At 62.3% G+C, this 56672-nt stretch carries 50 protein-coding genes and 1 pseudogene (1 of these 51 running past the window's edge); 36 read left to right on the top strand and 15 right to left on the bottom strand.

Features of this window, described 5'->3' with window-relative positions; all coding sequences use genetic code 11:
- On the top strand, positions 1-1049 hold a 1049-nt coding region (gene shc / locus L0U81_RS32235; RefSeq protein ID WP_233810005.1), incomplete at its 5' end, for a squalene--hopene cyclase.
- A gap of 141 nt (positions 1050-1190) precedes the next feature.
- Here shc and L0U81_RS32230 read toward each other — a convergent pair.
- Together L0U81_RS32230 and L0U81_RS32225 are read right to left on the bottom strand one after the other, a co-directional pair.
- On the bottom strand, positions 1191-2168 hold the full coding sequence (locus tag L0U81_RS32230; RefSeq protein ID WP_233810003.1) for a sugar-binding protein: 978 nt from the start codon (positions 2166-2168) through the stop codon (positions 1191-1193).
- Positions 2169-2218: 50 nt separating this feature from the next.
- Positions 2219-3130, bottom strand: a complete 912-nt coding sequence (locus L0U81_RS32225; RefSeq protein ID WP_233810001.1) for an AraC family transcriptional regulator — start codon at positions 3128-3130, stop codon at positions 2219-2221.
- Between the two features lie 171 nt (positions 3131-3301).
- Here L0U81_RS32225 and L0U81_RS32220 point away from each other — a divergent pair, with 171 nt between their 5' ends.
- The 6 genes and pseudogenes from L0U81_RS32220 to L0U81_RS32195 all read left to right on the top strand — a co-directional run.
- Positions 3302-4798, top strand: a complete 1497-nt coding sequence (locus L0U81_RS32220) for an alpha-glucosidase/alpha-galactosidase (RefSeq protein ID WP_233809999.1) — start codon at positions 3302-3304, stop codon at positions 4796-4798.
- 107 nt (positions 4799-4905) lie between these two features.
- The gene (locus L0U81_RS32215) at positions 4906-6162 is read left to right on the top strand and encodes an ABC transporter substrate-binding protein (RefSeq protein WP_233809997.1); all 1257 of its coding nucleotides are present in this window, start codon (positions 4906-4908) and stop codon (positions 6160-6162) included.
- Positions 6163-6247: 85 nt separating this feature from the next.
- Entirely contained in the window at positions 6248-7174 is a 927-nt protein-coding gene (locus L0U81_RS32210; protein WP_233809995.1) for a carbohydrate ABC transporter permease, read from the top strand.
- Positions 7078-8016: a carbohydrate ABC transporter permease gene (locus L0U81_RS32205; RefSeq protein ID WP_233809993.1), complete on the top strand. Its 939-nt coding sequence runs from the start codon at positions 7078-7080 to the stop codon at positions 8014-8016. Before L0U81_RS32210 ends, L0U81_RS32205 begins: the two co-directional genes overlap by 97 nt.
- Positions 8017-8090: 74 nt before the next feature.
- Positions 8091-9200, top strand: a complete 1110-nt coding sequence (locus tag L0U81_RS32200) for an ABC transporter ATP-binding protein (protein WP_233809991.1) — start codon at positions 8091-8093, stop codon at positions 9198-9200.
- Positions 9201-9365: 165 nt separating this feature from the next.
- Positions 9366-9449 (top strand): annotated as a pseudogene (locus L0U81_RS32195) (IS6 family transposase); the annotation flags it as partial.
- A 179-nt stretch (positions 9450-9628) separates the two neighbouring features.
- Here L0U81_RS32195 and L0U81_RS32190 read toward each other — a convergent pair.
- The 4 genes from L0U81_RS32190 to L0U81_RS32175 form a co-directional block, all read right to left on the bottom strand.
- Entirely contained in the window at positions 9629-10621 is a 993-nt protein-coding gene (locus L0U81_RS32190; RefSeq protein WP_233809989.1) for a sugar-binding protein, read from the bottom strand.
- Positions 10622-10826: 205 nt separating this feature from the next.
- Positions 10827-11822: an ABC transporter permease gene (locus L0U81_RS32185; RefSeq protein WP_233809987.1), complete on the bottom strand. Its 996-nt coding sequence runs from the start codon at positions 11820-11822 to the stop codon at positions 10827-10829.
- Between the two features lie 56 nt (positions 11823-11878).
- Positions 11879-12619 (bottom strand): ATP-binding cassette domain-containing protein, encoded by a 741-nt coding sequence (locus L0U81_RS32180; protein WP_233809985.1) that lies wholly within the window; start codon positions 12617-12619, stop codon positions 11879-11881.
- Between the two features lie 190 nt (positions 12620-12809).
- Entirely contained in the window at positions 12810-13310 is a 501-nt protein-coding gene (locus L0U81_RS32175) for an enoyl-CoA hydratase/isomerase family protein (RefSeq protein WP_233809983.1), read from the bottom strand.
- Positions 13311-13794: 484 nt separating this feature from the next.
- Between L0U81_RS32175 and L0U81_RS32170 the strand changes: the two genes are divergently transcribed.
- The 16 genes from L0U81_RS32170 (at position 13795) to L0U81_RS32095 (ending at position 32809) form a co-directional block, all read left to right on the top strand.
- Positions 13795-14367, top strand: coding sequence for a helix-turn-helix domain-containing protein (locus L0U81_RS32170; RefSeq protein ID WP_233809981.1), 573 nt, complete (start codon positions 13795-13797; stop codon positions 14365-14367).
- 344 nt (positions 14368-14711) lie between these two features.
- Positions 14712-17468, top strand: a complete 2757-nt coding sequence (locus L0U81_RS32165) for a TonB-dependent receptor plug domain-containing protein (protein WP_233809979.1) — start codon at positions 14712-14714, stop codon at positions 17466-17468.
- 162 nt (positions 17469-17630) lie between these two features.
- The gene (locus L0U81_RS32160) at positions 17631-18350 is read left to right on the top strand and encodes an energy transducer TonB (protein WP_233809977.1); all 720 of its coding nucleotides are present in this window, start codon (positions 17631-17633) and stop codon (positions 18348-18350) included.
- Positions 18351-18459: 109 nt separating this feature from the next.
- Complete coding sequence (locus L0U81_RS32155) at positions 18460-19359, top strand: MotA/TolQ/ExbB proton channel family protein (protein WP_233809975.1); 900 nt, start codon at positions 18460-18462, stop codon at positions 19357-19359.
- 31 nt (positions 19360-19390) lie between these two features.
- Positions 19391-19816: an ExbD/TolR family protein gene (locus L0U81_RS32150; RefSeq protein ID WP_233809973.1), complete on the top strand. Its 426-nt coding sequence runs from the start codon at positions 19391-19393 to the stop codon at positions 19814-19816.
- 9 nt (positions 19817-19825) lie between these two features.
- Positions 19826-20257, top strand: a complete 432-nt coding sequence (locus L0U81_RS32145) for an ExbD/TolR family protein (protein WP_233809970.1) — start codon at positions 19826-19828, stop codon at positions 20255-20257.
- A 10-nt stretch (positions 20258-20267) separates the two neighbouring features.
- Positions 20268-21464: a tetratricopeptide repeat protein gene (locus tag L0U81_RS32140; protein WP_233809968.1), complete on the top strand. Its 1197-nt coding sequence runs from the start codon at positions 20268-20270 to the stop codon at positions 21462-21464.
- 91 nt (positions 21465-21555) lie between these two features.
- Complete coding sequence (locus L0U81_RS32135) at positions 21556-23445, top strand: extracellular solute-binding protein (protein WP_442793478.1); 1890 nt, start codon at positions 21556-21558, stop codon at positions 23443-23445.
- An 8-nt stretch (positions 23446-23453) separates the two neighbouring features.
- Entirely contained in the window at positions 23454-24506 is a 1053-nt protein-coding gene (locus L0U81_RS32130; RefSeq protein WP_233809966.1) for a microcin C ABC transporter permease YejB, read from the top strand.
- Positions 24460-25569, top strand: a complete 1110-nt coding sequence (locus L0U81_RS32125) for an ABC transporter permease (RefSeq protein ID WP_233809964.1) — start codon at positions 24460-24462, stop codon at positions 25567-25569. The genes L0U81_RS32130 and L0U81_RS32125 overlap by 47 nt, the downstream gene beginning before the upstream one ends.
- Positions 25566-27209 carry an ABC transporter ATP-binding protein gene (locus L0U81_RS32120; protein ID WP_233809962.1) on the top strand — a complete coding sequence of 548 codons (1644 nt, stop codon included), beginning with the start codon at positions 25566-25568 and terminating at the stop codon, positions 27207-27209. Before L0U81_RS32125 ends, L0U81_RS32120 begins: the two co-directional genes overlap by 4 nt.
- A 45-nt stretch (positions 27210-27254) precedes the next feature.
- Positions 27255-30416, top strand: coding sequence for a multidrug efflux RND transporter permease subunit (locus tag L0U81_RS32115; RefSeq protein ID WP_233809960.1), 3162 nt, complete (start codon positions 27255-27257; stop codon positions 30414-30416).
- A gap of 129 nt (positions 30417-30545) precedes the next feature.
- A complete protein-coding gene (locus tag L0U81_RS32110) occupies positions 30546-31022 on the top strand; it encodes a GNAT family N-acetyltransferase (RefSeq protein WP_233810111.1) in 477 nt (158 codons plus the stop codon).
- A gap of 86 nt (positions 31023-31108) precedes the next feature.
- The gene (locus tag L0U81_RS32105; protein ID WP_267957416.1) at positions 31109-31498 is read left to right on the top strand and encodes a VOC family protein; all 390 of its coding nucleotides are present in this window, start codon (positions 31109-31111) and stop codon (positions 31496-31498) included.
- 112 nt (positions 31499-31610) lie between these two features.
- Positions 31611-32135: a GNAT family N-acetyltransferase gene (locus tag L0U81_RS32100; protein ID WP_233809958.1), complete on the top strand. Its 525-nt coding sequence runs from the start codon at positions 31611-31613 to the stop codon at positions 32133-32135.
- Positions 32136-32188: 53 nt separating this feature from the next.
- The gene (locus L0U81_RS32095) at positions 32189-32809 is read left to right on the top strand and encodes a nucleotidyltransferase domain-containing protein (RefSeq protein ID WP_233809956.1); all 621 of its coding nucleotides are present in this window, start codon (positions 32189-32191) and stop codon (positions 32807-32809) included.
- An 81-nt stretch (positions 32810-32890) separates the two neighbouring features.
- Here the strand turns inward: L0U81_RS32095 and L0U81_RS32090 are convergent, their stop codons facing one another.
- Complete coding sequence (locus tag L0U81_RS32090) at positions 32891-33970, bottom strand: LacI family DNA-binding transcriptional regulator (protein WP_233809954.1); 1080 nt, start codon at positions 33968-33970, stop codon at positions 32891-32893.
- On the opposite strand from L0U81_RS32090, the gene L0U81_RS32085 reads away from it, so the two are divergent.
- The 5 genes from L0U81_RS32085 (at position 33969) to L0U81_RS32065 (ending at position 38156) form a co-directional block, all read left to right on the top strand.
- Positions 33969-34115, top strand: coding sequence for a hypothetical protein (locus L0U81_RS32085; protein ID WP_233809952.1), 147 nt, complete (start codon positions 33969-33971; stop codon positions 34113-34115). The two genes, L0U81_RS32090 and L0U81_RS32085, sit on opposite strands and share 2 nt — an antisense overlap.
- 168 nt (positions 34116-34283) lie before the next feature.
- On the top strand, positions 34284-35222 hold the full coding sequence (gene rbsK / locus L0U81_RS32080) for a ribokinase (RefSeq protein ID WP_267957359.1): 939 nt from the start codon (positions 34284-34286) through the stop codon (positions 35220-35222).
- 100 nt (positions 35223-35322) lie between these two features.
- Complete coding sequence (locus tag L0U81_RS32075; protein WP_233809948.1) at positions 35323-36645, top strand: MFS transporter; 1323 nt, start codon at positions 35323-35325, stop codon at positions 36643-36645.
- Between the two features lie 57 nt (positions 36646-36702).
- A complete protein-coding gene (locus tag L0U81_RS32070; RefSeq protein WP_233809946.1) occupies positions 36703-37650 on the top strand; it encodes a dihydrodipicolinate synthase family protein in 948 nt (315 codons plus the stop codon).
- Positions 37651-37868: 218 nt separating this feature from the next.
- Positions 37869-38156 carry a hypothetical protein gene (locus tag L0U81_RS32065; protein ID WP_233809944.1) on the top strand — a complete coding sequence of 96 codons (288 nt, stop codon included), beginning with the start codon at positions 37869-37871 and terminating at the stop codon, positions 38154-38156.
- Positions 38157-38200: 44 nt separating this feature from the next.
- Here the strand turns inward: L0U81_RS32065 and L0U81_RS32060 are convergent, their stop codons facing one another.
- The 8 genes from L0U81_RS32060 to L0U81_RS32025 form a co-directional block, all read right to left on the bottom strand.
- Positions 38201-38953, bottom strand: a complete 753-nt coding sequence (locus tag L0U81_RS32060; protein WP_233809942.1) for an SDR family NAD(P)-dependent oxidoreductase — start codon at positions 38951-38953, stop codon at positions 38201-38203.
- A gap of 60 nt (positions 38954-39013) precedes the next feature.
- Positions 39014-39946 (bottom strand): electron transfer flavoprotein subunit alpha/FixB family protein, encoded by a 933-nt coding sequence (locus tag L0U81_RS32055; RefSeq protein WP_233809940.1) that lies wholly within the window; start codon positions 39944-39946, stop codon positions 39014-39016.
- Complete coding sequence (locus tag L0U81_RS32050) at positions 39946-40695, bottom strand: electron transfer flavoprotein subunit beta/FixA family protein (protein ID WP_233809938.1); 750 nt, start codon at positions 40693-40695, stop codon at positions 39946-39948. Before L0U81_RS32050 ends, L0U81_RS32055 begins: the two co-directional genes overlap by 1 nt.
- 15 nt (positions 40696-40710) lie before the next feature.
- Entirely contained in the window at positions 40711-41070 is a 360-nt protein-coding gene (locus tag L0U81_RS32045; protein WP_233809936.1) for a nuclear transport factor 2 family protein, read from the bottom strand.
- Positions 41071-41100: 30 nt separating this feature from the next.
- The gene (locus L0U81_RS32040) at positions 41101-41871 is read right to left on the bottom strand and encodes an SDR family oxidoreductase (RefSeq protein WP_233809934.1); all 771 of its coding nucleotides are present in this window, start codon (positions 41869-41871) and stop codon (positions 41101-41103) included.
- Positions 41872-41997: 126 nt separating this feature from the next.
- The gene (locus L0U81_RS32035; RefSeq protein ID WP_233809932.1) at positions 41998-42789 is read right to left on the bottom strand and encodes a fumarylacetoacetate hydrolase family protein; all 792 of its coding nucleotides are present in this window, start codon (positions 42787-42789) and stop codon (positions 41998-42000) included.
- Positions 42790-42802: 13 nt separating this feature from the next.
- Positions 42803-43813, bottom strand: coding sequence for a flavin reductase (locus L0U81_RS32030; RefSeq protein ID WP_233809930.1), 1011 nt, complete (start codon positions 43811-43813; stop codon positions 42803-42805).
- 107 nt (positions 43814-43920) lie between these two features.
- Entirely contained in the window at positions 43921-45213 is a 1293-nt protein-coding gene (locus L0U81_RS32025; protein ID WP_233809928.1) for an MFS transporter, read from the bottom strand.
- Positions 45214-45534: 321 nt separating this feature from the next.
- Here L0U81_RS32025 and L0U81_RS32020 point away from each other — a divergent pair, with 321 nt between their 5' ends.
- The 8 genes from L0U81_RS32020 to L0U81_RS31985 form a co-directional block, all read left to right on the top strand.
- Positions 45535-47133, top strand: a complete 1599-nt coding sequence (locus L0U81_RS32020) for a DUF1302 domain-containing protein (RefSeq protein WP_233809926.1) — start codon at positions 45535-45537, stop codon at positions 47131-47133.
- 97 nt (positions 47134-47230) lie between these two features.
- The gene (locus L0U81_RS32015) at positions 47231-48514 is read left to right on the top strand and encodes a DUF1329 domain-containing protein (RefSeq protein WP_233809924.1); all 1284 of its coding nucleotides are present in this window, start codon (positions 47231-47233) and stop codon (positions 48512-48514) included.
- Positions 48515-48547: 33 nt separating this feature from the next.
- On the top strand, positions 48548-49651 hold the full coding sequence (locus L0U81_RS32010) for a WD40/YVTN/BNR-like repeat-containing protein (RefSeq protein ID WP_233809922.1): 1104 nt from the start codon (positions 48548-48550) through the stop codon (positions 49649-49651).
- A complete protein-coding gene (locus L0U81_RS32005; RefSeq protein WP_442793477.1) occupies positions 49648-52110 on the top strand; it encodes an efflux RND transporter permease subunit in 2463 nt (820 codons plus the stop codon). The genes L0U81_RS32010 and L0U81_RS32005 overlap by 4 nt, the downstream gene beginning before the upstream one ends.
- Positions 52111-52251: 141 nt before the next feature.
- A complete protein-coding gene (locus L0U81_RS32000; protein ID WP_233809918.1) occupies positions 52252-53472 on the top strand; it encodes a helix-turn-helix transcriptional regulator in 1221 nt (406 codons plus the stop codon).
- A 296-nt stretch (positions 53473-53768) separates the two neighbouring features.
- The gene (locus tag L0U81_RS31995) at positions 53769-55538 is read left to right on the top strand and encodes an FAD-dependent oxidoreductase (RefSeq protein ID WP_233809916.1); all 1770 of its coding nucleotides are present in this window, start codon (positions 53769-53771) and stop codon (positions 55536-55538) included.
- A 59-nt stretch (positions 55539-55597) separates the two neighbouring features.
- Entirely contained in the window at positions 55598-56611 is a 1014-nt protein-coding gene (locus tag L0U81_RS31990) for an acyl-CoA dehydrogenase family protein (RefSeq protein ID WP_233809914.1), read from the top strand.
- A 12-nt stretch (positions 56612-56623) separates the two neighbouring features.
- Positions 56624-56672, top strand: partial view of an acyl-CoA dehydrogenase family protein gene (locus tag L0U81_RS31985; protein ID WP_233809912.1) — the 5' end (the start) only. The gene runs 1082 nt beyond the window's last position; 49 of the gene's 1131 nt are visible here — the first part of the coding sequence; its start codon is at positions 56624-56626; its stop codon lies beyond the right edge, outside the window.

Here is a 56672-nt window from a genome sequence, read left to right as displayed (position 1 = left end):
TGGTCGTCCACGAGGACGAGGCCTACTGTCAGCCGTGTCTGTCTCCCGTGTGGGACACGTCGCTCGCATCGCACGCGCTGCTCGAGACGGGCGACCCGCTTGCGCAAGCAGCGGTGCAGCGCGCTTTGCAATGGCTGCGTCCGTTGCAGATCCTCGACGTTCGTGGCGACTGGATCTCACGCCGACCGCATGTGCGGCCGGGGGGCTGGGCGTTTCAGTACGCGAACCCGCATTATCCGGACGTCGACGATACCGCGGTTGTCGTGATGGCGATGGACAGACTGGCGAGCCTTCAAGGTGCCGACGTCTATCGCGAGTCAATCGCGCGAGCGCGCGAATGGGTCGTCGGAATGCAGAGCAGTGATGGCGGCTGGGGCGCATTCGAGCCGGAAAACACTCAGTACTATCTCAACAATATTCCCTTTTCCGATCACGGCGCACTACTTGATCCACCGACGGCCGACGTGTCCGCTCGCTGTCTGTCGATGCTCGCGCAGATCGGCGAAACACCGGTCACGAGCGACGCGGCGCGCCGTGCGTTCACCTATCTACTCAAGGAGCAGGAGAATGACGGAAGCTGGTACGGCCGCTGGGGTATGAATTACATCTATGGCACGTGGAGTGCATTGTGTGCTCTGAACGCGGCTGGCCTTTCTCACACTGACACCCGGATGAGGCGCGCCGTCCAATGGCTCGAGTCGATCCAGAATGAGGATGGCGGTTGGGGGGAAGACGGCACGAGCTACAAGCTCGACTATCGGGGCTATGAACGCGCACCGAGCGTTGCGTCACAGACTGCCTGGGCGTTGCTCGGGCTGATGGCGGCGGGAGAGGTGAACGGGGAAGCGGTCGCGCGCGGAATTGATTATCTTCTCGCACAGCAGCAAGAGGATGGCCTGTGGGACGAGGCACCTTTCACCGGAACCGGTTTTCCCCGCGTGTTTTATCTGCGCTACCACGGCTACCGCAAATTCTTTCCGCTGTGGGCTCTTGCACGATACCGCAATCTGAAGCGCGCGAGGGCAATACGGGTGACAGTTGGGATGTAACGGCGTGGATTCCGCCTCAACTGTTGAGGTGCCTTGTCTCGCTGCTCGGCATCCGCATGGTTGTCGTCGAGAGAGCCGGGTCAGTGCCGACCCGGCTCCCGCATCGCCCGCGTCATCGTCATAACGTGGGCCGCAGTGCCGTCAATGCTTCAGGCAAGTGTCGGCGTTCTTCCACGTGCAGACGTCGAGTCCGGTGTGGATGACCGGCGGCACCGTCTTCCCTTCCGCGAGATCACGCATGACCATTGCGGCACGGTAGCCCATTTCCTCGGGCCGCTGGCCGACGAGCACATTCACCTTGCGGTCCTTGAGCGCCTGCAGTTCGGGCCCGAGCGTATCCGCCGAGACGATCACGAACTTGCCGTTCTTGATCTTGTCCATGATCGGCGCGACGACCTGCGAAAAGGCCTGCGGCGCAAAGAGCGGCCAGCCGCCCGCCAGCAGAAAGGCGTCGAGACCGGTAGGGTTGGCGGTCAGCGTATCCTGCATCATCTGGTTCGCCTTGGCGGTGTCGTCGTTCGAGTAGAGCGGGCAGCCACTGATCTCATGCCAGCCGTTCTCGCCTGCGAGCTTCGTGACGCCTTTCTTCCCGGACAGCACGTCGCGCGCGCCCTGGGCCCGCTGGTTGATGTTCTCCGCCGCCGGATTGCCCATCACGAGGCAGACATTGCCGCCCTTCGGCATCAGCATCTTCAACTGCTCGCCGAGCTTGGCGCCCAGCTCGTAGTTGTCGGTGCCGACGTAGCTCTTGCGCAGCGAGGCATCCTTCGGCAGCAGATCGGCATCCGCGGTGATGATCGGGACCGATCCGCCGCGGCGGCGCAACACCTCGCCCACGGCCGGCGCGTTCGCGGGCGAGATCGCCATGCTTGCGACGCCTTTGGTAAACAGGTCGTCGATGATCTGCACTTGCGCGCTCTCGTCCGCGGCGGTCGCGGGGCCGGTGTAGTAGCAGTTGTAGCCCTGTTTGTTGAGTTCCTTGTTGGCCCGTTCGCATCCTTGATGCATGAGGTCGAAGTACGGGTTGTCGAGACCCTTCACCACCAGCGCGAGGGTCTTATCGGCCGCGAATCCCGGAGACGCCAGCAAGCGGTGATTGAGCAAGGACCACACCACCATAAAGTGTCGGCCTGCCGAACCGCAGGGCAACTACTGCCCGCCTTCCGGCGTCATCTCGGCACGACAATACGCGTCCCGCGAGGCGCGGAGTACATCCCCGTGCTTCTGAACTGCGATGGGCTGATGCCGTAGGTCCGGCGGAATACCTTGGCGAAGTAATTCGGATCTTCGAAGCCGCAACGGTTTGCAATGACCTTGACACTGAGCGTGCCGCTCGTCAGCAGCCGCGCCGCACGACGCATACGTTCGAGCAAAACAAACTCAGCAGGCGACGTGCCTTCGCTGGCCGCGAATACACGTGTGAAATGCGCCCGGCTCAGCCCGGCGAGATCCGCGAGGCCTTGCACGTCAAGATCGCTCTCCAGGTTTTGCCGGATATGTTCGACGACACGCTCGGTCAGCCGGTGATTGGCGTCATGTCGCGCAGCCTCATGTGGTCCGAGCAGGTCGTCGTAGAGCGCCATGGTTGCCGCATAAGCGCACGCAGATGCCATCCCGGGCGCTTCCAGCGAGCTGTCGCCGAGGTCAAGCGTGCATTGCGCCAGACGTTCAATCGTCTCGGGCTTCAGTGAGAAAACCGGCCCGACGGCGGCAATGATTGCATTGTGCAGGCGTAGCGCTTCCTGTCCGGTCATGGCGATCCAGAAAAACTCCCAGTAACCGCCGTCCGGCACCCAGTAGCGATGCTGATGCGGGATAACCACGAGCATGGTCTCGCCCGGGCCGATCCGGTAGTGATGCCGTTCGTAGCTCAACTGCCCTTCGCCTGCGAGACAGTGCTGCAGCACGGAAAACGGCATGGAGCCGCGCGCGCGACCATCCCAGTCGTAAGGGCGGCCGGTGGCGATTTCGTAGCCAGTGCTCGTGGGCATGACGTGAAGGCGATCGCGCCGCTGCGGCAGGGAAATCGGCCGGCTGAATGGGCCACGATCGAATAATCTCTGGAGCACAAAATTACCCATAACCGCACAGTTTCCCTCTGGTCAGGCCCTTGGCGCTCGCTCAGAATGTCGTCACGCAAGAGGCAAACAACCTTACCATCTGCAAATCGGTAAGTGAATACCAGCAAGCTGCCGACAGATCAAGACCGCCACTCGGGCGGACGCGTTTCGACATTAGCCGAGGAGAGCACATTGACGGCCCCCTTCAAGATTGCGATCATCGGTGCGGGAAGCGTCGGATTTACCCGTACCCTGGTTAGAGATTTGCTGAGCGTCCCGGCGCTGCGGGACATCGAAATCGCGTTGACTGATTTCAACGAGCACAATCTCTCGATGATCCGGCAGATTCTCGACCGTCTCGTCGAGGTCAACCGCTTCGCGACGCGCATTACCGCGACAACCGAGCGGCGCGAGGCGCTCGAGGGCGCGCGGTATGTGATCAACTGCGTGCGCCTCGGCGGACTCGAGGCATTCGCGGACGACATCCGCATTCCGCTGCGCTATGGAGTGGACCAGTGCGTGGGCGACACGATCTGCGCGGGTGGAATCATGTATGGACAGCGGTCGGTCAACGCCATCCTCGACTTTTGTGCCGACATCCGCGCCGTGGCCGAGCCGGGGGCAAAGCTGCTGAATTATGCGAACCCAATGGCGATGAACACCTGGGCGGCGATCGATCACGGCGGCGTGGACACGATCGGCCTGTGCCACGGCGTTCAGCATGGCTGGCGCCAGATCGCCGAGGTGCTTGGCGCGGAAAATCCCCACGACGTCGAATACGTGTGTTCAGGGATCAACCACCAGACCTGGTATGTCGATGTGCGCTACAAAGGCCGCCGCGTCACGAAGGAGGAATTGATCGAAGGTTTTGAGCGCCACCCGGCATACTCGCAACAGGAGAAGGTGCGCATCGACGTCCTCAAGCGTTTCGGCGTTTATTCGACCGAGAGCAACGGGCACCTGTCCGAGTATTTGCCCTGGTACCGCAAGCGTCCCGAGGACATCGCCCGCTGGATTGACATGTCGGAATGGATTCACGGCGAGACGGGAGGCTACCTTCGGGTGTGCATCGAAGGCCGCAGCTGGTTCGAAGAAGAGTTCCCGCGCTACCTGGACGAGGCTAGCCTGCCGTTGGACCCGGCACAGCGCAGCGACGAGCATGCAAGTCACATCATCGAGGCACTCGAGACGGGCAAGATCTATCGCGGCCACTTCAACGTCAAGAACAAGGGTCTCGTCACCAATCTGCCGCGCGACGCGATCGTCGAGACGACGGGCTTCGTCGATCGCTTCGGCTTGAACATGGCGGCCGGCATTACTTTGCCGGATGCTTGCGCGACCGTTTGCCAGGCTTCGATCAACGTGCAGCGCATGGCGGTCAAGGCGGCCGTGTCAGGTGACGTCGAACTGCTCAAGCTTGCGATGCTCAACGATCCATTGACCGGCGCGATTTGCACGCCCGATGAAGTCTGGCAGATGGCCGACGAAATGCTCGTCGCGCAGGCCCAGTGGTTGCCGCAGTACGCACATGCAATCGACGGTGCGAAGCAGCGCCTGGCGGCGGGTAAGGTCAAGACCCGCGACTGGCAGGGGGCGGCCAGCATGCCGGTGCGCTCGGTCGAGCAAATACGCGAGGCACGCGCAAAGCGAAAGGGAGGTACCGCGCCCGATCAGCAGGTGGTAGCGTAACGCCGCGCATACGAGGGGCTTGTTCTCTCGTGCATTCGAAGCCGTATCAAAACGAAAGGAGCAGCCGCGATCCTGCTCCGAACAAGACAACGACACGGAGACATTCAATGAAACTGTTGAGAATCGGGCTGCTGGTCGGCTCGCTGCTGGCTTCCTGCGCTGCGCTCACCGTCCGCGCCGAGACCGTGAACCTGAACTTCTGGGTCGCGTGGGATCCCCAGCAGGCCGACGCGATCGCCGCGACCAAACAGATTGCCTCGTTCGAACAGTCTCATCCGAATATCAAGATCAACGTCCAGAACATCGCATTCGACGCGCTGCACGACAAGTTGATCACGTCGATTGCTGGGGGAGATGCCCCGGACCTCAGCTGGGGGCTGATCGAGTGGCTAGGCGAACTCAACCGGATGAATGCGCTGGTCGACCTTACGCCGTACGCGGCTCGCTGGCCGGACCGCGCCCAGATCTACCCGAACGCCCTGAAAGACGTGACGATCGACGGCAAGCTCATGGCGTTGCCGCACTACCTCGGAATCCGGGCCCTGCTGTATCACGAGGACATGTTGAAAAAGGCCGGCATCGAGGCGCCGCCGAAGACGTGGGACGAACTGGTGAGCGATAGCGAGAAGATCCGCAAGGCGACCGGAAAATACGGTTTCGGCATTGCGGGTACGGGTGTTCGTTCGCCACAGGAATTGCTGATGTACCTCGCCCAAAGTAATGCCCTGCTGGCAAGGCGCATGAGCGACGGCAAATACCGGAACACGTGGGGCGATGATCCGAAAGAACTCGCGAACGCTACCAAGGTCTTCGCGTTCTACAAGGAGCTGCTCGACAAGCAGGTCATCGCGCCGGAAGCGAGTAGTTGGGGTTATGAGGAAGAGGACACGAACAGCGCGCTAGGCCAATACGCGATGGTCATCGATGGCGCATGGATGAAGAGCCGCGCCGAGCAGAATCCCGACAAGATGAAGGATGTGAAGATCACCGCGCCGCCGTACAGCCAGAAGCCGGCTACTTTTCTCGAGATCAATCCGTTCTATGTCTTCAAGGGTAAGCATCAGCAGGAGGCTTGGGAGTTCGCTTCCTTTATGCTGAGCAAGGATTATCAAAGCGCGGTGCACCAGGAACGCTCGCCCCGCGAGGACGTGATCAGCCCGACGAAATGGGGCCGCGACTTCATGGTGCTTGCACCGACGGGCGTCGGTTTTCCGCCCGTCGCGCTGGGTTCGATCACCCGCGCGATGGAGGAATCGATCGGCCTCGTCCTGCTCAAGAAGGAAGATCCACAGGCGGTGGCGCAATGGCTCGGCAAGGCGATCAACAAGGCGCTGCGTCAGTCGGGTGAGCTGAGCAGCGTTTGAGCGGCATCACCTCACGCGGGGGAAAGCAATGCAACGAATGCCCGGAGAGTCGATGAGGCGCGAGGTACTGGATGTCGTCGCGCCCATGCGCAACGAAGTCCGGCCAGTCCGGAGAACGCCGAGCCGCGTTGCGCAGATGCGCCGGGTAGCGTGGTATTTCGTCACGCCTGCCGCATTGTTTTTCCTGATTCTCATCGCGTATCCGCTGCTCAATGTGCTGTGGCGCAGCTTCCAGTTTTCCAATCTGACCAATCCATCGGTGACCGGCTTCGCGGGCCTGGAGAACTATCGCACGATCTTCGACGACGATCAGTTCGGCCCCGCGTTGCGCAATTCGCTTTTGTGGACCGGGCTTTCGGTCGCCGGTGAATACGCGCTGGGTCTTGCCTCGGCCGTCGCGCTCACGCAGCCGGTTCGGGGCAGAGCGCTCTTTAGAGGGGCGATCATCATACCGTGGGTTATTCCGATCGTCGTTGCCGGCCTCAACTGGACATGGATGCTGACGCCCGACTATGGTGTGATTAATCTCTGGCTCGTCAAGGCTGGCATTCTCGATCATGCGCGCCTGTGGCTAGGCGACATGAGCACCGCGCTGTTTACCGTCACGTTTGTCAATGTCTGGCGCAGCTTTCCGTTCTATACGATCAGCCTGCTCGCTGCCTTGCAGGCCGTTCCGGCCGAACTTCACGAAGCCGCCGCGATTGACGGCGCAGGATCGGTGCGGCGCTTTTTCGTGATCACGCTGCCGCACCTGAAGACGGTGTCGCTTACGCTGATCTTCATCCATGTGATATGGACTGCGATCAATTTCGATTTCATCTGGGTGATGACGGGCGGCGGCCCGCTGAATGCGTCGGTCACATTACCCATCATGATCTACCGCTACGCGATGCAAGACTACGACATCGGCGCGGCTTGCGCGCTCGCGAGCATGTCGATGGCGTTCATGGCGAGTGTTTTTTTTGTCTACTACTACGGCGTATTGCGGCGCGCGAAGGGAGCGGGACAATGATTATCGGCAGGAAGCAGCGGGTGATCAATACAACGCTTACGTACCTGACGCTTGGCGTGTTCTCAATTTTCTGCCTGTTCCCATTTCTCTGGATGCTTGATACGGCGTTCAAGCCGTTGGAGGAGGTGCGCAGCCTGGCGCCGAGCCTCTTGATCATAAATCCGACGCTCGACAATTTTCGCCATGTTCTAGTGCAGAGCCAATTCGTCGCGTATTTCCGCAATAGCGCTATCGTGGCTGCTTTCTCGACGCTCGTCACACTGCTTGTCTCGACATTCTCCAGTTATGCGCTAAGTCGCTGGCCGACCTTTCTTGCTTCACGTTCGGTGGGGGCGGCGCTGCTCGTTTCGCAGATGATTCCGGGGGTGCTGCTGCTCGTGCCCATCTACATGTTGATGCGGAAACTGGATCTGCTGAGCACGTATTCGGGGCTGGTCATCGTTTATTGCACGTTCATGATTCCGCTCGCGACGTTCATGCTCAAAGGGTTCTTCGATGCCGTGCCGCGCGAGATCGAGGAGGCGTCCGAGATCGACGGGTGCGGCCGCCTCGGTTTCATCTGGCGCGTGCTATTGCCATTGTCCCTGCCCGGCATCGTGGCAACCGCCGCGTTCGCGTTCGTGGCAGCCTGGAATGAATTCATGTTCGGCTATGTGCTGATCAACGACGACGCGCGCCGTACGCTGACGCCGGGGATCATGATATTCAAGGGCTCGCACGTGACCGACTGGGGCAGCCTGATGGCCGCCTCGGTGCTCGCGGTGGTACCGGTGGCGCTGTGCTTTGTCTACATTCAGCGCTTCCTCGTCAGTGGATTATCGGCGGGCGCCGTCAAAGGCTGACGTTTGGCCGCGGGCCGGGATGGAAGGCGGACGGTAAGCAGTCAATCATTCGAACTGCAATTCAAGGGGGACGCATGGCACGGGTTCAGTTGCGCAACATAAGAAAAGCGTTCGATAGTCACGAAATCATTGGAAACCTGAATCTCGAGATTGCGGACGGCGAATTCGTGGTGTTCGTCGGGCCAAGCGGTTGCGGGAAATCAACGCTCATGCGCATGATCGCCGGCCTCGAGGATATTGACGGCGGCGATCTGACTATCGACGGAGTGCGCATGAACGAGTTGCCGCCGGCCAAGCGAGGTATCGCGATGGTGTTCCAGTCGTACGCGCTCTATCCGCACATGACGCTCTACGACAACATGGCGTTCGGTCTGAAGCTCGCGGGTACGAAGAAGCCTGAGATCGACGCGGCCGTGAAGAGCGCCGCGAAGATCCTGCATATCGATCATTTGCTCGAGCGCAAGCCCAGGCAGCTCTCGGGCGGCCAGCGCCAGCGCGTCGCGATCGGCCGCGCGATCACGAGAAAGCCCACGGTGTTCCTGTTCGACGAGCCGCTTTCGAATCTCGATGCGGCGCTGCGCGTGAAGATGCGGCTCGAGTTCGCGCGGCTGCATGACGAGCTTAAGGCCACCATGATCTATGTGACGCACGATCAGGTCGAAGCGATGACGCTGGCCGACAGGATCGTCGTGCTGTCGGCGGGCAAACTGGAACAGGTGGGCTCCCCGAACCAGCTCTATCATGCGCCAGCGAACCGCTTCGTGGCGGGGTTCATCGGTTCGCCGAAGATGAACTTTCTCGAAGGGGTGGTGCAGTCGGTGTCGCGCGATGGGGTGGTGGTGTCCTACGGGACCGGCGAGAGGCAGTGCGTGGCTGTAGAGCCGAGGGGGGTGCGGGAGGGGGAGCGCGTGACCGTGGGTATTCGGCCGGAGCATCTTCACGTGGAGGTTGAAGAGTACGGCGTGTCTGCACGCACGATGACGGTCGAATCGTTGGGCGACGCAGCGTACCTTTACGCGGAGTCGGAGGTTGCTCCGGAGGGGCTGATTGCCCGAATTGCTCCGTTCGAACGGCATGCAAAGGGCGAGATGCAGAAGCTAGGTGCGGCGCCGGAACACTGCCATCTGTTCGACTGCGAGGGTAATGCGTTCGAGCGTAAGAGCATGGAGGTGCTCGCGGCGTAAATCGCGCAGCGCATGCATTACACGCCGGCTGCCGTAGCTCGCGCCGCTGGCGGCAAATGCTGCCTTGACGTGGGTCTGCTCCTGCAGGCTCCTTGAGCTCGGCCTGGCACTCCGGTGCGCGTAGTAGTCAGAATGCTGCAGGCAACGAGGCGAACGATTTGATCGATGAAGCAGAACCTGAATCCGGCTGTGGCGAAGGTGCTCAAGCGCCTGCACTATCCGCTTGATGTAATTCTTCTCGTTGTTCGCATGAGTAGTCCTCATCATATCGATGTCTGTTTGACCCGCCTTCCTTATTGCGACAAATCCATAAACTGGCCCGTCTCACCCTCCAGCCCGCGCGCTTTCCACATTAGAGAGAGCCGGGCCAGCGCCGACCCGGCTCCCGCATCGCCCGCGTCGTCGTCATAACGTGGGCCGCAGTGCCTTCAATGCTTCAGGCAAGTGTCGGCGTTCTTCCACGTGCAGACGTCGAGTCCGGTGTGGATGACCGGAGGCACCGTCTTCCCTTCCGCGAGATCACGCATGACCATTGCGGCACGGTAGCCCATTTCCTCCGGCCGCTGGCCGACCAGCACATTCACCTTGCGGTCCTTGAGCGCCTGCAGTTCGGGCCCGAGCGTATCCGCCGAGACGATCACGAACTTGCCGTTCTTGATCTTGTCCATGATCGGCGCGACGACCTGCGAAAAGGCCTGCGGCGCAAAGAGCGGCCAGCCGCCCGCCAGCAGAAAGGCGTCGAGACCGGTAGGGTTGGCGGTCAGCGTATCCTGCATCATCTGGTTCGCCTTGGCGGCGTCGTCGTTCGAGTAGAGCGGGCAGCCACTGATCTCATGCCAGCCGTTCTCGCCTGCGAGCTTCGTGACGCCTTTCTTCCCGGACAGCACGTCGCGCGCGCCCTGGGCCCGCTGGTTGATGTTCTCGGCCGCCGGATTGCCCATCACGAGGCAGACATTGCCGCCCTTCGGCATCAGCATCTTCAACTGCTCGCCGAGCTTGGCGCCCAGCTCGTAGTTGTCGGTGCCGACGTAGCTCTTGCGCAGCGAGGCATCCTTCGGCAGCAGATCGGCATCCGCGGTGATGATCGGGACCGATCCGCCGCGGCGGCGCAACACCTCGCCCACGGCCGGCGCGTTCGCGGGCGAGATCGCCATGCTCGCGACGCCTTTGGTAAACAGGTCGTCGATGATCTGCACTTGCGCGCTCTCGTCCGCGGCGGTCGCGGGGCCGGTGTAGTAGCAGTTGTAGCCTTGTTTGTTGAGTTCCTTGTTGGCCCGTTCGCATCCTTGATGCATGAGGTCGAAGTACGGGTTGTCGAGACCCTTTACCACCAGCGCGAGGGTCTTATCGGCCGCGAATCCCGGAGACGCCAGCATCGCGAGTCCTCCGGCCACGGCAAGACGCATCCACAGTTTCTTCATTGTTTCCTCCTGTTCGGCGCCGGCTCTGCGGTGCCCATGTCTGCCCACACAGTTTTCACACCGATCCCGCGGCAGGCCCAAAATCGGGTTTCGGCCTTTGAGCGGAACCTTGCGGTTTTGCGAACCGGTGCGTCCGGCAGTTCCGCGACTAATCCGGCAGCTTCGCGGCACCTGTCGCGAAGCTGCCGGTGCATCCGAAGACATTTCAATCGCCTTGCCGCTCGCCGCCGAGCCGGTTAAAGAGCACCGCGACGATGATGAATGTGCCGACGACGGTCCCCTGCCAGAATGCGTCGACGCCGAGCAGGATCAGGCTGTTGCGGATCACTTCGATGAGCGCCGCGCCGACGACCGTTCCGAAGGCGCTGCCGACCCCGCCCGCCAGATTGGTCCCGCCGACCACGGTGGCAGCGATCACGCGCAGTTCGTCACCGGTGCCGAGGCCTGTCGTCACCGCGCCTAGCCAGCCGACTTCGAGAATCGCCGCGACGCCCGCCATGAGGCCGCACAGCACATAAACGGAGCAGACGATGCCGCGCACCGGCACGCCGGTGAGATTCGCCGCATGACGGTTGCCGCCGATCGCGAAGACGTAGCGCCCCCAGCGCGTCCAGCCGAACGCGAACCAGAACAGCAGCCCGAGCAGGATCAGGAACCACACCGGATTGGCGACACCGAGTGTCGAGCCGCCGCCGAGCGCGAGGAGCTTGCTGCCGTCGGGGCCGAAATCGAAAATGGTCCGGCTGCGGGAAATCACGAGCGCGAGGCTGCGGCCGACGCTCAGCATGGCGAGCGTCACGACGAAAGGCTGCATGCCGAGATACGCGATGAGCACGCCGTTGACGAGGCCGACGAGCCCGGCGGTCAGCAGCCCCATGCCGATGCCGGCCCAGATCGGGTAGCCCGCGTTCATGACGACCGAGAGCACGATTCCGCTGATGCCGATCGTCGAGCCGACCGAAATATCGATGCCGCCTGTGACGATCACCGCCATCATGCCGAGCGCGACGATGGCGACGAAGGCGAAGTTTCGCGTGACGTTGAAAAGATTCTCGGAGGTCGCGAAGGTCGAGGTCGCAAAAGACAGGGCGATGCAGGCGACGATCGTTGCCAGCACGACCCAGAACACCTGGCTCGCAAGCAGCCCCGACCAGCGGGTATGCGTCCTCGCGGACTGCGGATCATCGAGCAATGTCGGCATTGAAGGGGGCCTTCGCGGCGCGTCGTTCAAGGTTGGGTCTCCCGTGCGAGGCAGGTTCAGGCGGCGGCGATGGCGCCGGTGATGAGACCGGTCACTTCTTCCGGGGAGGACTCTTCGGTCTTCTTGTCCGCGACCTTGCGCCCGCGCCGCATCACGACCACGCGGTGGGCGACGGCGAATACGTCCGGCATGCGGTGGCTGATGAGGATGACCGCGATACCGTGCTCGGACAGGCGTTTGATGAGATCGAGCACCTCGGCGACCTGGCGCACGCTGATCGCGGCGGTCGGCTCGTCCATCAGGACCAGTCGCGCTTCCGAGAGGCGCGTGCGAGCGATGGCCACGGCCTGCCGCTGTCCCCCCGACATTTGCCTGACGAGGTCGCGCGGGCGCGTCTCGGACTTCAGTGCCTTGAACAGTTCACCGGCGCGCCGGTACATGGTCGCGTGATCGAGCACGCGGATCGGCCCGAAACCGATCCGCAGTTCGCGGCCAAGGAAGACATTGGCGGCTGCCGTCAGGTTGTCGCAAAGCGCGAGATCCTGATAGACGACCTCGATGCCGCGCGCGCGGGCGTCGACCGGCTTGCTGAAATGCACGGGCTTTCCATCGATGAGAATCTCGCCGTGCGAAGGCGGAAAGTTGCCGGCGACGACCTTCACCAAGGTCGATTTTCCGGCCCCGTTATCGCCCATGAGCCCGACCACCTGGCCTGGCTCCAGACTGAGCGTCACGTCGATCAGGGCCTGAATGGCGCCGAAATGTCTGGAAACGCCTCTGAGCTCAAGAAGACTCATGGACTGTCGCGCTCGCTGGGATGGAAGCGCCCATTGCATTGGCCGGGCGGCCAGTAGACATGCAAAGTAAGTAGATGTTTTTTAGTGCACGATGGAGCTTTTAGCAAGGCTCGATAGCCACCTGGCGCACGGCGGTTGGCGCCGGCATGAACGCATCGTGCCATATGGACCCGATCCTGCCCGCCATCGATCATCCTGAAACCGCCAGCGCAGACCAGCCTGAAGTCAGTCGAAATTCGCGCAGCACCTGGAGCAGCCGGTTGCCGACCATCAGACGACGCTCGAATATCTCGTAGCGTTCGTCGGGCGGCAACGAAAGCGGCTGCTGGAAGCTCCTGACGTCGCCGCCGCCGCAGAAGTGATCGCCTTCGCCGCGCAGCAAAATGCATTTGACGCTGGCGTTGCGATCCGCCGCGCGCACGAGCTGGATCAGCTCGCTGATGAGATCGGGGCTGAGCGCGTTGCGGGTCTCGGGACGGTTGAGCGTGTTGGTGGCGATGCGGCGGGCCACGTCATAGGTTACCTGGTTAGCAATGACGAAGATCCGTTCAGGGAGGACCGGTATCGGGGCGCGGAGAACCATGGCTTGCGGCCTTCGCGAAAGGCTGCAATGCCCTTCCTTGAGTTCACTGTTCTGCAGTAGCGTGAGGCCCTCGCACGCGAGCGAATTGTCGAGCACCGAAACAATCATCTGACGCGGCGGGATACGCAGCCCTTATCCTGTTGCTATCGTCCGCCTGATTCGCCTTGCCGCGACAGAATCAAAAAGGATGGCTGAATTAGAGGGTGTGATCTAATGCGACGTTGTCTGCATGGCAAAAGCCCCCTGATATTTTGGTGCTGAATGCCCCAATAAGAAGAATTGCGGGCATTGCGGATATCGTCGTTGAAGCGTGGCGGCGAATTGCCGAAAGTCAAAGGTTCAGGTTTACGCGGCCAACATCTTCGCACCGGCTGCCGCGCGTCGACGCTAATCATTTGATGTACAAGGCAATCTTCACCGGTTGGGGCGCAATGCTGCATTGCCTCTCATGGCCTGACCGACGCACGGAATGGAAACCAGCGCGCAAGCACCAGTGTGGCGCATCGGCGTAGAACGGCCTGATTAAAAAATAGTTTGCTGCCATCAAACAAATTTTGACGCCGATTTTTTTACTGTATCTTTTAATACAACTATGAAACGTTATGACAAGAAAAACGCTGCCCCACTAGTGCTGGGCAGCAAGATTAGAGCGCTGCGCAAGCGACTCCAGTGTACTTTGGATGAAACTGCAACGGCGGCCGGAATCTCGAAGCCGTTTCTTTCCCAAGTCGAGCGAGGACTCGCGACACCGTCCCTTTCGTCATTGGCCGGTATTGCACAAGCGCTTGGAGTAACGATGCAGTACTTCGTCGAAACGCCGACCGAAGCGAAATCCGTGCGGCGCACAGACGAAAGGCAGTACTTCAGCTTTGCCGACTCGGCGAATCAGTTTGCTCGCCTCACAAACGCTGCGGTCGGCAGGCAGCTGGACGCAATTCTCGTCAGAATGCCTGCTGGTCAGCCGCCGTCGGAAGTGACGACACACGCTGGAGAGGAGTTTCTCTATGTGCTCAGCGGTCAGATATCGCTGAACCTGGAGGGCAATACGTTTGTGCTTGATCCAGGCGACAGCGCGCACTTCGAGTCGACGGTCCCGCACGGCTGGGCCAATGCGACTAACGAAGAAACCGTGATTGTCTGGGTAGGTACGCCGAGATTGTTTTAAGTATTGGTAGTTTCGCTGCGTTCGCGGCGAAGCTTCGTTTTATACGTTTTTCAGTCCTAAGTGTATGAATTTGCGTTGAATGAGGAGTGATCCATCGAGTCCGTTCGAACGATGGTTAGGGGATCGTTTTGCCTGAGATTTTTAGTCACCACAATAAATGCATTTTGGTTTCCTATTTGATATTCACCGAAATGGATGAAGAGGTGAATCTGGTTGTGCGCATAGTCGGTGGTACGCGGGGGTGACGCAGTAACGAGGCGGTCTCGCATGGGTGCCGCATGGGGAAAGTGCCAAAGATGTTCTTTGGCATGTCGACTTGGGTCAATGAAACACGAAGGGAAAAAATGAAACTCACGGCTTTGGGATCCGCCATAAGGAAAATAGTTTGGGCAGAGATTGCGCTGACCGCTGCGCTTGGGACCACGGCATTTGCGCAGGTTCAGCCCGCCGCAACCGCGGCAGCGACGAAAACTGACACGGCCCCCGCTCAGAAGGATGGGCAAGACGCGAATGCGGCGGCGGCCGCACCGAGCGCGGCATCGGGCGCCTCGGCGAGCAACACCTCTGTGAAGCAGCTGAAGAAGTTCGAGGTGACGGGTTCGCTGATCCGCAGCGCAGACAAACAAGGCCGCACTGAAGTTCAGGTCATCACCGCGAAGGAGATTCAGCAAAGCGGCTACACGACCGTGGCCGACTTCCTGCGCGGCACAGCCGTCAACTCGGCAAGCAGCTGGTCGCAATCGACGGCTTCGAGCTCCGCCCCGGGCGGTGCGGGCCTTGCGCTGCGCGGCCTCAGCGAAAAGTACACGCTCGTGCTCATCGACGGGCAGCGCGTGGCCAACTACGCACAGGCCGTCAACTTCACCGACACGTTCTTCGACATCAATACGATTCCGATGAACATCGTGGAGCGCATTGAAATCGTGAAGACGGGCGCCGTGTCGGTGTACGGTTCCGACGCGATCGCGGGGGTCGTGAACATCATCACGAAGAAGAACTTCGAGGGATTGCAGATCGACAGCCAGCTTGGCAAGGCCCAGCATCCCGGTAACGCTCAGGGAACCTTCAGCATCCTGGGCGGTCTCGGCAACCTGACTTCCGACCGCTGGAACATCACGGCGGCCGCCAGCTACTACCGCGACAGCGGCTCGACGCTCGCCGACCGCGACATGACGAAAAACCAGGACTTCACGCAGTACCCGGGCGGCAACGCGGCGCCGCTCGGTCCGAACCAGCAGTCGTACTGGCAGCTGGCGGACGGCACCCATCAGGCGTTCAGTCCGTGTCCGCCGGGCAGCAACGCGGCGGCGACCGGTGGCCAGTCGTGTACGTACAACGTGGCGAACAGCACGTCGCTGATCCCGGCGACGACGCGCCTCAACGCCAAGGTGCGCGGCACATTCAAGATTGACGACACCACCGAAGCCTATGCGGGTTTCTGGGCGAGCCGCAATGAAACCGTGCAGTTGAACGGGCCGGTGGCGCTCAGCAGCACGACGAACGTGTTCGACCCGTCGACGGGAACGGTCTCGCCGGTCGGGCGCACCGTCTCGGCTTCGAACCCGTTCAACCCGTACGGCGTTCCGACGCTGATCAACCTGACGTTCCCGAATAACGTATCTGTCACCGATACGACCTCGACGTTCCTGATGGCGAACACGGGCGTCAAGGGTTCGTTCGACACCCCGAAGTTCGGCGCCTGGGATTGGTCGGCGGAGTACGCCCATTCTCAAAGTACCGTCGCAAGCACCTACTCGAACCGGTTCAATGTGGCTGGCCTCGAGAACATGCTCGCGAGCGGCACCTACAACTTCTCGGACCCGAGCTCCACGCCGAACGGCCTGAACGGCGTGTTCCAGGACGACAACCAGTTGTCGATCACGAAGCTTGACCAGGTGCTCGCGAAGGCCTCGACGACCAACCTGTTCACGCTGCCGGCCGGCGGCGTGGGCCTCGGTGTCGGCACTGAGTTCCGTCACGAGTCGACGGTCATCAACTCGCAGACCTATGCGACGCAAGGCATCACGGCACCTGCGAACGTGCAGAGCGTGGACGGCGAGCGTAACGTCGCAGCGGCCTTCTATCAGGTCGACATTCCGATCATCCGCAACCTGACGTTCACGCAGTCGGGCCGTTACGACCACTACAGCGATTTCGGTGGCGCCTTCTCGCCGAGCTTCGCGCTGCGCTTCCAGCCGGTTCGCATGCTGACGGCGTACGCATCGTACAGCCGCGGATTCCGCGCGCCGACGGCGGTCGAGAACTCGCAATCGGTCTATCTCGGCCACCAGAACCTGGTGGACCCGAACGATCCGAGCGGCGTGCCCACGAAGCACTTCACGACGGAGCAGACGACCGGCAACCCGAACCTGCAGCCTGAGCACACGAAGAACTACAACATTGGCTTTACGCTTTCGCCGGACGCTTCGACGGATCTGGGTGCGGCGTTCTACAAGGTGCACATCGACAACGTCATCGGCACGCCCGATCCGAATGCGCTATTGCAGGCGAACGACCCGAACTACGTCGTGCGTAACGCGGACGGCACCATTCGCTACATCAAAATGCCGTTTATCAACCTGGGCTCGCTCGACACGGACGGCTTTGACCTCGATTTCCGAAAGAGTGTGGGCACGAAGTACGGCACGTTCACGCTCTCGGGAGACTGGGCGTACGTCTGGCACTTCAAGTTGAAGAGCGGCGGCGAGACTCAGGACTTCGCGGGCAACAATCTGGCGCTGCTGCAGCCGTTCGGCGCAAGCAACCCGCGCTGGAAGGGCAACACGAGCCTGAGCTGGGATTACCGCCAACTGACGACCACGCTCACGTGGCAGTACACGGGCCCCTACACGAACGCGGTCGCGGCCGAGTTCGGCGATGGCGGCACGCTGTCGGTTGCCTCGTACAGCCAGTTCAACCTGGTGGCCACCTATCGCGGCTTCAAGAAGTGGACCATTTACGGCGGTATCCAGAACCTGTTCGACAGGAAGCCGCCGTTCGACGTCGAGTGGCAGTCGACTCCTGACATCACGGGCTACGACCAATCGCTGTACACGGACCTGGGCCGCTTCTTCCAGGTGGGTGCGACCTATCGTTTCTGATCGTGGCGGGCCGGCGCTCGACCGTGCGAGGCACGGGCGAGCGGCCACCCGCGTTTCAAGGCAGTGGCAAGACATCCCTTGTGAACGGCCCCAACCGTGGTTCGTTGCGCGACAAGCGTCTCAATCACGGAACAGGCGAATCACGCTGCGAGGATCGAAGGTATGAAAGAGGAAGGACACATTATTGCGGCATCAGCCGCGAACGCGGGCACGGTCGCCAGGCCCGGCCTCCCGCGCGAATTCGGGCGCAAGCAGCAGAATCCGACCCGCCGCTTCGGCGGCATTGCAGCCGTCATCGTCCTGCACGTCGTGCTGGTCTATGCGCTGCTCAACGGCCTCGCGACGAAGGTCGTACAAGTCATTCAGCATCCCATCGAAACGAAGATCATCGAGCCGGTCAAGCCGCCGCCTCCGCCGCCCATGCCAGAGGTGAAGTTGCCGCCGCCCAAATTCGCGCCGCCGCCGCCTCCCTTTGTGCCGCCGTCCGAAGTGCCGGTCCAGGCCCCGCCGCAGCCGACGATCGCGCACCAGGCCGCGCCGGTGCAGTCGGCGCCCGTGACGGCGCCACCCGCACCGCCTGCGCCGCCCGTCAAGGCTGCTGCCCCCGTGCACACGGAAGTCGGTGTCGTCTGCCCGAATTCCGATCAGATCCGCAGCTCGATCGCCTATCCGAAGGAAGCGCAGGAGAACGGCGAGACCGGCGACGTGTTGATCGAATTTACTGTCGATCCGCAAGGACACCTTGGCAACGTTCACGTGGCCAAATCGTCGGATCACGACAGCCTGGACGAGGCGGCATACAAGGCCGTCAAGCGGTTCAACTGTATCGCGCAGGGCCAGGCCGTACGCGTGCAGGTACCTTTCTCGTTCAACCTCAATTGACCCGACATATAGCAAACCGCGCCCGCTGCGTTCGCGGTGCAGGCAACGAAAGCCTGCCCCGACGGTTTAACCCGATTTCTTAAGTTCAACGATTGAACTGGAGCTCAACATGAAGAAGCGTTCCATCGCCACCCTGGCAACCAGCCTCCTGATCGCCGCAGCCGCGGTGAATACCCTCGTGGTACCGCAACTCGCGCATGCTCAGGCAAGCGCGGCCGCGCCCGCCGTAGCAGCGCCGCAGATGAACGCGCCCGCCGCCGTAGCCGGCGAGCCGGCCCCGCCGCCCGCACCGGCGGCGACGCAATCTGTCGAGAACCCCTACGGCCTCGGCGCGCTATGGAAGAACGGCGACTTCGTCGCGCGCTTCGTGCTGATTGTGCTCGTCACCATGTCGATGGGCAGCTGGTACGTCATGGTCACGAAGTTCCTCGAGCAGTTCCGTGCCAACCGCCGCGCGAAGCACGCCGACGAGCAATTGTGGGCGGCGCCGTCGCTCGCCGAAGGCGTCCAGCAACTTGACGAGTCGTCGCCGTTCCGCTTCATCGCCGAGTCAGGAATCGAGGCGGAGCGACATCACGACGAGGCGCTGCTCGAAGCCATCGACCGCAACACGTGGATCGCCGCCTCGGTCGACCGTGCGATCACGAACGTGTCGAACCGTCTGCAAGACGGCATCGCGTTGCTCGCGACGGTCGGTTCGACGGCCCCGTTCGTCGGCCTGTTCGGCACCGTCTGGGGTATCTATCACGCGTTGACCGCGATCGGCATCGCGGGCCAGGCCTCGATCGACAAGGTGGCCGGCCCCGTCGGCGAAGCGCTGATCATGACGGCCGTCGGTCTTGCCGTCGCGGTGCCGGCGGTGCTCGGCTACAACCTCCTCGTGCGCCGCAACAAGTCGGTGATGGAGCGCGTGCGCGCCTTCGGCGCTCAACTCCATGCCGTGCTGCTCGCCGGCGGCAAGCGTTCCGTTCGTCCTGTTGCGGTGCGTTCCGCCGCGACCGTCCAGTAACCGGCAATCCGCAGCCTGAGCGAGGTCCTTCATGGCCATGAGCGTGGGGCAAAACGACGACAACGACGACGTTATCGCCGCCATTAATACGACGCCGCTCGTCGACGTGATGCTGGTGTTGCTGATCATCTTCCTGATCACGATCCCGGTCGTCACGCATACGGTGCCGGTGCAGCTGCCGAAAGAGACGATCCAGCCGCTACAGACGACACCGACGAGCATCGAGATCGCGGTCAATCGCGACGGCGATTTCTTCTGGAACGAGAAGCACGTGGATAGTGCGACGCTGCTCTCGCGGCTCAAGGACGTCTCGGTGATGCAGCCGCAGCCCGAGGTGCATGTGCGCGGTGACCAGAGCACGCGTTACGAGTTCATCGGCCGCGTGATCACGACCTGTGAACGCGCCGGCATCGCGAAAGTGTCATTTATCACTGAGCCGCCCGCGCGCGGCGGCTAGGAGGCGAATATGGGAATGAACGTTCCTTCGGGCGGCGGTGGCGACGAACCGGACGTGATGGTGGACATCAACACAACGCCGCTCATCGACGTGATGCTGGTGTTGTTGATCATGCTGATCATCACGATCCCGATTCAGATGCACGCGGTGAAGATGAATCTGCCGGTCGGCGATCCGCCGCCGCCGCTCACGCAGCCTGAAATCGTGCAGATCGACATCGATTTCGACGGCACGACGACCTGGAACGGCGCGTTGGTGCCGGACCAGGCGGCGCTCGAGGAAAAGCTTGCGCACGTCGCGGCCGAGCCCGTGCAGGCCGAGATTCATCTGCGTCCGAACAGGCTCGTGCCTTATAAGGATGTGGCGGCCGTCATGGCGTCGGCGCAGCGCGTAGGCGCCACGAAAATTGGGCTCATCGGTAACGAGCAGTACATGCAATAAGGATGGTGCGATGAGAATAGTCAATCGACGGCTCAAACAACCCTTGTGGGCGGCTGTCGTCGGCCTGGTCTTGACCGCGGCAACGCTGGCGGCCGTGGCCGACACACTGCGTCCTGACGTCGGCAAGCCGCTCAGCGCGGCCCAGGATCTCTATCGGGCGCACAAGTACAAGGACGCGCTTGCCAGGATCGCGCAAGCCGCGGCCGTGCCGAACAAGACGCCGTATGAGATCTACATGGTCGAGGAAATGCGTGGCGCGGCGCTGATGGCGGATGGCGAGGAGGGTGCGGCCGCACAGGCCTATCAGACGCTGCTCGGCTCCGGGCAGCTGAAGGGCGAAGACGAACAACGCGTGAGCGCGACGCTGGCTGGCATCTACTTCCAGGAGCGCGACTATGCGCGAGCGATCGCGGTCGCGCAGCGCTACCTGAAGGCGGGAGGCGGCGATCCGCAGATGAAGGAGCTGCTCGTGCAGTCGTACTACCTGTCAAACGACTGCGCGAGCGTGGTCGGTGCGCTGAAGCCGACGATCGACGCGCAAGTGCGCACCAACCGCGTGCCCGATGAGTCGCAATTGCAGCTATTGAGCGCATGTGCGCAGCGTAGCAAGGACGATGCGACCTATCGCGCCGCACTTGAGAAGCTCGTTGCTTACCATCCGAGGCAGGCGTACTGGGACAACCTCTTCTCGGCGATTCGCGCGAAGCCGGGCTACTCGCCGAAGCTTGACGTCGACGTGTACCGGTTGGGGCGCGTCACCGGCGCGTTCGGCTCGGTGGATGACTACATGGAGATGACGGAGCTTTCGCTCGTCGCTGGTACGCCGGCCGAAGCGAAGCAGATCATCGACCAGGGCTTCGCCTCTGGCGTGCTCGGCAAAGATGCGCAGGCGGAGCGGGAAAAGCGCCTGCAGGCGCTCGCGGCGAAGCGCGCGCAGGCCGGCAGCGATGCGGCGAATCCCGTCGCGCCCGTCGACCAGGGGTTCAACCTCGTTTTCGCGGGTCACGCGAAGGACGGGCTGGCGATGATGGAGTCGGCGATCGCGAAGGGCGGCCTCGACCATCCCGATCAGGCGCAACTGCATTTGGGCATCGCCTACTACGTGGCAGGACAGAAGCCGCGTGCGATTCAGGCGTTCCGGGCGGTCAAGGGCACGGACGGCTCCGCCGACCTTGGCCGGCTGTGGACGCTCATGGCGTCGAAGTAGGTGAACCGGCCGGGCTCGCGCCCGACCTTGCGCTCCGATCCGATCAATGTCACGCCGGCTTCCGTCCGGCGTGCGCACACGCACAGCGACAATGAAACTTTTGACGTTCCGCTTGCTGCGGCGGCCCGTGCCGCTTACGCCGATGGTCATGCCCCTGATCGCCGCGATGGTCGCGACGACCGGCGCGACCATCGCGTTGCCGGCCGCCGCCAAGCCGGCGATTGCGCAATTCGGCGAACCGAAATACGCACCGGATTTCACGCATTTCGATTACGCGAATCCCGACGCGCCGACTACCGGCGAATTGATTTTTCAAAACTACAACGATAACCAAAGCTACGATTCGACGAATCCGTTCATCGTGCGAGGAATGGCCGCGCCGGATATCCGTAACCTGATGTTCGATACCCTGATGCAACGCAGCTGGGACGAACTCGCTTCCGAATATCCGCTCATCGCCGACGATGTGGAACTCGCACCCGACCATTGCTCGGCGACGTTCCACATCAATCCGGCGGCGCGTTTCTCGAACGGCGATCCGATCACTGCGCAGGACGTCAAATACTCGTTCGATACGCTGAAGAGCGCGCAGGCGTCCCCGTTGATTTCGTCGCAGTTCGTGCAGATCAAGCGCGCGTCGGTGGTCGACCGGTTGACCGTGCGCTTCGACTTCGTCGACAACTCGAGAGCCAATCCGTTGATCGCCGGTGATCTGCCGGTGTTTTCGCCGAAGTGGGGCATGCAAACGAATGGCAAGCGCCAGCCGTTCGATCAACTTTCCGTCGATCCGCCTATCGCGAGCGGAGCCTATCTGATCGAGTCGCGTAAGAACGACAAGCAGATCACCTATCGCCGGAACCCGAACTATTGGGCCGCGAACCTGCCGGCGCGGCGTGGGATGTTCCGCTTCGAGCGCGTCACGTTCAAGCTCTATGTCGACCAGTACACGATGCTCGAATCGTTCAAGGCGGGCAACGAGGATGTGCGCGTCGAATACAGTTCGACTCAGTGGGCGCGCAAATACGTCGGCAAGAACTTCGAGTCGGGGTTCCTGCATAAGGGCGAATTCGAAGAAGACCCCGCGCAAATGCAGGGCTTCATTATCAACACGCGTAACCCTCAATTCCAGGACCGGCGCGTTCGCCACGCGCTCGCGCTTGCATTCGACTACGAGTGGATGAACCGGATGATGTTCTACGGGCAGTATCGCCGGCTGAACAGCTTCTGGCAGGACAGCCCGTTCGGTGCGACCGGCATGCCCAGCGAGAAGGAGGTGAAGCTGCTCGAGCCGTTCCGCGCATCGTTGCCTTCCGAAGTGTTCGGCCCGATGGTCAAGCAGCCAAATACGCTGCCGCCCGGCTCGCTGCGGCAGAACCTGCGGCAGGCCCGCGAACTGCTCGCCGACGCGGGCTGGCACTACCGTGACGGCGCGTTGCGTGATGCGAGTGGCAAGCCGATGACGATCGAGATCATCGATAACCAGCCGGGCATGGACCGCATCATCATCCCCTACACGCAGGCGCTGCAGACGCTGGGCATCCATGCTTATATGCGCGAGCTCGACAGTGCGCTTTATCAGAAGCGGCTCGATAACTTCGAGTACGACATGACGACGTTCATTTATCCGCCCGTCACGATCCCGGGGCCGGAGCTGATACGCCGTTTCACGAGCCATGCTGCATCTGAGGTCGGTTCGGAAAACTACATGGGCATTCGCTCGAAGGCCGTGGATACGCTAGTGCACGCGGCCATCTCGGCCGACACGCTCGATGACCTCGAGACGGCCACGCGCGCGCTCGATCGGGTACTGATCAACGAGTACTACCTCGTGCCGCAGTACTACGAGCCGTATGCGCGGATCGGCTACAAGTCGACCCTCGGGTTCCCGAAGGTGACACCGGTCACCTATCAGTACGAGGACTGGGTCATCAACTACTGGTATCGAAAACCGCAGGCGCAGACAACCGCCGCTGTGCATTGAGGAACGTCATGTTCGCCTACATTCTCAGACGACTGCTATTGATGGTGCCGACGATCGTCGGTGTTGTCACGCTGACTTTCATCGTGACCCAGTTCGTACCGGGGGGGCCGGTGGAGCAGATGGTTACCCAACTTCGTCACGGCGAGTCGCGCCACGGTGCGGACGGCGGAGGCGGCAGCGGCTACCACGGCAGCCAGGGCCTCGACCCGCTGCAGATCGAGCAGATCAAGAAGCAATTTGGCTTCGACAAGCCGCCGCTCACGCGTTACCTGCTGATGTTGAAGAGCTACGCGACGTTCGATCTCGGCCAGTCGTATTTCCAGCACAAGAGCGTGTGGGAGGTCATCCGTAGCAAGCTGCCTGTCTCTATTTCGCTCGGGCTCTGGACCGTGATGCTGACTTACGCGGTGTCCGTGCCGCTCGGGATCGCCAAAGCCGTGCGTAACGGCTCGCGCTTCGATGCGGTGACGAGCGTCCTCGTCCTCGTCGGCTACGCGATTCCGGGGTTCGTGCTCGGCGTGTTGTTGCTGATGCTGTTCGGCGGCGGCACGTTCTGGCAGCTCTTTCCGATGCGCGGGCTCACATCCGATGACTTCTCCGATTTGTCCGCCGCGGGCAAGGTGCTCGATTACGTCTGGCACATGGTGCTGCCCGTGACGGCGTCCGTCGTCGGCAACTTTGCGATCGTGACGATACTGACGAAAAACACGTTCCTCGAAGAGATCGGTCGGCAATACGTACTGACGGCGCGCGCCAAGGGCGCGCCCGAGCGGGACGTGTTGTGGAAGCACGTGCTGCGCAACGCTGCCATTCCGCTGTTGACGGGCCTGCCCGCTGCCTTCGTCGGCGCGTTCCTGAACGGCAACCTGCTGATCGAGACGCTGTTCTCGCTCGACGGCATGGGTCAGCTCTCATACGACTCGGTGATTCGCCGTGACTACCCCGTGGTGCTCGGCTCGCTGTTTCTTTTCACCTTGATCGGCCTTTTAACCAAACTCATTGCTGACGTCTGCTATGTCATCGTCGACCCCCGTATCCAATTCGACAGCGTGGACCGCTAAGGCGCACGCGGCGCCAGCCGCGCCGGTCTCGCCGTGGCGGCGCACCTGGCTGCGCTTCAAAGGCCAGAAGCTCGGCTACTGGAGTCTGATCGTATTCGTGGCGCTGTTTGTGGTGAGTCTTGCCGGCGAACTGATCGCCAACGACAAGCCCCTCATCGTGCGCTACGACGGACACTACTACTTCCCGATCGTGAAGGAGTATCCGGAGACGCAGTTCGGCGGTGATTTCCCCGCGAAGACGAACTATCTCGATCCGTATATCCGCTCCCGGCTGGAGTCAAACGGGAATTTCGCGGTCTATGCGCCGAACCACAACTACTACGACACGATCGACTATTTCGCCGAGCGGCCGTTCCCGGCCCCGCCCAACGCCGCGAACTGGCTCGGAACCGATCAGTTCGGGCGCGACGTGCTCGCGCGGCTGCTCTACGGCTTTCGTGTGTCGGTGCTGATGGCGTTCGCGCTGACATTGTCAGGCGTGTTCTTTGGCGTGTTGACGGGTGCGCTGCAGGGCTTCTACGGTGGACGGACCGACCTCATCGGCCAGCGCCTGATCGAGATCTGGTCGTCGATGCCGGACCTGTATCTGCTCATCATCTTCGCCTCGATCTTCGAGCCGACACTTTGGCTGCTGTTCATCCTGCTGTCTATGTTCGGCTGGCTCCTGTTATCCGATTACGTGCGCGCCGAGTTCCTGCGCAACCGCTCGCTCGATTATGTGAGGGCCGCGCGCACGATGGGACTCTCGAACTGGCAGATCATCTGGCGCCACGTATTGCCGAACAGCCTGACACCGGTCATCACGTTTCTGCCGTTTCGCATGAGCGCCGCGATCCTTTCATTGACGAGCCTCGATTTTCTCGGCCTCGGCGTTCCGCCGCCCACGCCGAGCCTTGGCGAACTATTGCAGGAGGGCAAGAACAATCTCGACGCCTGGTGGATCTCGGTATCGGTGTTCTCCGCGCTCGTCATCACGCTGCTGCTCCTGACGTTCATGGGCGACGCGCTGCGCAACGCGCTCGATACCCGCAATCGCGGCTCGGCGTTCGGAGGTGGCCAATGAGCGATAACTGCAAACCGCTGCTCAGCATCGAAGAGTTCTGCGTCTCGTTCGGCGACAGGCAATGCGTGTTCGACGTCAACCTTGCGGTCGGCCGCGGCGAGCGTGTCGCGCTCGTCGGCGAATCGGGCTCAGGCAAGAGCGTGACGGCGCTGTCGGTGCTGCGCCTCGTGCGCGATGCCACGCACACGGGCCGCATCGTCTTCGATGGAGAGGACCTGCTGACGAAGAGCGAACAGCAGATGCGCGGCGTACGCGGTGCCGATATCGCGATGGTGTTCCAGGAGCCGATGACGGCGCTCAATCCGCTCTATACGGTGGGCCAGCAGATCGCGGAGAGCCTGCGGCTGCACGAGGGGCTGCGCCCGAACGCGGCGCGCGAGCGCGGCATCGAGTTGCTGCGCCGTACGGGCATTCCGGAGCCCGAACGCCGCATCGACAGCTACCCGCATCAGCTCTCGGGCGGCCAGCGCCAGCGCGCGATGATCGCGATGGCGCTCGCCTGCCGCCCACGGCTGCTGCTGGCCGATGAGCCGACCACGGCGCTCGACGTGACAGTGCGCCAACAGATCGTCGACCTGCTGATCGGGCTGCAAGAACAGGAGGCCGAGGAGCGCGGCATGGCCGTGCTGTTGATCACGCATGATCTGAATCTCGTGCGACGGTTCGCGCAGCGCGTCGCCGTCATGGAGAAGGGCGTGCTCGTCGAAACGAATACGACGGAGGCGCTCTTCGCGAATCCGCAGCATCCGTATACGAAGCGATTGCTCAACAGTGAGCCGCGTCGCGCAATCGAGACCGTGCCCGACGATGCCGCGAACGTGCTGTCGATCGAGGGGCTCGCGGTCGACTATCGAACTACCGCGAAAGGCTGGCGATCGTTGGTCGGCAGGACAACGTTCCGCGCGCTGCACGACGTTGACCTCACGCTGCGCCGCGGCGAGACGCTCGGCGTCGTCGGCGAATCGGGTTCCGGCAAGTCGACGCTCGCCTCGACGGTTCTCGGCTTGCAACGGGCCGCAGCCGGCGACGTCAAGGTTGCCGGCAAGTCGCTGCGCGAATACCGATCGTCGGGCAACGCATGGCGCGCACTGTGCGCGTGCATGCAGGTCGTGTTCCAGGATCCGTTCGGCTCGCTTTCGCCGCGCATGACGATCGAGCAGATCGTCGGCGAGGGGTTGCGGGTTCACCGTCCCCATCTCGATGCACAAGAACGCCGGGCGCGTATCGTCGAGCTGCTCCAGGAGGTCGGCCTGCCCGCCGACGTGCTGCTGCGTTATCCGCACGAATTCTCAGGCGGCCAGCGGCAGCGGATTGCGATTGCGCGCGCGCTTGCCGTAGAGCCCGAATTGATCGTACTCGATGAACCGACGAGTGCGCTGGACGTATCGGTGCAGCAGCAAGTGCTCGGACTGTTGACGCGTTTGCAGAAAAAGTATGGGCTCAGCTACCTTTTCATCACGCATGATCTGGCCGTGATGCGTGCGATGGCGCACCGCGTGGTCGTCATGAAAGCCGGACGGATCGTGGAGGCCGGCGACGCGCTGGACGTGTTGCGTACGCCCGCGCATCCCTATACCCAGGCGCTGCTCGCCGCGTCGATGCAAGTCACGCAAACCGGTGCCCGTGAGGAGCTCGCATGATCGAGGCGCGTTGGCTTCGTTCGGCACAACGACTGAGGTGAACACTTGCCGTCGTTTTTCATCGATCGTCCCGTATTCGCCTGGATCGTCGCGTTCGCCGTCGCTCTGGCTGGCGCGCTGGCGCTCCCGATGCTGCCGATCTCGCAGTATCCGCGCCTTGCGCCGCCGCGCGTCGTCATCTCGGCGACCTATCCCGGCGCGACAGCCGAGCAGGTCGACAACGACGTCGCGAGCCTGATCGAGCAGAGCCTCGACGGCGCAGACGGGCTCGCGTACTACGAGACGACGAGCGACGGGCTCGGCGAGCTCGAGATCGATGTCTTGTTCACGCCCGGCACGAATCCCGACCTGGCCATGGTCGACGTGCAGAACCGCCTGAAGCAGATCGAACCGCGTTTGCCGCAGCAGGTCGTCCAGCAGGGCATCAGCGTCTTCAAGGCGACGAATACGTTCCTCATGCTCGTCACGCTCGTGTCGACCGACGGCACACGCAATTCCACGGCATTGAGTGACTATCTGAACCGTTATCTGCTGCGCGAACTGAAACGCACGCCCGGCGTCGGCTCGGCCGAACTGTGGGACGCCGACGAGGCGATGCGTATCTGGCTCGATCCGGTGAAGCTGCGCGAATACAGCCTGTCGCCCGCCGACGTCAGTGCCGCAATCCGTGCTCAGAATTCGACCGTCACGGCGGGCTCGATCGGCGACGCGCCAGCCGCGGCCGGTCAGGGGCTGACGGCGTCCGTCAACGTGCATGGGCAGTTGCGCACGCCGGCCGAGTTTGCCGCGATCGTGCTGAAGGCGGAGCCGGACGGGGCTGTGGTGCGGCTCGGCGACGTGGCCCGCGTCGAGGTCGGGCGCGACAGCTATACCTTCTGGTCACGCCTGAACGGGCAGTCGGCCGCGACGGTTGGCATCCAGCTCGGGCCGCTCGGCAACGCGCTCGCCACTTCGAACGCGATCCGCGCGCGCATCGACGCGTTGTCGAAGACGCTGCCCGCTGGCATCGACGTGCGGATTCCCTACGACGGCGCGCACTTCGTCAACATCGCCATCAGGGAGGTCGTCCTGACGCTCTGCGAGGCGATCGTCCTCGTCTTCTGCGTGATGTGGCTGTTCCTGCGCGAGCTGCGCTACGCGCTCGTGCCGACCGTCGTGATTCCCGTCACGCTGATGGGTGCGTTCCTCGCCATGCACGCGTTCGGCCTCTCGATCAACGTCTTCACGCTATTCGGGCTCGTGCTTGCGATCGGCATCCTCGTCGATGATGCGATCGTCGTCGTCGAAAACGTCGAACGGATCATGCGCGACGAGGGACTGGCGCCGCGCGAAGCGACGCGCAAGGCTATGCGGCAGATCGGCGGCGCGATCGTCGGCGTCACGGCCGTGCTGATTGCCGTCTTCCTGCCGATGGCGTTTTTCAGCGGCGGCGTGGGCGGAATCTACCGGCAGTTCTCGATCGCGATGATCTCGGCGATTCTGGTCTCGGCGTTCATGGCGCTTTCGCTCGCGCCTGCACTATGCGCGAATCTGCTCAAGCCGCCGAGGCACCATAACGCTTCCCGCGGCGGTGTCACCGCGCGCTGGCTTGCGAAGTTCGCCTCCGGCTTCGATGGGGCGACGCGTCGTTACGGCGTCTGGGTGGCGCGATTGCTCGGGCGCTCGAAGCTGGCCTTCGCCGTGCATCTCGCGCTGATCGGGGCGGCGGCGGTGCTCTACGCGGCGATGCCCGGGGGTTTCTTGCCGACGGAAGATCAGGGGCAGCTTCAGGTGATGGTGCAACTGCCGCCCGGTGCTTCGCAGGAGCGGACCTTCGCGGTGCTGCGCCGCGTCGAATCGATCCTGCACAAGGAGCCAGCCGTCGAAAACGTGACGTCGGTGATCGGGTGGAGTTTCGCGGGCAGCGGGCAGAACGTCGGCATGGCCTTCGTGTCGCTGAAAGACTGGGAGCGTCGCGATGTCGATGCGGTGACCTTGCGTGAAAGGCTGAACGGCGAATTCGCCGGGATTCTCGACGGGGAGGTGTTCGCGCAGTTGCCGCCATCGGTGCCCGGGCTTGGCCACTCCGACGGCTTTACGTTCCACCTCGAAGACCGCGGCGGCGTGGACAAGGAGGTGCTCGACGCGGCGCGCGAGCGTCTTATCGAGCTCGCGAAGCAAAGCGGCGTGCTGGCCGACGTGCACTCCGAGACGCTGCCCGACGCGCCGCGCGTCACGGTCGAGGTCGACCGCATGAAGGCCTATGCGATGGACGTCTCGTTCGATGCCATCGCCGACGTACTCGGCGCGACGTTCGGCACGTCGTATATCGCCGACTACCCGGCGGGAGGGCGGATGCTGCGCGTGCTCGTCGGAGGCGATGCTGCCACACGGATGACGGACGCCGATCTGCTCGCGCTCTCGGTCCGCAACCAGGCGGGCAGGATGGTGCCGTTCTCGGCCTTCGCGTCGCTGCACTGGACGCGCGGGCCGAGCGTCCTGACGCGTTATAACGGCTACCCGGCGCTCGACGTGACGGGCCGCGCCGCGCGCGGCTACAGCTCCGGTGCTGCGATGGCCGAGATGGAACGTCTCGCGGCTCAATTGCCCGCAGGGATCGGGTTCGAGTGGGCCGACGTGTCACTCGCCGAGACGCAGGCGGCGCAACAAACGCCGCAGTTGCTGGCGTTGTCGCTGCTCGCCGTGTTCATGGCGCTCGCGGCGCTCTACGAAAGCTGGACGATTCCGCTGTCGGTGCTGATCGTCGTGCCGCTCGGCATCATCGGCGCCGTCGCGGCGATGTTCATGCGCGGATTGCCGAACGATATTTACTTCAAGATCGGCGTGGTGACCGTCATCGGCCTCGCGGGCAAGAATGCGATTCTGATCGTGCAGTTCGCGCGCGATCTGCATGCGCGCGGAGCGGGTCTCGCAGATGCAATCGTCGAGGCCTGCACGATGCGCTTCCGGCCGATCGTCATGACGTCGGCAGCGTTTCTGGTCGGCGTCGTGCCGCTCGTATTCTCGACGGGCGGTGGCGCCGAGAGCCGGCATTCGATTGGCACGGGCGTGTTCGGTGGGATGATCGCCGCGACGGTGTTTGGGTTGATTTTTACGCCGGTCTCGTTTCATGTCGTCACGTGGGCCATGAGAAGGCGGCGTCGTGCAGAGGGCGAGCCAGCGTGGAGCCGGCGCACGGTGGAGGCGAAGCAGACGGAGCCTTCTTGAGCGACACGGTGGGTGGGCAACGAGTAGGGAGAATGCCGGAACGCCGTAGTGATGCTTTTCTTTTCCCTTTGCGGAGTGCGTGGGGTCGCTAGCATGCGTTACAAAAAAATTGAAGTCGAAGAGCGCGACATGCTGACCATACGAAAAGCGACTTGCGATGACGTATTCGTCGCGTGGGATATCCGTAGAGCCTCGGTGCACGCTGCGTGCGCTGAACATTATCCGGCGGCAGCCCTTTCGGCATGGGTCGATGGCACGCCCACGGAAAAATGGGCCGCCGTTGTCGAACGTGATTTCTACGTTGCTGCCGACGAGGGACTGGTCGTCGGTACAGGAATGCTCACGGTGGCAAATGGGCAAGTCGATGCAATCTTCGTCCGGCCGTCTCATATGGGGCGCGGTATTGGGCGCGAGATGCTGCAATTTCTCGAAGCTTTGGCCGGCCATCATGGCGTTGCCACAATGCGGCTCGATGCAACGCTAAACGCGGCGGCATTCTATCGTCGTTGTGGTTGGTCGGGCGATTCGGTTTCGACGTACCGTACCTCGCGCGGACTGGAATTGGCTTGCGCGCCGATGACGAAGCGTGTCGCAGTTGAAGGGTAGGTTGCCCCTGCCGCCCGCATAGGCCGATATCGTTCAGCGCAGCCTCGCGAAAGAGCTTTTGAACGTCGTTGAAAAAGGTTTCCAATATGCAGACACATGTCAGAATCGCCCGGCCCGTTAGCAATCTTGCCCGCACTGAACACATGTATTGCGCAGCGCTCAACCTGGACGTTTTGGCAAAGTTTCAGGATCATCAGGGGTTCGACGGAGTGATGCTTGGAAGTCCCGGCATGGACTATCACTTCGAGTTCACCCAGTGCCGAGGACACCCGGTGGCGCCAACCCCGACGCGTGAGGATTTGCTAGTGTTTTACGTTCCAGACCGAGCCGAGTGGCAATCGACGTGTGACCACCTGGTCGAGAATGGATTCGTTAGCGTGACGTCGTTTAATCCTTATTGGGACGTGTCAGGTCGAACATTCGAGGATCCCGACGGCTACCGAATCGTCTTGCAAAACTCTGCATGGTCCTCCTGACGCTGCGTCGTGCACTCCGATTCGCGCCTGATCGCTTTACTGCGCAAGAATCGGATATCTTCCGTGCTTTGGAAGCCAGGCGAGGCGACCTATTACATCTCGATGGAAAATCATGAGTGTCATTCGACTAAGCCGTGTGATCCGTGCTGACGCCGCCGATTTGATCGCGGCCAACCGCGCAAGTCAGGAATATCACTTACCTTGGGTCTCTTCCTTTACCGATCAGCCAGGTTTCGATAACTGGTTCGCGCGCTGCCTCACCGGAGCGAACGTTGGTCTTGTCGCCCGCGAAGTGGCGTCGAATAAAGTGGTTGGCGTCGTCAATCTCAATGAGATAGTCGCAGGTGCTTTTCAGAGCGCTTATCTCGGGTACTACGGAATGTCGAACTCGAGCCGCACTGGGTTGATGACTGAGGCGCTACGCGCGGCTATCAGCTATGCATTCGACGATCTTGGAATGCATCGGCTCGAAGCTAACATCCAGCCGGGGAATATTGCATCGATTGCGCTCGTTTGCCGGCTGGGCTTTCAACAGGAAGGCTTTTCACCACGTTATCTTCGCATCGATGGCGAATGGCGAGACCATGAGCGATGGGCGTTGCTTTCCGATATGCCGCGCCAGGCACGGCATGCGTAACGGGCTGCGGTTCTCGTCAGAATGTTCAACGGAAATCATCACGCATAGGTGTCATGTCCGATAGCCAGATATTTGAAGCCCTATGTGCTGAACTTCAGAGCACCTACCATTGCCATACGGCGATCCTATATGGTTCGCGCGCACGCGGGGACTACGATGCGACCAGTGACCTGGACGTGATTGCGTTCCGTCACACAGGGGGCCAACTGCGCATCGCAGCGCCATGGAACGGTATGTTTCTGGACCTTTTCGTTCACGCCACGGACGACGAGGCCGAACCTGGCTGGATTCGGATTCATGGCGGCCGAGTTCTATTCCAGCAAGACACATTCGGCGATCAGGTACTCGCGCGCGTCCAGGCACAATATGAAGCTGGGCCAGCGGCGATTTCGATGACTGAGATCGCGTTTCGAAAGGCTTGGTCCGAGAAGATGCTGAGGCGTGCGGGTAAGGGTGATGCAGAAGGTGATTACCGGCGTCACTGGCTGTTGTTCTCGCTACTTGAAAACTACCTGGAGGTGCGCGGCCTGTGGTACCTGGGTCCAAAGCAAGCCCTTCGCACTCTGGCAGACATCGACACGGCCCATAGCGAGGTGTTCAAGCGAGCCCTCAGCCCGTGCGCGCCACTCGAGGCGATTCAGGAAGCAGTCGCGGTAACATTCGGGTGCGCATAGAGATATCGAATAACTGACTTTCGGCGCTGCGCAGCGACCGCACGGCCGACCATGTCCTGCAGGAATGAGGATGGCACGCGCTCACTCCGACTCGCGCACCCGCCCCGTCGATTCCCGGACCATCAACATCGGCTGCACGACGCCTGACTCCGAGTTCGTCTTCCCGTCGAGCACATCAAGCAGATATTGCGCTGCGCGCCGGCCGATTTTCGCGGTATCGACGCGCATCGTCGTGAGTGACGGATGAATCTGCTGCGCGATGGCGACATCATCAAAACCCGTCACCGATAACTGCTGCGGCACCTTGATCCCGAGTTCAGCCGCTTCCAGCAGCACGCCAATCGCCAGCTGATCGTTGCCGCAAATAATCGCAGTAGGGCGCTTGTCCCCACCCTGCCAGATCGCGCGCAAGCTTTGACGCCCGAACGCAATCGTCGCCGGCCCTTCATGCATATGCGAAGGGCGCACCGCGATCCCATGCCGCGCTAGCGCTTCCCGGACACCGGCCACCCGCGCCTGAACGCGATCGTTATCGCGCCCCGGTTGAAAGATGGCGGCAAACGTTCGATGCCCCAGCTCGATCAGATGCTCGGCGATCTCAATGAACGCCGCGCGATTGTCGAAGCCGATGCAGTGATGCGGACTGCCCTCGCGATACGCGTAGGTGATCGCATACGGCACGCGTGCCTGTCTGAGCGCATCGAACAGTTCAGGCGGATGCGCTTCGCCGACGATCGCAATCACTTCGACGCCGCGCGCCAGCATCGCCCGCACCTGGGTCAACGCCTGCGCCGGATCGTAGTTCGAGCAGCCGAGAAACAGCGTGATGCCGCGCTCGGCCAACACCGCCTGCATGCCGGAAACTTGCGATGCAAATACCTCATCGTCGAGTGTCGGAATGATCGCGCCGGCGATATGCGTGCGCGTCGATGCGAGCGCACGGCCTGCCGCATTCGGAATCCAGTTGAGTGTGGTCGCCGCCTGCAGCACGCGTTCGCGCACGCTGGGCGAGACCTTGTCGGGCTCGTTGTAGACCCGCGATACGGTGGCTGTCGACACATCCGCGAGACGCGCCACGTCGCTGAGAACCGCACGCCCGCTCTTGCGGCGCGTGCGGATGGCGGGCGTCTCGGGTGTCGCGGACGAGTGTGAACTGCTCATGGTCGTTGCGTTTGTCGTGGATGAACTGCCGCGCGAGGCGTGGGTGGCCGCCATCTTACCAGGCGATGAGACCGGGCGTTTACCCTCGGCCTTCATCATCCCGCTTGCAATTTTCGCGCAACTCGTTCAAAAATGTAAGCGCTAACACGATGTGTCCACGGCATCCGTGGCCGAAATATTGCATGAATTGCGCTGCAATATCGGCATGAAAATGACAGTCCGTCACGATGGCCACGTTAAATGTAAGCGCTAACACGCATTCCGGGATCAGTGTGCGCACTACCGCCCATCAATGGAAACCATCGCATCAACCATGAGTTCATCTGCCGCTGCACCCTTGGTCGTCGTTGTTGGAAGCGCCAACATGGATCTCGTGGTCCACGCGCCGCGTCTGCCGTCGCCAGGCGAGACGCTGCTCGGCGAGCGCTTCGAGACCGTCAACGGCGGCAAGGGCGCGAACCAGGCCGTCGCGGCGGCGCGGCTCGGCGCGAAGGTCGCGATGGTCGGCTGCGTCGGAACCGATGCGTTCGGCACGTCGCTGTGCGACGCGTTGCACAGCGAGCGCATCGACCTTGCTCACGTGCATAGGATGGCGGACCAGCCGACCGGCATCGCCTCGATCACGGTGGGCAGCGACGGTGCGAACAGCATCGTCGTTGCGCCGGGTGCGAATGCCCAGTTGAGCACGCTACATGTCGATGCCGCAGCTGACCTGATCGCGAGCGCCGACATGCTGATCTGCCAGCTCGAAGTGCCGCTTGCGAGCGTCGAGCGCGCGATCGAGATCGCCGCGCGTAACGGCGTGCCGGTCCTGCTCAATCCCGCCCCGGCGCAGCCTCTCGACGACGCGCTGTACAGACAGATCGACTATTTGCTCGTCAACGAAACGGAAGCCGCGCTGCTGACCGATATTCCCGTGAACGGCGTGCCGTACGCCCGCTTCGCCGCCGACGCCCTGCTCGGCAAGGGCGTGCGCAACGTGATCGTGACGCTCGGCGCACAAGGCGTGATCTGGGCGGGCGCGCACGGCAGCGGACAGATGGCCGCGCCGAGCGTGGGCGTCGTCGATACAACGGCGGCTGGCGACACCTTTGCAGGCGGCTTTGCGGTCGAACGCGCAAGCGGCGCATCGATGCAGCAATCGATTGCTTTCGGTCAGCGCGCGGCGGCGTTGAGCGTGACGCGCGCAGGCGCGCAGACGTCGATTCCATTTCGCGCGGAACTGGAAGTAGACAGCGTCAGCCAGGCTTGATGCGGGGCGTCGGAGCCCGCGCATTGAACGAGCAGTGAAATGGCATTGCAACAGGCAGTGAACAACCACAGCATTCATACAACGGACGGAGACAGCAAACGTGGACACGACTTCTGAACGCCTGACCGCTCCACCGCGCATTCGGCGCGCGCAGACCATCGCGCTCTCGCTGCTGATGGCGAGCGGTATCGTCAACTACCTGGACCGCGGCACGCTCGCGGTCGCGAATCAATTGATCCGGGAAGACCTCGGTCTCTCGCTCGGGCAGATGGGACTGTTGCTGTCCGCCTTCTCGTGGAGCTATGCGCTGTGCCAGTTGCCGGTAGGCGGCCTCGTCGACCGGATCGGGCCGCGCCGCCTGCTCGGCGCAGGGCTGATCGTGTGGTCGCTCGCGCAGATCGCGGGCGGCCTCGTATCGACGTTCGGCTTCTTCGTGCTCGCGCGCATCGTGCTGGGTATCGGCGAGGCGCCGCAGTTTCCGTCGGCGGCGCGTGTCGTGAGCAATTGGTTTCCGCTGAAGTCGCGCGGCACGCCGACGGGCATCTTCAACTCGGCATCGCCGCTCGGCAGCGCGCTGGCGCCGCTGTGCCTGTCGGTGCTGATCGTCACGTTCAGCTGGCGCTGGGCGTTCATCGTGACGGGCGCGCTTGGGCTCGTGATGGCTGTCGTCTGGTTCGCGCTTTATCGTGACCCGGACAGGCAGGCGTTGAGCCGCGAAGAACGCGACTATCTCGAAGCCGATGCCGAACCGGCGGCCGGCCCTGCGCCCAAGCTCACGTTCGCTGAGTGGCGCGCGCTGTTTTCTTATGGCACGACGTGGGGCATGCTGATCGGGTTCTTCGGTTCCGTGTACCTGAACTGGGTTTATCTGACCTGGCTGCCCGGCTATCTGACGATGGAGCGCCATATGAGCCTCGCGCGCACGGGCATCGCCGCGTCCGTGCCGTTTCTCTGCGGCTTCGTCGGTGCGCTGCTCGCGGGCTGGTTCTCCGATCTGATTACGAAGCGCAGCAGTTCGCCCGTCGTGAGCCGCCGCAATGCCGTCGTGATCGCGATGCTCGGCATGGTCGCATTCACGATTCCCGCCGCGCTCGTTCAGAGCAATACGATCGCGATCGCGTGCATCTCCGTCGTGATCTTTCTGGCGAATGCGGCGTCCGCTGCATCGTGGGCATTGGCGACGGCGGCGGCACCGCCCAGCAGGATCGCGTCGCTCGGCGCGATGCAGAACTTCGGCGGCTTTCTGGGTGGCGCGCTCGCGCCGATCGTGACGGGCTATATCGCGCAAGCGACGTCGTTCGTCCCGGCGCTGCTGACGGCGGCGGGCATTGCGTTCGTCGGCGCGATGGCCTATCTGCTGCTGGTCAAGCGACCCATTCCCGAGCATGACACGTCGAGCGTGCCGGCCCGGCTTCCCGTATAACGGATAGCGGGCGAGCGCGCCCGTGCCGTGCAGATCTGTGTATTCAAGGAGAACCCAATGATCGATAAAGCGAAAACGACCGGCCCGATCGAGGGCATTGTGCCTGTGATGCTGACGCCGTTCCACGACGACGGCACGATCGACTACGCGGGCCTCGAAAGATTGATCGAGTGGTATCTGGCGAAAGGCTCGGACGCGCTGTTCGCCGTCGCGCAGTCGAGCGAGATGCAGTTTCTGAGTCTCGCCGAGCGCGGCGCGCTGGCGCGCTTCGTCGTCGAGAAAGTGGCGGGGCGTGTGCCCGTCGTCGCATCCGGTCATATCAGCGATGACCTCGATGCGCAGGCCGAAGAGCTGCGCGTTGCGGCGGATTCGGGCGCGCAAGGCGTCGTGCTGGTGACGAATCACCTCGACCCTCTGCGCGAAGGCTCGCGGACGTTTCTCGCGAATCTTGATCGGCTGTTGTCGAAGCTGCCGTCGGATCTGCCGTTGGGCTTGTATGAATGCCCGGCGCCGTATCGGCGCCTGCTTACCGATGACGAGCTGAAAACCTGCATCGATACCGGCCGCTTCGTGATGCTCAAAGACGTGAGCTGCGATCTCGCGACCGTGAAGCGCCGTGTCGCGCTGGCTCAAGGCTCGCCGCTGAAAATTCTCAACGCGAACGCGGCGATTGCGTGGGATGCGATGAAAGCGGGCTCGGCGGGCTTCAACGGTGTGTTCACGAACTTCCACCCCGATCTGTATCAATGGCTGCGCAGCCGGAGCGCCGAAGATCCGGTGCTGGCCGAAGAATTATCGACGTTTCTCGTCGTCGCGGCTGTGTCCGAAGCGCTCGGCTATCCGGCGCTCGCGAAGATGTACCACCAGCGCATCGGCACGTTCGATTCGATTCGCTGCCGCGTGATCGACTATGACGTGCGGGAACGGTTCTGGGCGCTCGATGCAGTGCTGGACAAGATCGTCGCGGGAACCGAGCGTTTCCGGGAGCGGATCGCGGCGCTTTGAGTTTTGCGGACATTCGCATCCTGCGAACGCTCTTCGTCGTGGCTCACGCGCATCTAGTCCATTTGGACGATGCTGCGCGGGGCGCGAAGAACTGTAATGCTCCTAGCCGTGTCCCCTTCGCCGGTCAGGCTTGACCGGAGTGCGTGGCTCCATGCCCCGCCATTGGGAGAAACACCGGCACCCGAACGCCCGAGCCCGCGGCGGCAGAAGGAGGAGCGATGGATCGACTGCACGAAGGATCTGCGCTGTACAAGGGCCTGTCACTGATCGGGCTTGTGGGCCTGGCTTTGCTGATCGGCGTCTATTCGTCCGGGCTCGAAGCGCTGCCCCGAGTTACCTTGCTGATGTTTTGCGGGGTGCTCGTCACCTTGGGGCTGACCGGCGTTTGCGGTTGGCTGGCGCATATCCTTGGACGCCGGATCCGGTTCGCGGGAGAGGACGTTTGTGCGTTCGCTGGTGGTCTTGCGGGCGGCGCATTGCTATTCGCCCTTGGTTACTTCATCTAAAGGTAGCGGGTGCTGACGAGGATTCCGGCACACCCGCACCTATATCAGATGGCAGTCTGTCCACCGTCCATCACCAGCACCGATCCGGTTGCGAAACGCGCTTCCGACGACGCGAGATAAGCGACTGCGCCCGCGATTTCCTCGGGGGCTGCGGCCGGCTGCATCAGCGGCGTGATGCGCAGCAGGACGGTCATGTCGACGTCGAGTGGCGGGGCTGAGGCGGCCATCGGCGTGTTGACCTGGCCCGGCGCCACCGCATTGACGCGCACGCCGGTACCGGCGAATTCGACGGCGAGCGCTTTCGTGAGGCCGACGACGGCGGCCTTGCTCGCCGAATAGACAGCGGCATACGGCGCGCTGGTGATGCCGGCCGTGGAGGCGATGTTGACGATGTTGCCTTTGGTCTTCAGCAGATGCGGCATGGCCGCGTGGCAGAGGTGGAAGACGCCGCCCACGTTGATGCCCATGACGCGCGCCCAGTCCGTTTCCTTGATGTCGAGGAAACTGGACATCAGCAGCGTGCCGGCGATGTTGCAGAGGATGTCGAGTTGGCCGAAGGTCTCGACTGCCGCGGCAACCGCGGCGCGGCAGGCGCTGGCATCGCTGACGTCGAGGACGTGTGCCTTCACTGTGAGGCCTGCGTCGACGAGCTTGCCTACCTCCTGCAGCAACAGCTTCTCGTTGACGTCGGCGGCGAGTACGCGGGCGCCTTCGCGCGCGAGCCGCTCGACGGTGGCCCGGCCAATGCCGGATGCGGCTCCCGTGACGAGGGCGCACTTACTGTCAAATCGATTCATCAAGTTCTCCTATGGATCAGCGGGACGTTGGTTGCCCGCGACGGGTGGGATGATCGGCCGCTAACCGAGTTGGTCGACTATCTCGGGTACAACAGTGAACAGGTCGCCGACGAGACCGTAGTCCGCCACCTGAAAGATCGGTGCCTCGGGATCCTTGTTGATGGCGACGATGACCTGGGAATCCTTCATGCCGGCCAGATGCTGGATGGCGCCCGAAATGCCGACCGCGAAGTACAGTTGCGGCGCGACGATCTTGCCGGTCTGGCCGACCTGGTAGTCGTTGGGCGCAAAGCCCGCATCGACCGCCGCGCGCGACGCGCCGAGCGCCGCGCCAAGCCGGTCGGCCAGAGGTTCCAGCACATCGCGGTAGCGCTCGCCGGAACCGAGCCCCCGGCCGCCGGAAACGATGGTCGTTGCCGCGGCCAGTTCGGGTCGTGTCGAAACACTGAGCTGGCGGCCGATGGTTTTCGACAAGCCGGTGTCCGGGCCCGGCGCGATGGGCGAAATTGGCGCGCTGCCTCCCGTCGCGCAAGCGTCGAACGCGGTGGGGCGCACGGTGAGGACTCGGGTTGCATCGGCCGACTTCACGGTTGCGAGCGCGTTGCCGGCGTAGATGGGCCGCACGAAGGTATCCGGCGCCTCGACGGCGACGATGTCGGAGATCTGCGCCACATCGAGCAGCGCGGCGACTCGCGGCATCGTGCTCTTGCCGGTGCTGGTAGCGGGCGCGAGGATGTGCGTGTAGCCGGAAGCGTGCGCGACGATCAGCGCGGCAAGGTTCTCCGCGTTCTGGTCGGCGTAGTGGGTTGCGTCGGCGAGCTTGACGGCGCTCACGCCGGCGAGACTCGACGCCGCGGCGGCGACCGCGCCGCAGTCGTGGCCGGCAACCAGTACGTGGATATCGGCGCCAAGCCCGGTCGCGGCCGTCACCGTGTTGTGCGTGACAGTCTTGAGGCTCGCGTTGTCGTGTTCGGCAATAACGAGGATCGACATCAGATCACCTTCGCTTCGTTCTTGAGTCGTGCGATCAATTCGGCGACGTCGCCCACTTTCGTACCGGCCTTGCGCGCGGCCGGTTCGGTGATCTTCAGCGTGCTCAGGCGTGGTGCGATATCGACGCCGAGGTCGGCGGGCCTCAGTATGTCGAGCCGCTTCTTCTTCGCCTTCATGATGTTCGGCAGCGTCGTGTAACGCGGCTCGTTCAGGCGCAGGTCGGTCGTGACGACGGCGGGCAGCGTGGTTTCGACGGTCTCGAGACCACCGTCGATTTCGCGCGTGACCACGGCGTGCTCACCTGCAAGTTCGAGCCTGGAGGCAAAGGTCGCCTGAGACCAGCCCAACAGGGCGGCGAGCATCTGCCCAGTCTGGTTGGAGTCGTCGTCGACGGCCTGCTTGCCCAGGATCACGAGGCCGGGCTGTTCCCTGTGGGTGACGGCCTTGAGCAGCTTGGCGACGGCGAGCGGTTGCAACTCGCCTTCGGCTTCGATCAGGATGCCGCGATCCGCACCGATTGCCATGGCGGTGCGCAGCACGTCCTGGCAAGCTGCCTTTCCGCAACTGACGGCAATCACTTCGGTTGCGAGCCCGGCTTCCTTCAGGCGGACGGCTTCTTCGACGCCGATCTCGTCGAAGGGATTCATCGCCATCTTGACGCTGGCGAAATCGATGCCGCTGCCATCGGATTTGACGCGCACGTGAGTGTTGGGGTCCAGCACGCGTTTGACGGTGACGAGAATCTTCATGGCGACGCCGTCACCTTACGCGGGGATGAAATTGCGCGGGCCGAAAAATGCCTGCATGTGCGCGATCTTCCCTTCTTCGTTGAAGTGGAACACGTCAATCGGCTGGATTTTGGTCTTCTGGCCGTCGGCCTCGACCGATACGGTGAATGCAAAGGCTGCCTGTCTGGCCGCTACCCGAATCGGCCCGTCCAGTGCCAGTTGGACCTTGGCCATGACCGCACCCGCATACAGGTCGCGAATCGGCCCCATCCCACGCCGTGGGTCGCTGCCGATCGGGTCCTCCACCACCGCGTCGGCGGCGAAAAGCGCGAGGATCGCATCGACATCACTTGCATTGAGCGCGCGCACGTACTCGTGCACGGTCGCTTCGATCATTTCAGGTGCCAACATGGTTTCTCCTCGGGTTCAAAACTGGGTTGGGCGGAAAGCGGCGTCGATGCCGCCATCCACGACGAACTGCGCGCCGTGCACATACCTTGCTGCCGTGCTCATCAGGAAAGCCACCACCGGGGCGATTTCGTCGGGCACGGCGCGGCGGCCCAGCGGTGCCGTGAGGTTGCGGATACCGTCGCCGTAGCGCGGGTCGTCGAGAGCCTGCTGCAAAAGCGGTGTGTCGGTGACACCCGGCGCGACCGTATTCAGACGCACGCCAGCTTGCCCCCACGCAGCAACGCGTTTGCGTACCGCCACGGTGAGCGCATTCTTCGAGCCGGCATAGGCAAGGTATCCGCCTTCCGCGGCCGCTCCCATGACGATCTCATGGGCTTTGGCCTCATCTCCGGATTCCAGGGTTGCGCCGATGGGATTCTGGTCCCAGGGAAGCATCGCTGACTCTATCGACGAGATGACGACCGCTGCGGACTGTTCGCCGTGGCGCAGACTCGGCAGCAGTTTGTCCAGCAGTTCGACTGCGCCGAAATAGTTGACCGAGACGATCCGCGAGGCCGGCGCCTGAGGACCGAGACCCGCACATAGGACGAGGCCGTCGAGCTTGCCATCGCAGCGCGTCAGTACTCGATCGATGATCTGTGCGCGGCCCTCGGCCGTGGACAGATCGCCAACGATGTCGGCATTGTGCAGATCGACGCCAATGATCTGATGGCCGGCGGCCTTCAGTGCCTGGGCGGAGGCGGCACCGATACCGGAGGCGGAACCGGTGACGAGAGTGGTCGGCATGATAAACATCCCTCAAAGAAGTCAGTAGGTATGGAGAAGCTTGCATCGAACCTGAAACGGTCCGATGTCGTAACGGCCAAACGGACGATGCCGTCTATGCAGAATTGCGTTCGGCGTGCAGGCGCTTTACGGCGAGAAGGTGATGGAGCACTCACCCATGCCGTCGATTCGCATCGCAAAGCGGTCTCCCGCCGCGACGGGCACCAGTGGTGCCAGCGAACCGGAGAGGATCAGTTCGCCGGCTTTGAACGGAATGCCGAAGGCGCCGAGGGTGTTGGCCAGCCATGCGACCGCCTCGGCGGGGTGACCCTGCACGGCCGCGCCCACGCCGCTGCCGGCAGGCGCGCCGTTTTTCCACATCTGCATCGAGACAGACGCCAGATCGAGCGCATGCGGATCGACATGCTGCCCGCCAATGACAAAGACACCGCAAGAGGCGTTGTCGGCCACCGTGTCCTGAATCCTGATCTTCCAGTCCTGGATGCGCGAGTCGACGATCTCGAAGCAGGGCGCCACCCAGGCCGTGGCGGCCAGTACATCTTCGCGAGTAACGCCCGGGCCGTACAGGTCGGTCTTCAACATGAAGGCGATCTCGCCCTCGGCGCGAGGCTGGATCATCTTCGCTCCGGCGAGCGACACGGTTGCGCCGTCCTCGAACTGCATGACGTTCGTCAGAAATCCGAAGTCGGGCTGGTACACGCCTAGCATGTCCTGCACCGCCTTCGAGGTCACGCCGATCTTCTTGCCGATCACGCGTTCGCCATCGGCCTCGCGTCGACGCAACATGTGCAGCGAGATGGCGTACGCATCTTCAATCGTGATGTCCGGATGGCGGCTCGTCAGCGGCGGCACGGTTTTGCGGCCACACAAGGCCTCGAACAGTTCGTCGCCAAGTTGGGCGGTTTGGGTAGCGTCCATGTTCGTCCTTGGCTCAGAGCCACTTCACGGGTCGATTGAGTTCCGTGTCTCGCAGGAACCGGGTCAGCAGCGCTCTCAAAGCGATGGTTCCGGAGGCACCGAGGGTGTTGGCCATGTCATCCTCGAGCCGTTTTCCGGTCTGCTTGAGCTGTTCGGCGATGGCACGTCCATCCGCAGTCAGATCGAACTCCGTCTCTTCCCGGTCGTGATGCTTGCCTTCCCGCGCGATCAGAATTCCCCGGGCTTCGAGATCGTCGAGCACCTGGGGGGCGGCGGATTGGCCAGCGTAGTCCAGCAGCGAGTTGATTTCAGTGCGGCTGCGCCAACTGCGCTCTCCGAGCGCGAGGAGAACGAAAAGCTCGGTATAGAGGAACCCCATCCTGCCACCGGCTTCCCGCAACTGGCCGCAGTGATACAGGTAGGCCGAACCCAGCAGGAAGGCGAGTGAAGCCGCTGTCGTGCTATCGGTTTCGCAGACTGCGTTCCATTGTGTTTCGGTGCTCGTGGCAATCGCGTAGCCGCTGTCGTGATAGACGAGGGGCGGGGTGTCATTGCGGACGAAGTCAACCACTTCGCCGACGAGGATGACATGATCGCCTCCGTCGTAGAGCCGGAAGCTGCGGCACAGAAAGCGCGCGGCACATCCGCTCAACAAAGGCGTGCCATCGGCACTGCGCTCGAGTTCCAGTCCCGCGAACTTGTCGCTGCCGGACCTGGCAAAACGGGTGGACAGATCAGACTGGTCGTGAGCCAATACATGAACGGCCCAGTGCGATGTGGTTTGGAAAGCGGGCAGGCTGCCTGCGCGGCGCGCGAGACTCCACAACACGAGGGGCGGGTCGAGCGAGACCGAATTGAAGCTGTTGGCCGTGACCCCGGCGAGGCGCCCGTCGGGACCGCAGCAGGTGATCACGGTGACCCCGGTCGTGAAGCGCCCTAGCGCCGCGCGCAGCGCTTGCGCATCCATCAACGGCCGCTCGGGATTACCTGAGCTATGCGCCAACGACAAATTGTTTGTATTCATTTGTACATTCCGAATGATGCGGCTGCCAACTGATGAACGTTCTCTATCATGGCAAGGTCCACATTACGCTAGCGTATGGGTTGCGAACATCGTTGAAACGGACTAGCTCAGTCTGCGCAGACATGGGGCTCTTCTTTCGAAGAAGCCGTACCAATGAGCGTAGCGCTTGCGAGGCTCAGCAGAAGCATGCATGCAGTCAGGCCAAATGCGGCGTAGTAGGACACCTTCTGAGCGATCCACCCCGTGATCACCGAGCCGACGATCGTGCCTAGATCCGCGGCCATCTGGTGGGTGCCCACCAGTGCGCCGCCGCCTGGATGGCTTTTCGACAAGTCGCCGATCAACGCTGAACCTGCCGGCACACTGAGTGCTGTTCCGACAGCGAGGACTGCGAAACAGGCGAGGTAAGTCAAGCGGCCAGGCGTCGCTATCACCAGCAGGTAGGCGCACAGCAAGGCGGCCTGCCCGCATATCAGCGTGAATCTTCGGCCTATCAGGTCGACCGTTGTGCCGGCCACGGGAAGCATGAGAGCCTGGACGCTTGCGCCGAGCGCAAGCGCTATGCCGATCCAGGCTTTGTCGTCATGAATTGAGTTCAAGAGAAACAGAGGCAGGATGGATACGCGCACACCATAGGAGGCCCAGCCAACGCCAAAATTGCAGAAAAAGGCCGAGCGAAAAGCAGGAATGCGAAACGCCTGAATCAGATCAATTCGAGGGGAGGAGGATCGACTCTTTTTCTGAGGGGCAACCTGAGATGATCTGAGTGAAAAGTAGATGACCCATGCCGAAGCGGCGACCCCGGCGCCATAGATAAAAAAGGATAGGCGCGGCGACAGGCTGGACATCGTCGCGCCAATCGCCGGTCCTGCCGTCGCGCCGAGATAAAAGGCGCCCATGTAAAGGCTCACGACTCTGCCGCGATGCGAAGCGTCGCTGGAGAGTATCAGCAACGACATTGCAGCCACGGTATAGATCGCGGACCCTGCACCACATAACCCACGAAACAGCGTCAGTTGCCATCCGCTCGCTGACAACCCCGCCAGCAAACTCGCGGACGCGAGAATGCACATGCCGCTGGTTAGCACGGGTATCGTGCCAAACCGGTCGATCAGGCGGCCAGCCGGCACATTCGCAATGATCCGGCCCAACGCGAATGCGGCGATGATCGCGCCCACCATCGCACTGCCGACGCCAAGCTGCCGGGCAAACACCGGGATGGTGGGTGACTGAATGCCAAAGCCAACCGCGGAAATAAAGTTGGCGGCACTCAAGACTTTCACCTCTTTGGAAAGCCACTTCTTCGGACTTGCCGCCTCGGGCGTGAGCATTGACGAAAACGGTGCATCGTCAACGCGCGCGCGGCTATCAAAGTCGCGACTGATTCGTTCGTCAGGCATTCGGATTCCAGCTCCGTTGTGCATCCATGATGTGCGGCGCTCCGCCTGATTGAACGGCGCGCCGCCTGAGTCGCAACGGGAAGATGGTCACGGTGCCCACGGCGCTGCGTCAACGTCCAGGCAGACTAGAGGCGGGATCCGAGGCATGCACTCGGACTGGGCAAGCTATGGGGTTCTCCCCAACTTCGATCTCCGCGGCACCGGTGCCGTTTCACTCCTAGTCCGTTCGTGCGATGCGCCGAGAGTTCGCGTTAGCCAGACTTAGGCTCACCACAAGGTAGTTATAAAAATTCCATAGATCCTTTGATGGAGGAGACGAAGTTGGAGCACTCCCGTTCAAAGAGGTGCATCGCTCAAATGCGACCTCTACTTGCTTTTCTTACCCTCGCTGGATTGACGCAAACCGCGGGGGCCTTCGAGATTCCTACTGGAATCGATGATCTTGCCGTCCATTGGGACAACACAATTACAGCCGGGCTCGGCTGGCGTGCGCAGGGCATCGATCCCGTGATCGGCAATAACGTCACGACACATCAATCGGATTACAAGTTTCCGAACGCAGGCGACATGTGGAAGAAGCGCATCGATGTGCTTTCCGAGTTCGACGTCGTCTTCAGGGATAACTATGGTTTTCGCGTCAGCGCGGCGGGCTGGTATGACGCAGCGTACGACAACCACAACTACGGGTCCAACCCGAACCTGTTCGCGTTCAGATCGCGCACCGATGGGTTCGACTCGTACACGAAGCGCTATTACAACGGCCCCTCGGGTGAACTCCTCGATGCCTTTGCATTCGGCAACTTCAACCCTGGCGGCCACAATCTTTCGATGAAGGTCGGTCAGTACTCGCTCGTCTGGGGCGTCTCGCAGGTGAGTATCGGCGAGGCGCTGTCGTATGGGCAGCAGCCGATGAACTTCCAGAAATCGGCGGAAAACCCGGGTATCTCGCCTAAAGAGATTGCGCTGCCGCTACCGCAGGTGTCGTTCCAGGCCGATCTCGTTCCGAAGGTGTCCCTCGCCGGCTATTACCAGTTGGCCTGGCGGCCGAACCGGCTCTCCGAGGGCGGCACCTATCTGGGCGCGGCCGACCCATTGTGGCAGCCGACCGCTGGCGTGCCCGTGGCCCCTGGCGTGACACTTCCGATCTCTGAATTTGAACCCCCCTCCCACCCGGGCGGCAACTATGGCGTGCAGCTCTCGCTCACGCCGGAGGTCATGGGTGGCGGCAACGTATCGCTCGTCTATCGCAGGTTCGACGAAAAGCAACCGTGGCCGCTGCTGGTCAACGATGCCAGTTTCTCCGGATTCCACAATTCCTTCGCGCGCGGCGTGCAACTGTTCGGCGTTTCGTCGAACTTCGGCGTAGGAGGAATCAGCGTGGGCGCCGAAATGAATTACACGAAAAACGGCGCGCTGTCCTCCACGGGCATCGGTCAGGACGGCGCTCGTGGCGACACGTGGCACGCGCTGCTCAACGGCATGAAGATGTTCGGCACCACGCCTTTGTGGAACTCTTCCGTTCTCATTGCCGAGCTTGGCTACACGCATCTCGTGAACGTCAATTCACGGCCGGACCTGTTCAATGGAGAGGGCTACGCCTGTGTGGGCGGCCAGGCGGCAGGATGCGCGACCAAAAACACCGTGACGGGTTCTCTGATCTTCCAGCCGATGTGGTTCAACGTGCCGTTTGACGGCGTGAACCTGACCGGCAATCTCGTTCTGGCCGGATACGGGATCAAGGGCACGACGCCGAACCTGATTGGCGGTCAGCTCGGTTCCTATACCTGGGGTATCGGCGTGACGGCCGATATCCGCAATCGCTACAAGCTCGCCCTGCAGTACACCGGCTACGGAGCGAGAAAGGCACAGCAAACGACCGATCGCGGCAACGTGATCCTGACTTTCTCGACCACTTTGTGACCGCGGCACCGCCTAATTCTGTCGGAGACTTCACATGTTCAAATGTAAATTCATTGCGGCTGCGATAACGGCAACCCTGCTCACGTCCCAGGTGTCGGTGGCCGCCGTCAGCGCGGATGAGGCCGCTCATCTGGGTAAGGACCTCACGCCGTCGGGCGCGGAGCGCGCGGGGAACAAGGACGGCACCATTCCCGCGTGGGACGCGGACTGGAAAGGGCCGTCCTACCCGAAGGAAGCCGGGCGCCTGCCCGATCCTTTTCCCGGCGAAAAGCCCTTGTATGCGATCGACTCGAAGAACATGAGCCAATACGCTGACAAGCTTTCTCCAGGGACCAAGGAACTGCTGCAACGCTACCCGGACTACAAGATGACGGTCTATCCGAGTCATCGCACGTTCGATGTCCCGGATTTCGTGAACAAGAACACCCTGTGGAATGCCACGCACGCGACGACCAAGGATGGCGGCACGAGCATCGAGAATGCCCTTGGCGGCATCGCGTTCCCGATTCCGAAGACCGGCAACGAGGTGATCTGGAATTTCCTGTACCGGTACATCGGTTCTCCGGCGATGTACTACGTCGAAGGCTTTCTCTGGGATCCCAGTGGTCACAAGATACTTCTGTACAGCATCAGGGACTACACCGAAGCGCCGATCTATGACGAGCCGGACACGCCGAACGACACCTACCAGAAACGCCTCGCACTGTTTGACGCTCCGGCTCGCCAGGTCGGGGATCAGTCGCTCATGTTGATGAAAACCACGTCAGGCGCAAACGGCAACACGATCGACTACATGTACACGCAAGGGCAGCGGCGTGTGCGTCTGGCGCCGGAAACCGCCTACGACACCCCTGCGACGGATGCGGCCAGCTCTTTCTACTGCGACGAACGCGGGCTCTGGGAAGGGTCGATGGATCGCTTCGATTTCGTGTTGAAGGGCAAGAAGGAGATGTACATCCCGTACAACGCCAACAAGTTCGAGTTTATGCCGGCGGACGAGGCTTTCGGTCCTCAACATCCGAAGACCGACGCGCTGCGCTGGGAGCTGCATCGCGTGTGGGTGGTCGAGGCAACGCTGAAGAATGGCATGCGTCATGCCGAGTCGAAAAAAGTGTTCTACCTGGACGAAGACCGCTGGGAAATTTCCTTGTACGACGCCTACGATCCGACCGGGAAACTGTTCAAGACGGCCTACACCATTCCCATTCATGACTGGGAGAACAAAGCAGGGGGCGTCAATCCGGTCGTGTTCTTCGACCTGGCCAAAGGGCAATACGTTGCAGCCATGCATTTCGGTGAAACGAAGGGCATTGTCCGCATCAAGCGCTGGCCCGCGTCCAGGCTGACGCCGGACGCTATGGCCGCTAACGGAATTCGCTGAGCGTAAGTGAGGGGATCGTCCATGAGTAGAAAGATGGCACGGGTATCCGGCGTGCTCGCGTTGGGGCTGCTATTGCTGGCCGGCGCGCCGGCGACGAGTTTCGCCGGGGCCTTCGTCGATCCGCTGGATCTGCCGGCGCCGAGCGCTTCCCAGGCTGCGCACCGGCCCTTGCGGGCCATCGCGCGGGCCGGACAGCGCCTCGTCGCGGTCGGTATTCTCGGGCGTATCGTCGTCTCCGACGATGACGGCAAGACGTGGCAGCAGGCGCGTGTGCCGGCCAGCGCAGACCTGAATGCCGTCACGTTCGTGGACGCATTGCACGGATGGGCCGTCGGCCACGACGGCCTGATCCTGACTACCCGTGACGGCGGAAGCACGTGGTCAGTTCAGGTTGATGGGCGTCGCCTCGAGCAACTGATCACCGGGCATTACAGCGCGCTGGCACATGCCGGCAATGCTCAGGCAGCGAAGCTGCTCGAGCAGTTGCCTAACATGATGCAGCCCGGTGTGGCCTCGTTTTTCATGGACGTGGCGTTCGAGGACGAGAAGAGAGGGTTCGCCGTCGGCAAGTTCGGCCTGATCCTCGCGACCCAGGATGGCGGCAAGACGTGGGAACCCAGCAACGATCACATCGACAACCCGCGCTTCCTGCATCTGACCGCTATCCGCCGCATCGCCGGCACAACCTGGATCGTCGGTGAAGAAGGAAGTGTCTGGAAGCTGAACCCGCAGAGCCAGAACTTCGAGCTGACCCATGTCGGCTACAACGGTACGTTGTTCGGCATCGCCGGAGACGGCGATTTCGTTCTGGTCTTTGGCATGCGCGGCAATGCATTCCGCTCGGCGGATGGAGGCGGGCATTGGGAAAAGGTTGGCACCGGCATCGCCGGTGGCATCACCTGCGCAACCGTGCTGTCCGATAGGAACGTCGTGCTGGCGGCACAGTCGGGCGAGCTGGCCGTCAGCCACGACGCCGCACGCACCTTTGAACCGCTGACCGGTGAACGGCCCACGATGTACGCCGGGGCGCTCGGCCTTGGGTCCGGTGAGGTGATGCTGGCCGGGCTGAACGGCGTGCAGATCCAGAAGAGCAACAGCAGCAATGGCGCGCAACTCAATCGAACAGGTACGAAATGACCGCACATCACGCAAGAGACGACACGCCACCGATCAGTGATGTTACACAGTTCGATCCCCGGTCGGGCTCCTGGCTGGAGCGCCTCATTTTCAATCACCGACGCTGGGTCTTGCTCCTGTGCGTTCTCATTACTGGCGTGCTTGGATGGCGCGCCTCGCATCTGACGGTCAACGCGAGTTTCGAGCGGATGATCCCGCAGTCCCATGAGTTCATCAGGAATTACAACACCTACAAGAGTGACCTGGGAGGAATGGGCAACGCGCTGCGGATCGTCGTGGAGAATCGCAACGGCGACATCTACGACCCTGCCTACCTCGACGTTGTCAGGCAGATCACCGACAAGGTCACGGTCATGCCCGGCGTGGACCGCGCGTGGGTACGCTCGCTGTGGATGCCGGGGGTACGGTGGAACGCGATCACGGAAGACGGCATGGCGGGCGGCGCGGTGATGCCCTCGCAGTTCGACGGTTCGCCGCAGAAGATGGAGCAGTTCCGGCTCAACGTCTCGCGGGCGGGGCTGACGGGCGACCTGATCTCGCTCGACAACCGCTCAAGCATGATCTACGTGCCCCTGCTCGACACGATCCCGGAAACCGGTAAGCCGCTCGACTATCCAGCGCTTGCGAAGCGCCTCGACAATGAAATCCGCGTGCTCGAGCGCACGCCGGACAGCAAGGGGCGCCCATTGAAAGTCACGGTGCGCATCGTGGGTTTCGCGCAGCTGGTGGGGGACATGATCAAGGGGCTTGGGCAAGTCGCGACGTTCTTCCTCGCCGCGGCGTTCGTCGCCGCCGCCGTGGTCTACGTGTATACCCGTTGTCTTCGCAGCACTGCGTTGCTGCTGTTCACAGCGTTGCTCAGCGTCGTGTGGCTGCTCGGCCTGATGCAGCTCCTCGGCTATGAGATCGATCCGTATTCGATTCTCGTGCCCTTCCTGGTGTTCGCCATCGGCCTGTCGCATGGCGCGCAAAAGATGAACGGCATCATGCAGGACATAGGACGCGGCGTACATAAGTACGTGGCGGCGCGCTACACGTTCCGGCGTCTCTTTCTCGCGGGCCTGACCGCGCTGCTCGCGAACGTGTTCGGTTTCGCCGTGCTGCTCGTGATCGATATTCCCGTCATCCGCGATATGGCGATCACCACCAGCATCGGCGTGTCGGTGTTGATCTTCACCGCGCTCGTGCTAGTGCCCGTGCTGTTGTCCTATCTTGGCGTCGGCCGCAAGGCGGCTGCGCGCGCTACTGCCGCGCACGGCCGAAGCAACCGCGAGTCCAACGGTGCGCTGGTGCGCTTCCTGGTCAAGTGCACGACGCCTCGCCGGGCGTGGATACTGATCATCATCGCGCTCGGGCTCGGCATGGACGCAGTCGGGGTGCGCAGCAGGCTGCAGGTGGGCGATCTCGATCCGGGCGCGCCCGAATTGCGGGCCGATTCGCGATACAACCGCGACGTCGCGTTCCTCGCGTCGAACTTTGGCCGCTCGACCGATCAGTTCGTGGTCTTCGTGAAGAGCCCGCCGGGCGAATGCGGCAAGTTCGAGTCGCTCGTCCAGATGGAACGCCTCGGTGCGCAGCTCGAAGAGGTGCCGGGTGTGCAGGCTACACAGAGCCTTGCGGACAAGGTGCGCTACTACACGTTGGTGCCGGGCGAAGGCAATCCCAAGTGGATGAGTCTCAGCCGCGATCCGCGCATCACGGAAACGGGGGCAAGCGAAATGGCCGCCAATAATCCCGACATTGCGGATTTCCGGTGCGAGATGGCGTCGGTGGTGGCCTATCTCTCGGATCACCGCGCGCCGACGCTGACGCGCGTGGTGCAGAAGGTGAAGGAATTCGCCGCACAGAACAACACGGCGCAACGGCAATTCCTGCTGGCCGGCGGCTCCGCGGGCATCGAGGCGGCCACCAATCAGGTCGTGGAGAAGGCTAGCGTCACCGTGCTGCTGCTGCTGTACAGCTCCGTGATCGTCCTGTGCGCCATCGCCTTCAGGAGCTGGAGAGCCGTCCTCGTCGCGCTGATTCCGCTGGTCATCACCTCGTTGCTGTGCGAGGCGCTCATGGTGTTGCTCGGCATTGGCGTCAAGGTGGCCACGCTTCCGGTCATCGCGCTCGGTGTTGGTGCAGGCGTCGACTACGCACTGTACCTGCTCAGCGTGCAGCTGACCTTGCAGCGACGCGGAGCCAGCCTGACCGACGCGTATCGTGGCGCGCTGATGTTTACCGGCAAGGTGGTCGCGCTGGTCGGGTTTACGCTCGCTGCCGGCGTGGTGACCTGGGTGTTTTCGCCTCTGAAATTCCAGGCGGACATGGGCATCCTGCTGACGTTCATGTTCTTGTGGAACATGGTCGGCGCATTGGTGCTGATTCCCGCGTTGTCTCACGTGCTGCTGCGCGGTGAGTCGCGCAAGGCCCGAGCCGGCAACGCCGCGCCGGATGCTCCGCTCGGGCTTACCTGAGGCGCTGTACAGTAAATACCCCAATATTTTGTGTGCGCATCTACTTCATAAAATCCCAATGCGCATGTGGAGATTCGATTGCCGACCATGTACTGAACCCACCGTACGGATGTGCGAAGAGGGGTTTGCCGGAGACAAGTCATGATGCACCTTGTAGAGCAACGTGAGACGGTCGAGCACATGATGAACGGTGTGAGCGCGATTGAGTTTCCGGAAACATGCATGACGGCTGAACGCGCCGAACGCGCCGAGTTGCGCGATCGCGCGATTCACGCGGTCTACGAGTCCGTGCTCGAGGACGAGCCGTGGCGCAAGTGCGTTGGACTGTTGACGGAATACTTCGAAGCCTCCAGCACGACGATCGTCGTGCGGCCGCCGAAGGCGTACGACATGGGCTACCTGGTATGTATTCCCGGGCATGCCCCCACGGAATTGGCCTATTGCTCGCGTTGGTACGAATCGGATCCGTTTGTGGAGTTGCCGCCGGAACGCGTGGTATTGGCCTCCGACGTTTTGACCGGCAAGCAGTGGTTTTCAAGCGAGTACTACCGTGAGTTCCTGAGCCACATGATGACCACCGATCTCAGGCGCATGCTGGGGGTGAACATCGTCACACGCGCCGGAACGGTGTCGCGGGTTCGGGTGCATCGAACTCAGGACATGCCGCCTTTCACGGATGAGGACAGGCGCCGGCTGGGTCAGTTCGTCCCGCATATCAAACAGGCGATGGCGCTTGCGGCACATGTCAATCGTAAGGAATCCGAGCGGCAGATCTTCGAGGAAGGGCTTGACCGCCTGAACATCGGCGTCGTGCTGCTCGACGAAACAGGCCGGCTATTGAGGGCGACCGCTGTAGCGAGCAACCTGCTGATCCGCTCAGACGGTCTCAAGGCGGTCGACCGGACTCTCGAAGGATGCTCTCGAGCCGACACCCGCGAATTGCAGCGCCTGCTCTCCAGCTCTCAGGAGCATCCCGGGATGGTCGTGGCGACATCGTTGAGCAGGCCGTCAGGCCGCCGCAATCTGGCCGTCATGGTGCGTAGCATTCCACTGCTGGAAGAGACCGAAGGCAAATTGCGTCCTGCCTGGGCGGTGTTCATCCGCGATCCGGATGCGAATGCCGATGCTGCGCGCGATATCCTGCGCCAACTGTTTGACTTCACGCCCGCCGAATCGCAGTTGGCGATCGAGCTGACAAATGGCCTCAGCCTTGACGAGGCCGCGGAAAAACTGGGCATTCGACGCAATACGGCGCGAGCGCATTTGCGCGCCATTTTTTCCAAAGCTGGTGTGACGCGGCAAAGTGAGCTGGTGCGCGTCATGTTGAACGCGGTGATCGGTCCTTCCGCAGCCGAGAAGTAATATCAGAAAAGTTGGCGCTCCCGCCCGGATCGCGGCGGGTGGCGCCGCTCGGCTATTGCAATCCCAGCAGCGTGATCCACGCGTGCTGCGTCTCGACTCCTCTCGACGCATTCCTTCCCAGCTTCGTTTGGCCTAGTCCATTCGGGCGATGATGGCTCAAGGGTCAATCGCTAAAGTCCTGTTGGTGGCGACCGCCTTCTTGGACTCTGCGAGGCCGTGACCGCTTATTCAAGCCGGTTAATCCATTAAAAAAACCTGTTTGATACCTGAATAAAAGGCAAAAAATGGAGACACGCGTGAATCACGAGAATATCCTCAGTACGCCTGATGAGTGTGACGTACTGGTCATTGGCAGTGGCGCAGGTGGCATGCTGGCGGCGAATCGCGCCCGTGACCTGGGTCTGAACGTGATGGTCATCGAGCGCAGCGATCGCTACGGCGGAACGAGCGCTCTGTCCGGAGGCGGAATCTGGGTTCCCTGCAATCGGGACATGGGCGATAAGGACTCGCGAGAGGATGCGTTGACTTACCTCAGGGCCTGCAGTCAGGGGCGCGTTGCCGAGGAAAAGCTGTGCGCGTATGTCGACACGGCCGCGACGATGATCGACTACCTGAGCAATGAGGTCGAGACGCCTTGCCATGCAGGTTTCAAATGGGCGGACTATTGCCAGAAGCTGCCGGGTGCGAAAGACGGCGGAAGGACCATGTTCCCCGAGCCCGTCGATGCGGGCATCCTCGGCGACGATTTTTTCCGGCAGCGCGAACCCGCCGCGTTCAGCAAGCTCTTTGGCCGTATCTCGTTGTCGGTCGATGATGGTGCCGTGCTGGGTGCGCGCGGACCCGGCTGGCGTCGTCACTTGCTCAAGCTGCTGTCAGGGTATTGGCTGGATTTCGGCTGGCGGCGCAAGACGAAGCGGGACCGCAGGCTCGCGATGGGCGCGGCGCTGGTCGGCGGCCTGAGAAAAGGCCTGTACAAGCGCAAAGTGCCGCTGTACCTGAACACCCGCTTTCGGCGTTTCGTCGTGGAAAACGGGCGCGTGGCAGGCGTGGTGGTGCTGCGCGAAGGCAACGAGATCACCATTCGCGCGCGCCACGGCGTGATTGCCGCCGCAGGTGGCTACGAGCAAAACCAGGTGCTGCGCAATCAGTACTACCCGGTGCCGACCGAGGTGAGCTGGACTATCACCGTGCCTCACAACAACGTCGGCGACACGCTCCTCGCTGGCATGGAGATCGGGGCCGCGACTGACCTGCTGGGCGTTGCGTGGTGGATACCGTCCATTCGCCTGCCCGCCATTCACACACCGAACGCCGACACGCGCGCCGGACTGTTTACAGAGCGCTGCCAGCCGCATTCGTTGTGCGTGAACCGCACGGGGCAGCGGTTCGCGAACGAGGCCATCTCATACCACGATTTCGGCGCGGAGATGATCAAGGACTACGAGCTGACGGGTGCAAACGTGCCTTGCTGGATGATTTTCGATTCCCAGTTCCGCGCCAAGTCCATCCTCGGCAGCATCATGCCGGCGAAGCTGATGCCCGATTCGGCGCTGCCGCAGGAATGGTGGGATTCGGTCATCTACCGGGCGGATTCGGTGCGGGAACTGGCGCGCAAGATAGGTGTGCCGGATGAGACCTTGTCCGCCACCGTTGCCCGTTTCAACCAGTTTGCGCGCACGGGCGTCGACGAGGATTTCCAGCGCGGCAAGTACTCGTACGACAACGTCTATTGCGATCCGCGTCATGGTCCGAGCCCCACGCTGGGGGCGCTCGAAAAAGGTCCTTTCTACGCGGTCCGGCTCGATCTCGGCGATCTCGGGACGCTGGGCGGCCTGAAGACCGACCACAACGGACAGGTGATCGACACCGACGGAAAGCTGATGCCGGGGCTGTACGCGATCGGCAACTGCTCCGCCTCCGTCGCTGGCGGCTCGTACCCCGGTGCCGGTGCCACGTTGGGACCTGCGATGACCTTCGGCTATCGCGCAGCGAACCATATCGCGCAGGAGGCCGCCCGCGACAGGGCGCCATCCGCAAAGCGGGCACCGGTTCGCGCCGTGACCTGATTCGAATTCGGAAACATCGGAGATGTCTGGTGAATGCTTTATACAGCGTTGAGCAGGAAATGTTCGCAAGCTCGCTCGCGCGGCTTGCGGGGTCGATCGGCATCACGCAACCGCGGGAACTCGAAACGGTAGACCGGGAGCAGGGATGGGCCGAGATCGCGGAAGTGGGCCTGCTGGCGCTGCGTCAGCGTGACGATGGCGTGCCGCTCGCGTCGGGCGTCGAGGTGCTCATCGCCGCGGAAGCGCTGGGTGGGGCCCTGGCGCCGCAGCCCTTTACCGGTTGCGGGGTCATGGCCACCGAACTGATGGCATTGGCGCAGGCACCGCAGGAGTGGATCGACACCAGCACGAGCGGGTCGGGCCGTTGCGGCGTCATGCTGAGCCGTGACCTGTCACGACTCGCCACCATTGACGACACCGAAGCGGTCGCCTGGGATGTCGATGGCGCCGACCATGTGCTCGCGCTCGCGCCAGGCGTGGAAGGACCGCGCCTCGCACGGCTGTCGTTGAAACAGGGATTCGTTCGTGCGGACAGCACGGACCTGACACGCAAGCTGATGCGCCGGGACGGCGCGCTTCTCGAGCCCGAGATTGACGGTGAGGTGCTCGACGAGGCGGCGTTCGATCGTTGGCTCGCGTTGGCGCTCGTCGCGCTCGGCGGCGACATCACCGGCGCGCTGCGCTCGGCGCATGCCGCCGTCGTGGCGTTCACGAAGGAGCGGGTGCAGTACGGCGTGCCGATCGGCAGCTTCCAGGCGGTGCAGCACATGTGCGCGGAGATGCTGGTCCAGATCGAAGGCGCCCACACGATCAACGCCTATGCCGCGTGGGCGGTCGAGGCGCTGGAGCCGGCCGAGGCACTGTTCGCGGCTCGCACGGCGAAGGCCTATTGCTCGGCTGTCGCGCTGCCCGTGGCCGAAACCGTGATGCAGGTCTATGGCGGGATCGGACAGACATGGGAGCACATCGCGCATGTGGTGACCCGCCGCGTGATGATGGACGCCAAGGTGTTCGGCGACGAGGCCGAGCAGCTCGAGCGCATCGCCGATCGTCGGCTGACGCACAACGCCTGAAGGAACAGAGAGATGGATTTCCGGGAAGACGCAGAGCAGTCCAGATTTCGTCTTGAGCTGC

This window comes from Paraburkholderia sp. HP33-1, from assembly GCF_021390595.1.
GTDB lineage: Bacteria > Pseudomonadota > Gammaproteobacteria > Burkholderiales > Burkholderiaceae > Paraburkholderia.
This window is presented reverse-complemented; position numbering and strand designations above follow the sequence as displayed.

Bases quoted from the DNA above. Each gene is read 5' to 3' on its own strand.
- L0U81_RS32110 (WP_233810111.1), top strand. From the start codon at position 30,546: ATGCTGACCATACGAAAAGCGACTTGCGATGACGTATTCGTCGCGTGG.
- L0U81_RS32070 (WP_233809946.1), top strand. From the start codon at position 36,703: ATGATCGATAAAGCGAAAACGACCGGCCCGATCGAGGGCATTGTGCCT.
- rbsK (WP_267957359.1), top strand. From the start codon at position 34,284: ATGAGTTCATCTGCCGCTGCACCCTTGGTCGTCGTTGTTGGAAGCGCC.
- L0U81_RS32155 (WP_233809975.1), top strand. From the start codon at position 18,460: ATGAAGAAGCGTTCCATCGCCACCCTGGCAACCAGCCTCCTGATCGCC.
- L0U81_RS32105 (WP_267957416.1), top strand. From the start codon at position 31,109: ATGCAGACACATGTCAGAATCGCCCGGCCCGTTAGCAATCTTGCCCGC.
- L0U81_RS32230 (WP_233810003.1), bottom strand. From the start codon at position 2,168: ATGGTGGTGTGGTCCTTGCTCAATCACCGCTTGCTGGCGTCTCCGGGA.
- L0U81_RS32120 (WP_233809962.1), top strand. From the start codon at position 25,566: ATGAGCGATAACTGCAAACCGCTGCTCAGCATCGAAGAGTTCTGCGTC.
- L0U81_RS32165 (WP_233809979.1), top strand. From the start codon at position 14,712: ATGAAACTCACGGCTTTGGGATCCGCCATAAGGAAAATAGTTTGGGCA.
- L0U81_RS32160 (WP_233809977.1), top strand. From the start codon at position 17,631: ATGAAAGAGGAAGGACACATTATTGCGGCATCAGCCGCGAACGCGGGC.
- L0U81_RS32055 (WP_233809940.1), bottom strand. From the start codon at position 39,946: ATGTCGATCCTCGTTATTGCCGAACACGACAACGCGAGCCTCAAGACT.
- L0U81_RS32150 (WP_233809973.1), top strand. From the start codon at position 19,391: ATGGCCATGAGCGTGGGGCAAAACGACGACAACGACGACGTTATCGCC.
- L0U81_RS32135 (WP_442793478.1), top strand. From the start codon at position 21,556: ATGAAACTTTTGACGTTCCGCTTGCTGCGGCGGCCCGTGCCGCTTACG.
- L0U81_RS32200 (WP_233809991.1), top strand. From the start codon at position 8,091: ATGGCACGGGTTCAGTTGCGCAACATAAGAAAAGCGTTCGATAGTCAC.
- L0U81_RS32060 (WP_233809942.1), bottom strand. From the start codon at position 38,953: ATGAATCGATTTGACAGTAAGTGCGCCCTCGTCACGGGAGCCGCATCC.
- L0U81_RS32005 (WP_442793477.1), top strand. From the start codon at position 49,648: ATGACCGCACATCACGCAAGAGACGACACGCCACCGATCAGTGATGTT.
- L0U81_RS32145 (WP_233809970.1), top strand. From the start codon at position 19,826: ATGGGAATGAACGTTCCTTCGGGCGGCGGTGGCGACGAACCGGACGTG.
- L0U81_RS32190 (WP_233809989.1), bottom strand. From the start codon at position 10,621: ATGAAGAAACTGTGGATGCGTCTTGCCGTGGCCGGAGGACTCGCGATG.
- L0U81_RS32035 (WP_233809932.1), bottom strand. From the start codon at position 42,789: ATGGACGCTACCCAAACCGCCCAACTTGGCGACGAACTGTTCGAGGCC.
- L0U81_RS32025 (WP_233809928.1), bottom strand. From the start codon at position 45,213: ATGCCTGACGAACGAATCAGTCGCGACTTTGATAGCCGCGCGCGCGTT.
- L0U81_RS31990 (WP_233809914.1), top strand. From the start codon at position 55,598: ATGTTCGCAAGCTCGCTCGCGCGGCTTGCGGGGTCGATCGGCATCACG.
- L0U81_RS32170 (WP_233809981.1), top strand. From the start codon at position 13,795: ATGAAACGTTATGACAAGAAAAACGCTGCCCCACTAGTGCTGGGCAGC.
- L0U81_RS32140 (WP_233809968.1), top strand. From the start codon at position 20,268: ATGAGAATAGTCAATCGACGGCTCAAACAACCCTTGTGGGCGGCTGTC.
- L0U81_RS32215 (WP_233809997.1), top strand. From the start codon at position 4,906: ATGAAACTGTTGAGAATCGGGCTGCTGGTCGGCTCGCTGCTGGCTTCC.
- L0U81_RS32125 (WP_233809964.1), top strand. From the start codon at position 24,460: ATGTCATCGTCGACCCCCGTATCCAATTCGACAGCGTGGACCGCTAAG.
- L0U81_RS32100 (WP_233809958.1), top strand. From the start codon at position 31,611: ATGAGTGTCATTCGACTAAGCCGTGTGATCCGTGCTGACGCCGCCGAT.
- L0U81_RS32180 (WP_233809985.1), bottom strand. From the start codon at position 12,619: ATGAGTCTTCTTGAGCTCAGAGGCGTTTCCAGACATTTCGGCGCCATT.
- L0U81_RS32130 (WP_233809966.1), top strand. From the start codon at position 23,454: ATGTTCGCCTACATTCTCAGACGACTGCTATTGATGGTGCCGACGATC.
- L0U81_RS32045 (WP_233809936.1), bottom strand. From the start codon at position 41,070: ATGATCGAAGCGACCGTGCACGAGTACGTGCGCGCGCTCAATGCAAGT.
- L0U81_RS32000 (WP_233809918.1), top strand. From the start codon at position 52,252: ATGATGCACCTTGTAGAGCAACGTGAGACGGTCGAGCACATGATGAAC.
- L0U81_RS32090 (WP_233809954.1), bottom strand. From the start codon at position 33,970: ATGAGCAGTTCACACTCGTCCGCGACACCCGAGACGCCCGCCATCCGC.
- L0U81_RS32010 (WP_233809922.1), top strand. From the start codon at position 48,548: ATGGCACGGGTATCCGGCGTGCTCGCGTTGGGGCTGCTATTGCTGGCC.
- L0U81_RS32185 (WP_233809987.1), bottom strand. From the start codon at position 11,822: ATGCCGACATTGCTCGATGATCCGCAGTCCGCGAGGACGCATACCCGC.
- L0U81_RS32085 (WP_233809952.1), top strand. From the start codon at position 33,969: ATGGTCGTTGCGTTTGTCGTGGATGAACTGCCGCGCGAGGCGTGGGTG.
- L0U81_RS32030 (WP_233809930.1), bottom strand. From the start codon at position 43,813: ATGAATACAAACAATTTGTCGTTGGCGCATAGCTCAGGTAATCCCGAG.
- L0U81_RS32225 (WP_233810001.1), bottom strand. From the start codon at position 3,130: ATGGGTAATTTTGTGCTCCAGAGATTATTCGATCGTGGCCCATTCAGC.
- L0U81_RS32210 (WP_233809995.1), top strand. From the start codon at position 6,248: ATGCGCAACGAAGTCCGGCCAGTCCGGAGAACGCCGAGCCGCGTTGCG.
- L0U81_RS32050 (WP_233809938.1), bottom strand. From the start codon at position 40,695: ATGAAGATTCTCGTCACCGTCAAACGCGTGCTGGACCCCAACACTCAC.
- L0U81_RS32040 (WP_233809934.1), bottom strand. From the start codon at position 41,871: ATGCCGACCACTCTCGTCACCGGTTCCGCCTCCGGTATCGGTGCCGCC.
- L0U81_RS32065 (WP_233809944.1), top strand. From the start codon at position 37,869: ATGGATCGACTGCACGAAGGATCTGCGCTGTACAAGGGCCTGTCACTG.
- L0U81_RS32175 (WP_233809983.1), bottom strand. From the start codon at position 13,310: ATGATTGTTTCGGTGCTCGACAATTCGCTCGCGTGCGAGGGCCTCACG.
- L0U81_RS32095 (WP_233809956.1), top strand. From the start codon at position 32,189: ATGTCCGATAGCCAGATATTTGAAGCCCTATGTGCTGAACTTCAGAGC.